This is a genomic window from Rhizobium sp. KNZ2-6A, assembly GCF_056755475.1.
Genome location: NZ_JBNDIC010000043.1, coordinates 1 through 57,159, shown reverse-complemented (window position 1 = coordinate 57,159; position 57,159 = coordinate 1). Strand labels below are relative to the sequence as shown.

Here is a 57,159-nt window from a genome sequence, read left to right as displayed (position 1 = left end):
AATCCGCGATGCACACGCTGATCGAAGGCGCCATACTGGCCGTCATCGTCGTATTCCTGTTCCTGCGAAACTGGCGCGCGACGCTGATATCGGCGGTCGCCCTGCCGCTCTCTGTAATCCCGACATTCTGGATCATGAACCAGATCGGCTTCTCGCTGAACCTCGTGAGCTTCCTGGCCCTGACACTCGCGACCGGTATTCTCGTCGACGACGCCATCGTCGAGATCGAGAACATCGCCCGCCACATCAAGATGGGCAAGACACCCTACCGCGCCGCCATCGACGCTGCGGACGAGATCGGCCTGGCCGTCATCGCGACGACTTTCACCATCATCGCGGTCTTCGTGCCCGTCTCCTTCATGCCGGGCATTCCGGGCCAGTACTTCATCCAGTTCGGTCTGACCGTCGCCTTCTCGGTGTTCTTCTCGCTGCTGGTGGCGCGTCTGATCACGCCGATGATGGCCGCCTATCTGATGCGTGCCGAAGACGGAGTCGATGACCATCACGACAATGACGGCCGCTTTATGCGTGGCTATAGCTGGCTGGTGCGGCTGACGACGAAGCGCTGGTACACGCGCTATCCGACGCTGCTTGCCGCCTTCGCCTTCTCGATCGCTTCGGTTTTCGCCCTCATCATGTTCGTCCCCGGCAGCTTCATCCCGCCGGAAGACGCCTCACGCATCGTTCTGTCGGCGGAACTGCCGCCGAACGCCCGGCTTGACGATACCGAGCAGGCGACCAACGAGATCTACCGGCGCGTCAAGGGCATCGATGGCGTTGAAAACGTCTTCGTGCTCGGCGGCGCCTCGCCGAAGGGCGATCTGGAACTGCGCCGCGCAACTGTGACTCTGACGCTCGGCAAGCTCGACCAGTCGCTGGTGAAGAAGCTGGTAAACGACGTCCTCGGCTCACTCCCCGTCATCGGCCCCCACTTGCCGAAGGTCACCGTCCATGGGCGCGTACGCCCGCAATGGGACATCGAGAAGGAAGTCTTTGCGAAGCTCAGTTCCATCCCTGACGTCCGCATCACCAAGCTGAACGATCGTGGCGATCGCGACCTGACCTATAACTTCCTCTCGCGCAGCGAGAAGGATCTCAACCAGGCCGTCGGCATCCTGGAAGCCAAGCTGCGTACCGATCCGGCGCTTGCCAATGTCAGTGCGGACGGCGCCCTGCCGCGGCCAGAACTGCAGATCTATCCGCGCAAGGACGAGGCGGCGCGGCTCGGCATCACGCCGCAGATGATTTCCGACACGATCCGTGTGGCGACAATCGGCGATATCGACGCTTCGCTCGCGAAGATCTCGCTCGACGACCGCCAGATTCCGATCCGCGTTCAAGCCTCGCTCGGCATGCGCCGAGACCTGGCGGCGATCCGCGCCTTGCGCATCAAGACCGCCACGGGTACCACCGTGCCGTTGTCGAGCGTCGCCGACGTCGACTATTCGGAAGGCCTGTCCTCGATCAAGCGCAACAACCGTTTCCGCGTCGTCGCCATCGGCGCCGACCTGCCGCAGGGTGTAGCGCTGGATACGGCCTCCGAGCATTTCCTCGATATCGTCGACAACGCCAAGATTCCGGCAGCCGTGCATCTGGCGGAAAGCGGCGATACCAAGGTCCAGAAGGAAATGCAGCAGAGCTTCGGCAATGCCATGCTGCTCGGTCTCATGCTTGTTCTGACCGTGCTCATCCTGCTGTTCAAGGATGTGATCCAGCCTTTCACCATTCTGCTCTCGCTGCCGCTGGCGATCGGCGGCGTGGCGCTGGCCTTGATCATGACCGGCAATGCGCTTTCGATGCCCGTCATGATCGGCATTCTTATGCTGATGGGCATCGTGACGAAGAACGCCATCCTGCTGGTCGATTTCGCCATCGAGATGATGCATCGGGGCATGCCGAGATTGGAGGCGGTCGTCGAAGCCGGCCGCAAGCGTGCCCGCCCGATCATCATGACCTCGATCGCCATGTCAGCCGGCATGCTGCCATCGGCTCTCGGCGTCGGCGAAGGCGGCTCCTTCCGCGCGCCAATGGCGATCGCGGTGATCGGCGGCATCATCGTTTCCACCGTGCTCAGCCTCGTGGTCGTGCCCTCGTTCTTCCTGATCATGGATGACCTGTCGCGCCTGCTTGGCTTCCTCTTCGGCAAGCTTGTCGGCAGAAAGGATGCGGATGACGAGGTGCTGACCAAGGAAGGCCTGGCGCTCGCCGTCAACGAAAACCGTCAGTCGCTCGCCACGCTGGAAGAGCGTCTGGAGGCGATTGAAGACAGGAATGCCGGGGGCAGAAAGTCTACCGGTACGAATGTCCTGAAACTGCCGCCTTTCGCGGCCGAATAACCGTCCGCTTGACCGAGCAAAATCGATGATGACGGGGCGGCTTAAAGGCCGCCCTGTTCTTTCAGGAAGCTGACGATCGTGCTGACGCCCTCGCCGCGCTTCATGTCCGAAAACACGAAGGGCCGAGCCTGACGCATCCGGGCCGCATCCCTGTCCATCACCTCGAGATTAACCTCGACGAAGGGCGCCAGATCCTTCTTGTTGATGACGAGAAGGTCCGATTTGGTGATGCCCGGGCCGCCCTTGCGCGGGATTTCCTCACCCTGGCACACCGAGATCACGTAGATGGTAATGTCGGCAAGATCGGGCGAGAAAGTCGCGGCCAGATTGTCGCCGCCGGATTCGATGAAGACCACGTCGAGATCGGGAAGCCGCTCGTTCAGGCCGGCAATGGCCTGCAGATTGATCGTCGCATCCTCGCGGATCGCTGTGTGCGGGCAGCCGCCCGTTTCGACGCCGACGATGCGGTCCGAGGTCAGGGCCTGCATGCGCACCAGCGCCTCGGCATCCTCGGTCGTATAGATGTCATTGGTAATGACGGCGACGGAATAGTCGTCGCGCATCGCCTTGCACAGCTTCTCGGTCAACGCCGTCTTACCCGACCCTACTGGGCCGCCGATGCCGACGCGCAAGGGTCCATTTCTCGATTTCATGCTCGCAACTCCAATAAAGCAATAGCATAGCGAAGCGCCCGGCCATCGCACACCGGCGAATGACGTAGATGATGCTTCGACCTCAGTATTTTCCCGATAGCGCTCATCATGACCGGAAGAGCCGCGTGCCGAGGGTTTCATGGCGCAGGCTCGCAATATCGGCCTGCACGGTCGCGGCTCCAAGATCGTCGAGGCTCGACCCCGCCGCCCGCCGCGCCATAGCGGCAAAGAGACCCTCCAGCCGTGCGAGGATAGCGACGCCATCCTTCTGTCCGCTGACACCAAGCCGGATACCGGCCGACACCATTTGCGAGGCCAGCGCATGCAGGAAGGCGGCGGCGGCCTTTTCGGCCGGAATGCCGTGGGCGCCCGCAACAGCGCCGACCGCAACCGGGTAAGCGGTCTTTGCCGGAAGCGTGGAAAAAATCTCGTGCGGCCAGGCGGCAGCGGCCGAAAGAAAGGCATCGCCAAGCAGCATGGTCTCGTTGTGCCGCTCTTTCGAGCCGGCCAGCGCTTCAGCCAGTTCCGCGACTGCCGAAAACCGCTGCGTATCCGCGCCCGCCCGATGCGCCTCGACCAGCAGCACCGCGTCGTTCCACACCGAACCATTCTGGATCAGTGTGGAGATCCAGTCTCCAAGCCCGGTGCTGTCTCCCACCAGACCGTCGTGCACCGCACGCTCGAGACCGCCGGAATAGGCGAAGGACCCCACCGGAAACGCCGGCGACAGCCAGGCCATCAGCCGCAGGAGCGCCTGCAGATCGCGATCTTCCGTCGTGTCGGTCATCGACGCTCAGTCGTGTGAATGATCATGATGGTGCCCGTGACCATGCGAATGGTCGCCATGGGAGTGATAGGCGCCACGCGCCGGCTGGAAAGGCTCGCTCACTTCAGTGACCGTCGCGCCCAACCCTTCGAGCATGGAGCGGATCACGTGATCGCGCAGGATCAGAATGCGTTCTTCCTCGATCTGAGCCGAAAGATGCCGGTTGCCGAGATGCCAGGCGAGCTCGACCAGATGCCTGCGGTCGCGCGGGCGGATCTCGAAGAGCTTTTCGTCGGCCGCAACGATCTCGATCAGCTCGCCATCCTCGCGCACCAGCAGATCGCCGCTCGCAAACAGCACCGGCTCCTTGAGGTCGAGCATGACCATCTCACCATTTTCGAGATGCAGCAGCTTGCGGCGCAGATGTCTGAGATCATGCGGCAGGACGACACGATCGATCGGATTGGAAGAAGGGGTGCCGGCTGGCAGATAGGAGGTGACGCGTTGCATGGCGGTTCCAAATTATGACTTTGTCGGACCATGCAAAATAGTCATCGGCTGTGCAAGCATCAATGACGCGCCTATGCGCTACATTCGCTGCACGTAGCGCTGAAGTTCCCGGGGATCGGTCGTCGCTTCCTGTTCGTGCTCAGTCGCGCAGCGATGCCAGACCTGGGACAGCCGCTCGCGCTCGTGCATGACGCGATTGCGGCCAAGCGTTTTGGCAAGATAAAGGGCCTTGTCGGCGGCGGCATAGACGGTCTCCGTCTTGCGATCCCTAGTGATGTCGGCAATCCCGGCAGACATGGTGATCTTCACCGAACCGCCGTCGACGGCGATCGAGTGTTCGGCGAGCTGCTCCTTGATTTCCTCGATGCGAGCAATGCGCTCGGCGGTATCACCGCCATAAATGATTGCGCCGAATTCCTCGCCGCCGAGCCGGGCAATCACGTCATCTCCGGTAAAGACGCCGGAAAGTATCTGCGACACCGCAACGATCACGGCATCGCCGGATGCGTGCCCGAAGCGATCGTTGACTGCCTTGAACCGGTCAAGGTCGAAGATGACCAGGGAAGCGCCGTCCGCAGCCGTATCCAGCGCTTCGGTGAACGCGCGGCGATTGAGCAGGCCGGACAGCATGTCGGTGCGGCTCAGCCGCTCGAATTCGGCGCGGGAGACGGCAAGCCTGTGAATGGAAAAGCCCGCCAGCACCGCCACCGCCCCGGAAACGGTGCCGCCGATGATCCACGCCAGAAGAACGCCAAAGCGCATCGCCTCCAGCATCGGCAACGGCAGAAGATCGAGCCATTGCAGCAGGAAAAGCATCGCCAGGATGATGGCAAGCGACATGATGACAGCGACAAAACTCATCTTAAGCGCGAAAATAAAAATCGCACGTCGCTGCTGAAAGTTACCGAGCTCGGCCTGCAGCGAAATCCATCGTTTCATGCGATTCACCTTCCTCAGCCTACCGTTTCGATCATGTGAGATAGGGGTGAAGGCGCTTCCAGGTCTTTAATGGAATGATTAAAATGCGTTGCATTTCCCAAGTTGTGAACAACCAAGGGAGCTAATCCGCAAAATCAGGGTTGCGGATGGAAATGTGGCGTGCCAGCACAACCATACCACGCTTTCGACAAAACCACATTCGGCGTGCAACATCGGAAAAACCCCGGAAAACCGGGGTTCTCGAATTCGTCGATGGTTGAGCCTGGAAATGGCCTCAGAACAGGAAGTAGCGCTGCGCCATCGGCAGCACCGTCGCCGGTTCGCAAGTCAGGAGCTCGCCGTCGGCGCGCACTTCGTAAGTTTCCGGATCGACCTCGATATGCGGCGTGAGGCTGTTATGGATCATCGAAGCCTTGGAGATGCCGCCGCGCGTGTTCCTGACGGGCAGTAGCGCCTTGGCGACGCCGAGCTTGCCGGCAAGCCCGGCATCGAACGCCGCCTGAGAAACGAAGGTCACGGAGGAGTTCGTCCGATTCTTGCCATAGGCGCCGAACATCGGCCGGTAATGCATCGGCTGCGGCGTCGGGATCGAGGCGTTCGGATCGCCCATGGGCGCGGCGGCAATGGACCCACCGAGCAGCACCATCTCCGGCTTCACGCCGAAGAAGGCCGGATTCCAGAGTACCAGATCGGCACGCTTGCCAACCTCGATCGAGCCGACCTCGTGGCTGACACCGTGCGCGATCGCGGGGTTGATCGTATATTTGGCAATGTAGCGCTTCACCCGGAAATTATCGTTGTCGCCGACCTCCTGCGCCAGGCGGCCGCGCTGGCGCTTCATCTTGTCGGCGGTCTGCCAGGTGCGGATCGCCACTTCTCCGACGCGGCCCATGGCCTGGCTGTCGGATGAAATGATCGAGAAGGCGCCGATATCATGGAGAATATCCTCCGCGGCGATCGTCTCCTTACGGATTCGGCTTTCGGCAAAGGCGATATCTTCGGGAATCGACGGCGACAGATGATGGCAGACCATCAGCATGTCCAGATGCTCGGCGATCGTATTAACCGTGTAGGGCCGCGTCGGATTGGTCGAAGACGGAATGACGTTCGACTGGCCGCAGATCTTGATGATATCGGGCGCATGGCCGCCGCCTGCACCCTCGGTGTGGAATGCATGGATCGTGCGGCCCTTGATGGCTCCGATCGTATCTTCCACGAAGCCGCTTTCGTTCAATGTATCCGTGTGGATCATCACCTGAACGTCGTATTCGTCGGCAACGCCGAGGCAGCAATCGATCGCCGCCGGCGTCGTGCCCCAATCTTCATGCAGCTTCAGCGCGCAGGCACCGCCGAGCACCATTTCCTCCAGGGCGGCGGGCAAGGACGCGTTGCCCTTGGCCGACAGGCCGATATTCATCGGAAAAGCATCGAAGGATTCGATCATGCGCGCCAGATGCCAGGGGCCCGGCGTGCAGGTCGTTGCCAGCGTCCCATGGGCCGGACCGGTGCCGCCGCCAAGCATGGTGGTGATGCCCGACATCAGGGCTTCCTCGATCTGCTGCGGGCAGATGAAATGGATGTGGCTGTCCATGCCACCGGCGGTCACGATCTTGCCCTCGCCCGCAATCGCTTCCGTGCCCGGTCCGACGATGATGTTGACGCCGGGCTGCATATCCGGATTGCCGGCCTTGCCGATCGCGACGATGCGGCCGTCCTTCAGACCGATATCCGCTTTCACGATCCCCCAATGGTCAAGGATCAGCGCATTGGTGATGACGGTATCGACGGCACCGTTGGCGCGCGTCACCTGGCTCTGCCCCATGCCGTCGCGAATGACCTTGCCGCCGCCGAACTTCACTTCCTCACCATAGGTGGTGAAATCCTTCTCCACCTCGATGAACAATTCGGTATCGGCCAGCCGAACCCTGTCGCCGACGGTCGGTCCGAACATGTTGGCATAGGCGGCGCGGGAAATCTTGTAGGGCATGGATCAGTCTCCTTGGGAGGCAGAGATGAGGTTCGTGTCGGCAAGGCGCCGCAGGCGGCCGAGAGAGATGTAAGCATCCACCAGCCGTTTCTCGGCGGCAAAGGGATGCTCCTCCCAGCCTGTGTGGCTGAAACCGGTAATGGCGATATCGTCGTCGGGATGGCGCAACAGCACATCGGCAATCACGATCATGCCGCTGCTCGGCACTACGTAGGAGCCGGGATCGTAGTCCGCCAGCGCCGTGTCCACGCCTTCGTGAACAGATTGATCGATCACGACATGCCGCTTGCCCGTGGCATGGCAGAAGGCGGTGAACTGGTCGGTATAATCGTCGCAGAAGTCGTCGAGTTCCGGATGAGAGATCGCCAGCGGCGCGCGCAGCTCGGCGAATTTTCTTGGATCGCGCACGCTCCAGATTTCCGACGCCGAGGCGACGGCGGGGCTCTTGCGCCACTCGCCCGAGCCGAGCATGGCGCGCGCCGGCCGGCCTGTGTTGCAGACGGCGACGACATCGGTGCGGCTGCCGCCGGCGTCCCTCGAGCGGCAATCGTTGAAGCGGATCACGAGATCGGCAGCATCGATGACATCAGCGGCACCTGCCGCGATCTCACCATTGCCGACGATCATCACGCTGCGCCTGGAACTCACTGATTGCCCTCCGGTCCATCGGCAAGGTCCTTCAATTCCTTCGTTCGCTTCTTGCTCAAATCAGCTTTGCAACCGGAAACAAGCATGGGCTCCATGGAGCCGCCTCGTGCCTGGAACCCCTGCGCCTCGCACTCGCCGTCGCGATAATCCACCCAGGCACGCTGCGCCTTGATCAGCGCCTTTTCCGCGCCCTTCATGTCGTTGTCGAGATCCGCGTCGATGGCGACCATCGCGGCCCTGGTTTTCGTGTATTGCGCATTCAGCGCCTTGTCGGCCGCCCCGAATTCAAGTACCGCGCAAATATTCACGTCCGTCTGCGTCTGTGCATGAGCGCAATCAGCCTTCGATTCCCGCATGGCTTTCAGTGCAAAGGCGGGACCGCAGATCAGGATTGCGGCAAGAGCCGCAGCGGGCGCGAGCAATTTCCTCGACATTAAATTCCCCCAAGAAGCTAAAGCTTGCCCATGACCTGCTGGCGGAAGCCGTAGACTTCCCGCTTGCCCGACAGCGGGATCAGCGTCACCGAGCGTGTCTGGCCCGGCTCGAAGCGCACGGCAGTTCCGGCGGGAATATCGAGCCGCATGCCCTTCGCTTGGTCGCGGTCGAAGGAAAGCCCAGCATTGGTCTCAGCAAAATGATAATGGCTGCCGACCTGCACCGGCCTGTCGCCGGTGTTGGAAACCTCCAGCGTCACGGTCGGCGCTCCGGCATTGAGTTCGATGTCGCCGCTCGCAGCGATGATTTCACCTGGGATCATGGTTCTCTCCTCATGCCGCCCGGACGGGCGCGCATCCCTCAGCTTTCAGGACACGCTTGGTCGAAGCGGGATATTTGGTAAGCAGCGCCGCCGGGCGGATGGGGCGCCGCGCGAAGTCGCCGCCGCAATTCGGGCAGACGCCGCCCAAGACCGTGCCGACGCAATCGGCACAGAAGGTGCACTCGAAAGTACAGATCATCGCCTCCTCACTTTCCGGCGGCAAATTCCTGTCACAGCATTCGCAATTGGGTCTCAGCTCCAGCATGGCAGCCTCACCGGATCGGCTCGTGGACGGTCACGAGCTTGGTGCCGTCGGGGAACGTCGCTTCGACCTGAACGTCATGGATCATCTCGGCAATGCCTTCCATCACCTGAGCACGCGTAATGACATGAGCACCGGCCTCCATGAGCTCGGCAACCGGCCGGCCGTCGCGGGCGCCTTCGATCACGAAATCCGTGATCAGCGCGATGGCTTCGGGGTGATTGAGCTTGACGCCGCGCTCCAGCCGCCGCCGCGCCACCATCGCCGCCATGGAAATCAGCAGCTTGTCTTTTTCTCTCGGAGTGAGGTTCATCGCCTACCTATGTGATTGCTATTGTCTCGAGACTATAAGTTCCAGACTTTCGGCACAGGCGCTCCATTGCGCAAGGCGGAAATGATCGGGATGAGGATTTTTCTGAGTGCGAAACCATCGGCGGCGGCGAGCCGCACCACGAGCTTCTCGCCCCAGTGGCTGGCGCCTCCCATATGTGTTTCGAGGAGCGGCCGGATGCGGCCGAGATAGGTCTCGGCCAGAGGCCCGACATAAAGCAGGGTCGCGAAGGCAACCTGGCCGCTCAGGACAGCCGCCTTAGCTGTCAACGCGGCCACATCGCCGTCCAGACGCAGTTCCTCGGCATGAACAAGCCGTCCGCCGCGACGGATGCGCCAGCGATCCCGGAACAATCCATGTCCCATGGCCTCACCCATGGCTTTCCGCCCGAGCAGGATCGCCTCGACGGCGAGGAATTCGGCTGTATCGTCAAGCTCGACATTCAGTGCGCGCGAAAGCGAGGCACGGTCGAACAGGATGGTCTCCTGCGGCAACCAATCGACCCGGGCGCCGGCACCGACTCTTATGGATGTCTCCACCCCGGCCGTGCCGGCCGAAGCCTTGTAGATCTTCTCGCAGGCCTGCGTCGTCACATCGATGCGTGTGCCCGGCCCGGCGACGACGCTCCAATCCATCCTGTCACCGCCGGTCAGGCCGCCGGCCGTGTTGATAATGACGGCTTCCATGGAATGATCGAAGGTCTCCGGCAGCCTGATCTTGGCCGACCCCTCCTGAAAGAGTTCGGCAAGGCGCGTGCGACCGCCAAACCACTTGGCCGCAAGATGGCCGCGACCACGCGCCCTCTGCGGTCTCGTGCTTGCCGCCGTCATTGCCATCTGTCTCTCCATACACCACACCATTCCAAAGCCCGATCATTGAAACCCGGCAAGGAATAAACGCAAGCAATTTCTATGCCTTATGCGATGCCACGCGATATCGGCCTATCGTCAGCCGTATCAGCCGCATTTTTCGTCAAACGCCGAAAAGAAAGGCAATCGCCTTAGACGGTCAAATGCCTGCGGGCCTCCGGCGTATCCAGCGTCTCCGCCAGCCCCTCATGCACGATCTCGCCGCGATCCATGATGTAGACATAGTCGGCAAGCTCGCGGCAGAAATCGAGGTATTGCTCGACCAGCAGGATCGCCATGCCGGTGGAATCCCGGAGATAGCGGATCGCCCGGCCGATATCCTTGATGATCGACGGCTGGATGCCCTCGGTCGGTTCGTCCAGCACCAGGATCTTCGGCCGCGTCACCATTGCCCGCCCGATCGCCAGTTGCTGCTGCTGGCCGCCCGAGAGATCGCCGCCGCGGCGCGACAGCATGGATTTCAGGACCGGAAACAGGCTGTAGATGTCATCGGGAATGCTGCGGTCGCGGCGAGACAGCGGCGCATAGCCGGTCTCAAGATTTTCCTTCACCGTCAGCAGCGGAAAGATCTCGCGTCCCTGCGGCACATAGCCGATCCCCTGCTTGGCCCGCGCGAACGGCGCCATGCCGTTCAGTGCCACGCCATTGAACGCAACCGTGCCCGCCGACAACGCGTGCTGCCCGGTGACGGCGCGCAAGAGCGAGCTCTTGCCGACGCCGTTGCGCCCAAGCACGCAGGTGATCTTGCCCATCTCGGCCTTGATCGAGATGCCGCGCAGCGCCTGTGCGGCGCCATAATGCAGATTTGCGTTTTCGACTGTCAGCATCTCACCGCCCCAGATAATTCTCGATCACCTTCGGATCGCTGCTGACGAAATCGATCGATCCTTCCGCCAGAACCGATCCCTCGGCCAAACACGTCACCTTGACGCCGAGATCGCGGATGAAGCCCATGTCATGTTCGACCACCACGACCGAACGCGTCTTGGCGATCTCTTTCAACAGCACCGCCGTTTCGGCCGTCTCCGCATCCGTCATGCCGGCCACCGGTTCATCGACCAGCAGCAACTTCGGTTCCTGCGCCAGCAACATGCCGATTTCCAGCCACTGCTTCTGGCCGTGGGAAAGATTGGCCGCCAGTTCGTCCCGCCGATGCGAGAGCCGCACCGTCTCGAGGATTTCCTCGATGCGATCGCGATCGGCAGGCGTCAGCCGATAGAAGAGCGTCGCGAAGACACCGCGATTGCGGTTGAGCGCCAGCTCGAGATTGTCCCAGACGGTATGGCTTTCGAAAACGGTCGGCTTCTGGAATTTCCGTCCGATGCCGAGTTGGGCGATGTCGGCCTCGTCCTTCTTCGTCAGGTCGATCAGGCCGTTGAAGAACACCTCGCCCTCGTCGGGCCGCGTCTTGCCGGTGATGATGTCCATCATCGTCGTCTTGCCGGCGCCGTTCGGGCCGATGATGGCGCGAAGCTCGCCCGGCTCGATGACGATCGACAGCGAATTCAAAGCCTTGAAGCCATCGAAGGATACGGAGACATTGTTGAGATAGAGCATGCTGTTGGGTTTGATGTCCGGGATCATGGTCCTACTCCGCCGCCTGCACGGACTGTTGGGCGTCATCCTTCGCAGCTTTCGGCGGCGGGCTTGCCGGCGTGCCTTTCCCGCCGAGATATTGCGCGATGGTGCCGACGATGCCCTTGGGCAGGAACAGCGTCACCGCGACAAACAGGCCGCCGAGCGCAAACAGCCAGAACTCGGGAAACAGGCCGGTGAAGACAGTTTTGCCGCCATTGACGAGGATGGCGCCGATGATCGGGCCGATCAGGGTTGCGCGGCCGCCGACGGCCGTCCAGATGACGACTTCGATCGAATTGGCCGGCGCGAACTCACCGGGATTGATGATGCCGATCTGCGGCACGTAGAGCGCGCCGGCAATCCCCGCCATCATCGCCGATACGACAAAGACGAAGAGCTTCATGTGCTCGACGCGATAGCCGAGGAAACGCGTCCGGCTTTCGGCATCGCGCACGCCCACAAGCACTTTGCCGAATTTCGACCGCACGATGGCAGAGGACAGCATCAGCGCCAGCGCCAGGAATACCGCCGTCACCGCAAAAAGCACGGCGCGCGTGCCGTCGGCCTGGATATTGAAGCCGAGAATATCCTTGAAATCGGTCAAGCCGTTATTGCCGCCGAAACCCATGTCGTTGCGGAAGAAGGCAAGCAGCAGCGCATAGGTCATGGCCTGCGTAATGATCGACAGGTAGACGCCGTTGACGCGCGAGCGGAAGGCAAACCAGCCGAACACGAATGCGAGCAGGCCTGGCGCGATGAGGACCATGAGCATGGCGAACCAGAAATGATCGAAGCCATGCCAGAACCACGGCAGCTCCTTCCAATTCAGGAAGACCATGAAGTCGGGCAGGATCGGATTGCCATAGGTACCGCGCGAACCGATCTGCCGCATCAGATACATGCCCATCGCATAGCCGCCGAGCGCGAAGAAAGCGCCGTGGCCAAGCGAGAGAATGCCGCAATAGCCCCAGACCAGATCCAGCGCCAAGGCGAGCAGCGCATAGGTCAGGTACTTGCCGAACAATGACATCAGGTAGGTGGGTACATGCAACGCGCTCGTTTCGGGCAAGGCCAGATTGGCGAGCGGTACCAGCACCGCCACGGCAAGCAGGATCGCGATGGCGATGCTGATACGCCGGTCGAGTGAGCGAAGGATAAAGGCCGTGATCATGCTTCCACCGCCCTTCCCTTGAGGGCGAAGAGCCCGCGCGGACGTTTCTGGATGAAAAGAATAATAAGGACGAGAACGAGGATCTTGCCGAGCACCGCCCCCGCATAAGGTTCGAGGAACTTGTTGAGGATGCCGAGCGAGAAGGCGCCGACGAGCGTTCCCCAGAGATTGCCAACGCCGCCGAACACCACGACCATGAAGCTGTCGATAATGTAGCTCTGGCCGAGGTTCGGCGAGACATTGTCGATCTGCGAGAGCGCGACACCCGCCATGCCGGCAATGCCGGAACCGAGCGCAAAGGTGAAGGCATCGACCCAGGAGGTACGTATCCCCATCGAGGAGGCCATGCGCCGGTTCTGCGTCACCGCCCGCATCTGCAACCCGAAGGCCGAGCGCTTCAGCAGCAACAACAAGGCGACGAAAACGCCAAGCGCAAAGACGATGATCCAGAGCCGGTTCCAAGTAATGGAGAGGTAGCCGAGGTCGAACGAACCGGACATCCACGAGGGGTTGCCAACCTCCTGATTGGTCGGCCCGAAGATCGAACGCACCGCCTGCTGCAGAATCAAAGAGATGCCCCAGGTGGCGAGCAGCGTTTCCAGCGGCCGGCCATAGAGGAAGCGGATGACGCCCCGCTCGATGACGAGGCCGACTGCACCCGTCACAACGAAGGCGACCGGCAGGGCGATCGCCAGCGACCAATCGAACAACTGGGGATAGGAGGTGCGGATAATGCTTTGAACGACGAAGGTCGAATAGGCGCCCAGCATCACCATCTCGCCATGCGCCATGTTGATGATGCCCATGACGCCGAAGGTGATGGCAAGGCCGATGGCAGCCAGAAGCAGCACCGAGCCAAGCGATAGGCCGTACCAGACATTCTGCACAGCATCCCAGAACTTCAACTGCTCCTGAATGCCGGCGATAGCGGCCGCGACATCCGGCTTGAGGCTGTCATCCACCGAAACTGCCGAGAGAATGCCGATGGCATCCCGGCCGCCTTCATTCTTGATCGTCTCGATCGCCGTTTTCTTGTCTCCCACGGGGCGATCCGAACCGAGCACGGCAACGGCCCTCGCCCTTTCGAGCACGCCGCGAATTTCTCCGTCCTTTTCGCTCTGCAGCGCGGTTTCGAGCGCCTCCAGCGAATCCGCGCTCGGGGCCTTCAAAATGGATTGCGCCGCCTCCAGCCGTGTCGCGCGATCCGGGCTCATCAGCGTCAAACCGCCGAGAGCCGCGCGAACTGCTCGGCGCAGATTGTTGTTGATCTTGATCTTGCCGAGATTGTCCTTGGCTTCCTGGCCAGCCGCCTGCCCGGTCAGCGGGTCTACCAGGTCCAGCATCTCGCCGGAGGACTTGGCGATGAAAACCTGATTATCGGATTTTCTTATATAGAGATCGCCGTCCGAGAAGGCCTGCAATGCCGGCACGACCTTGGGGTCGCCTGTTTTCGCCAGGTTTTGAACGATCTCGCCGGCCTTTTGGAAGTTGGCCTGGCCGAGCGAATTGATCAGGCCATGCGCATCCTCCTCGGCGCACAGGCTCGTGGCCGTCAGCGCCAGCACCAGGCAGAAGCCAGCGACGAGCGCCAGGGCCATGCGGTAAACGAATTTGTCGAACATTGGGCTTGTCCCCTCAAGCTGCCGCGGGCAGAGAAGCCTGCCCGCGGCGGTCTTGCGTCATCTCGGCTGGAAATCAGGAACCCTTGCCGCCGCACTTGCCGGTGGAAACGTTGAAGTTGCCGCAGTTCATCGGCATGCGCCAATCCGAGATCAGGTCCTTGCTGTCGGGCAGGTAGTCGGACCATTCCTTGCCGACCACGGCGGGGGTCTGCGACACGACGTCGAACTGGCCATTTTCCTGCACTTCGCCGATCAGAACCGGCTTGGTGATGTAGTGGTTCGGCATCATGGTGGCGGTGCCGCCGGTGAGGTTCGGAACGGAAACGCCGACGAGCGCGTCGATCACCTTGTCCGGATCGGTCGTGCCGGCCTTCTCGACGGCCTTCACCCACATGTTGAAGCCGATATAGGCGGCTTCCATCGGGTCGTTGGTCACGCGCTTGTCGTTCTTGGTGTAGGCATGCCATTCCTTGATGAAGGCGGCATTGGTGGGTGTATCGACCGATTGGAAGTAGTTCCAGGCGGCGAGATGCCCGACCAGCGGCTTGGTGTCGACGCCGGCCAGTTCCTCTTCGCCAACGGAGAAGGCGACGACCGGAATATCCTCAGCCTTGACGCCCTGGTTGCCGAGTTCCTTGTAGAAGGGAACATTGGCATCGCCATTGATCGTCGAGACGACAGCGGTCTTCTTGCCAGCCGCGCCGAAGGCCTTGATCTTGGAGACTTCCGTCTGCCAGTCGGAGAAGCCGAATGGCGTGTAGTTGATGATGATGTCCTCGTCCTTGACGCCCTTGGACTTCAGATAGGCCTCGAGGATCTTGTTGGTCGTGCGCGGATAGACATAGTCGGTGCCTTCGAGCACCCAGCGCTGCACGCCTTCGTTCTTCATCAGGTAGTCGACGGCCGGAATTGCCTGCTGGTTGGGAGCGGCACCCGTATAGAAGACGTTGCGCTCGGACTCTTCACCTTCGAACTGCACCGGATAGAACAGGATCGAGTTCAGTTCCTTGAAGACGGGCAGAACCGACTTGCGCGACACCGAGGTCCAGCAGCCGAACACGGCAGAGACCTTGTCCTTCTGGATCAGTTCACGGGCCTTTTCAGCAAAGAGCGGCCAGTTGGAGGCCGGGTCGACGACGACGGGCTCGAGCTTCTTGCCGAGAACGCCGCCCTTTTTGTTCTGCTCGTCGATGAGCATCAGCATGGCGTCCTTCAGCGTCGTTTCCGAGATCGCCATGGTGCCGGAAAGCGAATGCAGGACGCCGACCTTAATGGTGTCGTCGGCTGCAAAAGCGCCGTGGAATGCGGTCGAGGACATGATGGCGCCAAGCAGCGCGCCGGAGACGAGAGTCTTGAATTTCATCTGTGGTTCCCCTCTTTTTGTCTGCCGCAACGGCCGGTAAGTGAAGATGACCGTTGCCTTTCGCGACTATCCGGCAGCCCTTCAGGAAACCACATACGTAATATGACGTAGGCGTCGGGGCGAAATGTGCAGCTTTGAGCACCCGTATGCCCTTAAGCACCGTATCGATCCATGTTACGACGTCTCTGAACTGCCGGAACTACCAGGGCGGGACTACTGAAGGGCAAGCATGGCTGCGCGGCAACGCATCATTCCAGTAAGACGTGAGTACAATCGCTGGGTCGCGAACCAGACGCTGGAAGACTATGCCCTGCGTTTCACCGCCAAGAGCGCGCGCCAATTCTCCTCGCAACGCATCTCGCAGACCGCGATCGGCGCCATTTCCTTCCTGGCGCTGGAGGCGATCGGCGGCACGATCACGCTTTCCTACGGCACCACCAACGCCTTTTACGCCATCATCGTCGCCAGCATCGTCATGTTGGCGATCGGATTGCCGATCAGCCGCTATGCCATCCGCCACGGCGTCGATATCGATCTCCTGACACGCGGCGCGAGCTTCGGCTATATCGGCTCGACCGTCACTTCGCTGATCTACGCCAGCTTCACCTTCATGCTGTTTGCGATCGAGGCGTCAATCATGTCCGGGGCGCTGGAGCTGACACTCGGCATACCCGTTTGGATCGGCTATATCATCAGCGCCGTCATGGTGATCCCGCTCGTCACCCACGGTGTCCGTCTCATCAGCCGGTTCCAACTGCTGACGCAGCCCTTCTGGATCGTTCTCAACGTCCTGCCCTTCGTCTTCATTGCCTTTGCCGACTGGGGTAAATTCGACCTTTGGCGCGCCTTTGCCGGTATTCATCATTCTGCGAGCGCGCCGGGCAGCGCCGCCCCCTTCGATCTGGTGGAATTCGGTGCCGCTTCCGCCGTCATCCTCGCTTTGATGTCGCAGATCGGCGAGCAGGCCGATTTCCTGCGCTTCCTGCCGCCGGACGGCCACCGCAAATGGCGCCATCGCCTGGCCATCTTCCTTGCTGGGCCGGGATGGGTCATCATCGGCGCGCCGAAGCTGCTGGCCGGCTCCTTCCTCGTCGTCTTGACGCTGACCTCCGGCGTGCCGGCCGATCGCGCCGCCGATCCCGCGCAAATGTATCTCACCGCCTTCGGCTACATGATCCCCTGGCATAATGCCGCACTACTGCTGATGGCCGCCTTCGTGATGATCTCGCAGCTCAAGATCAACGTCATGAACGCCTATGCCGGTTCACTCGCCTGGTCGAACTTCTTTTCGCGGCTGACGCACAGCCATCCCGGCCGCGTGATCTGGCTCGTTTTCAATGTCGCCATCGCGCTGCTCTTGATGGAACTCGGCATCTATCGGCTGCTGGAAGAGACGCTCGGCATCTTCTCGATCATCGCCATGGCCTGGCTCTGCACCATCTCCGCCGATCTCTTCATCAACAAGCCGCTGGGATTGGCCCCGCCCGGCATCGAATTCAAGCGCGCGCATCTCTACGACATCAATCCGGTCGGCCTCGGCGCAATGGCCCTATCCGCGACAATCTCGCTGATTGCCCATTTCGGCGCTTTCGGCTCGATCGCGGCTTCACTTGCGCCCTATATCACCCTGATCGTCGCACTCATCGCCTCGCCCGCCATCGCCTGGGCCACCAAGGGCAAATATTACCTCGCCCGCAAGCCTCGGCAGAGCTGGAAGAACCTGACGACCATTACCTGCTCCGTCTGCGAACATCCGTTCGAGCCGGAGGACATGGCATGGTGCCCGGCCTACGCCGCGCCGATCTGCTCGCTCTGTTGTTCGCTCGACAGCCGCTGCCACGACATGTGCAAGCCGAAAGCGCGGCTCAATACGCAGGTCGCAACCGTTGCCAGGACCCTGCTGCCGGAAAGCATCGTCGCAAAGCTCGCCACCCGGCTCGGCCGATACGGCATTGCCGTCGCCGTGGCACTGACCGCCGTGGGCGCAATCCTGGCGATGATCGCGCATCAGGTCGGCGCCGCCTCTCCCGAGACGGCCGCCGTCGTCAACCGCACCATTCTCATCGTCTTCTTCGTCTTTGCCGTCATCGCCGGCGTCGTCTGCTGGTTCTATGTGCTTGCCCATGACAGCCGCGTGGTCGCGGAGGAGGAATCCTCGCGCCAGAATACGCTGCTGCTGAAGGAAATTGCCGCGCACAAGAAAACCGACGCCGCCCTGCAGGGCGCCAAGGAAGCGGCCGAGGCGGCGAACCGCGCCAAGAGCCGCTATGTCGTCGGCCTGAGCCACGAATTGCGCACGCCGCTCAATGCTGTGCTCGGCTATGCGCAGATATTAGAGCGCGACGAGACCATTCCGGCGCCCCGGCAATCCTCTTTGAAGGTCATCCGCCGCAGCGCCGAGCATCTTTCGGGCCTGATCGACGGGCTGCTGGATATTTCGAAGATCGAGGCCGGCCGCCTGCAGGTCTATTCCAACGAAATCAACATCCACGACTTCCTCGACCAGATCGTCGACATGTTCCGTCCGCAGGCGCAGGCCAAGGGGCTGACCTTCTTCCATGAGCGCTCCGCCGCCCTGCCCGACTATGTCCGCACCGACGAAAAGAGGCTGCGCCAGATCCTCGTCAATCTTCTTTCCAATGCCATTAAATTCACCGATACCGGAACCGTTCGCTTCGAAGTGGCTTACCGCAACCAGGTCGCCACCTTCACCGTTTCCGACACCGGTCGCGGCATCGCCGCAAAGGACATCACCCGCATCTACGAGCCCTTCCAGCGCGGCGAGGCCGACAGCATAAGGCCAATGCCCGGCCTCGGCCTCGGTCTCACCATCACGCAATTGCTGACCAATACGCTCGGCGGCGAGATTTCCGTGACGAGCGAGAAAGATGTGGGCTCGACCTTCAAGGTGCGCCTGATGCTGTCTGCCGTGATCCGGCCGATGAAACCGCCGGCGCAGGAACAGCGTATTGCCGGCTACGAGGGACCGCGCCGCACTATCGTCGTCGTCGATGACAATGAGGATCATCGCGAACTGATGCGCGAGATCCTGTCGCCACTCGATTTCATCGTGCTGACCGCCGCCGGCGGTCCCGATTGCCTGACGCTGATCGAAGGCATCAAGCCGGATCTGTTTCTGGTCGATATCTCCATGCCGGGCATGAATGGCTGGCAGCTCGTCTCGCGGCTCAGAAAGAACGGCCAAACGGCGCCGATCCTGATGCTGTCGGCCAATATCGGTGATGCCGCCGCCGCGGCCGACAGCGACGACAGCCATAACGACGCCATCTCCAAGCCGGTCGACATCCGCCAGCTTCGCGACAAGCTTGCACTGCATCTCGGGCTGAAATGGCTTTATGCCGACGCCTCCGCCCCGGTCGCGCCGAAGCCGCCACCGCCGCTGAAGAGCCCGGGGATAGAGCATGTCCGCGAGCTGATGCGGCTCGGCGAAATCGGCTATATCAGGGGCATCGAGGCGAAGCTTGCTGATCTCGCCAAGCTGGACGAGAACAGGCCCTTCACCGACGCCTTGCGCGCTCATGTGCAGGCCTTCGATCTCGATGGTTTCCTGAACGTGCTGCGCACCTTCGACACTGAAAAGGTAGAACAGATTGGCTAAGCCCACCCTTCCCCGCGACATAGTCTTGCTGGTGGACGATTCGCCCGAGGCGCTCGGCTTCCTGACGGATGCACTCGAGCAATCCGGCTTCTCCGTGCTGATCGCCACCTCCGGATCGGCGGCGCTGAACATCGTCGAGCGCATCACGCCCGATCTCATCCTGCTCGATGCCGTCATGCCTGTCATGGATGGTTTTGAGACCTGCCGCCGGCTGAAGGCCAATGCGGGCATCGCGCAGATTCCCGTCGTCTTCATGACCGGGCTCACCGAAACCGAGCATGTGGTGCACGCGCTGGAATCCGGCGGCGTCGATTATCTCACCAAGCCGATCAATGTCGACGAGCTGCGCGCCCGTATCCGAGTTCACCTGCGCAATGCCCGCTCCGCCCAGAGCGCGCGGGTGGCGCTCGATGCCGCCGGCCGCCATCTCCTGGCCGTCAAGGGCAACGGCGCCATCCATTGGTCGACGCCGCAGGCAACCCGCCTCATCAATGCCGCGACCGGCAGCGACGACGGGCTTGATCTCGCCTCGAAACACATTGCCGCCTTCATGCTGGAACGGGAGCGGCTTGGGGCCGCACGCGACAATCTTCTTTCGATCAGCAATGGCGGCCAGGCGGCGTTGCAATTCACCTTCCTCGGCGCTATCGGCCCCGACGAATATCTGTTTCGGCTGACGGCGACCAGTCAGCGCGCCGACGACGAAGCCTTGCGCCAGCATTTCGCGCTCACGCAACGCGAATCCGAAGTGCTGCTATGGCTCGCCAAGGGTAAATCGAACCGCGACATCGGCGAAATCCTCGGCCTATCAGCCCGCACAGTGAACAAGCATCTGGAGCAGATCTATGTGAAGCTTGGCGTCGAAAACCGGGCATCCGCCGCCGTCAAGGCGGCGCATGTTCTGCACGAAGTGTAAGGGCAGGTCATTTCCCTTTCCTCCAAACGGCAGGGCAATCGCATGTGAAATGAGGTCGCTGCCGCGTTCGCCTTCTCCCCTCGGGGAGAAGGAACTTGCGGCGCCGATGTGCCTCAAATGCGATTGCCTCGCCTCTTGCCGGGAGAAACTATTAAGTCACCCGATCCGGCGGCTGATGTCCGGCAAAGAAGGCGGTGATATTGTCCACCACCTTCATACCCATCGCGGTGCGCGTCTCTTCCGTGGCGCTGCCGAGATGCGGCAGGAGCACGACATTGTCCATCGCCCGCAGGCGCTCGGGAACGTGCGGCTCGGCCTCATAGACGTCGAGGCCGGCGCCGCGGATCGTCCCCTGCTCCAGTGCTGAAATCAACGCCGCTTCGTCGACGACATCTCCCCTTGCCGTATTGATCAGAAAGGCACCGGGTTTCATGGCCGCGAAGCGGGCCGCATTCATCAGGTGGCGGTTTTCGGCGCCGCCTGGGCAATGCAGGGAGACGAAGTCCGAGATTTCGAGAACATCCTCCACCCTCTGCAATTGCACCGCGCCATAACGCGCGGCTTCCATCGGATCGATGGCGGAACGATTATGGAAGACGACATCCATGCCGAAGCCGAAATGACAGCGCTGTGCAAATGCCCTGCCGATGCGGCCGAAGCCGATGATGCCGACCGTCTTGCCGGTGACTTTGGTGCCGACGAGATGCGTCGGCCGCCAGCCGGTCCATGCCCCGGCCCTGAGCTCGCGCTCCCCTTCCCCACCGCGCCGGGCAACGGAAAGCAGGAGCAGCATGGCGATATCGGCAGTGCAGTCCGTCAGCACGCCAGGCGTGTTGGTGACGACGACGCCCTTTTCCTTGGCGGCGGCGATATCGATGTGATTGAAGCCGACACCGAAATTGCCGAGGATCCTCGTCCGGATCGCCTGACTTTCGAAGAATGAGGCCGGAAGCTTGTCGGAGACGGTCGGGAGAACCGCGTCATAGGTCAGCAGCGCCTCGCGCAATTGCGCCGAATCGAGCGCGACGTCGTCCTTGTTCAGCGTGACGTCGAAACGTTCCGAAAGCACGGTCTCGACCGCAGCCGGCCAGCGCCGGGTAACGAGAATACGGGGTTTGCTCATGCTGCCTTCCTCCTGCCGATACAAGGGCAGATTTAAAGCAGCTCTTGCACGAAGGGAACGGCGAACCGGCTTTGCGGCTATGAAAACGGCATGAGAAAAGCCCGGCCGATGGCCGGGCTCCTCTGATCATGAGCAATGCCTGAAAAGGCAGTGCAAAGATTACTTCGAGATTTCGTCGTAGTTGTACTTGCCGTCGGAACCCTTAGCCCACTTGTACATGACGTAGTCCGGACGGGTGATATCGCCCTTGGCGTTGAAGCCGAGTTCGCCGATGGCGGTCTTGAACGGACCCTTTGCCTTCAGAGCGTCGGCAACAGCCATCGGATCGTTGGAACCGGCAGCCTTGGCGGCGTCGGCGATAACCTGCAGAGCCGAGTAGGAGTAGAGCGTGTAGCCTTCCGGCTCATAGCCTGCAGCGCGGAACTTTGCGACGAGATCGGCGGAAGCCTTGTTCTTGCGCGGATCCGGCGCGAAGGTCATCAGCGTGCCGTCGACGGCGTCGCCGGCGATCGAGGCCAGCTCGTTCGAGACGATACCGTCGCCGGACATGAAGTGAGCCTTTACGCCCTGGTCGGCCAGCTGACGCATGATGAGGCCGGCTTCGGTATGCAGACCGCCGTAATAGACGAAGTCGACGCCAGCCTGCTTCATCTTGGCGATGAGGGCGGAGTAGTCCTTGTCACCGGGGGTGATGCCTTCGTAGAGAACTTCCTTCACGCCAGCGGCGTTGAGGTTCTTCTTGGTTTCGTCGGCCAGGCCCTGGCCATACGGGGTCTTGTCATGAACGACGGCAACCTTGGCGCCCTTGAAATTGTCGGCGATATACTTGCCGGCAACCTCGCCCTGCTGGTCGTCGCGACCGCAAGTACGGAAGGTGTTCCACAGGCCGCGTTCAGTGAACTTCGGATTGGTCGAAGCCGGCGTGATCTGCAGGATGCCGTTTTCGGCATAGACTTCCGAAGCCGGGATGGAAACGCCCGAGTTGAAGTGACCGATCACGAACTTCACGCCGTCAGCGACGAACTTGTTGGCGACCGAAACGCCCTGCTTGGCATCGGAGACGTCGTCGCCGAGTTCGATCTTGACTTTTTCCCCATTGATGCCGCCGGCCGCATTGATATCGGCAGCAGCCTGTTCCGCACCCTTCTGGAGCTGCGCGCCAAACGCAGCATTCGGGCCCGTCAACGGACCACCAACGCCAATAATGATGTCGGCCTTGGCAACGCCGCTGAACGCGATCATCGCCGACAAAGCCACCGCCGACAGAAGATACTTCTTCATATTGTTACTCCCAATTTTTGAGCGGGTTCCGTTCGATTTGCCCTGCGCGATACCCACCAATCATCACGCCGGTAACGCTTTGTATTTCCGAACTCTGGAAGCATGACCCTGCCATATGTCGTTTGCTTTATTGGGGGCAGGATGACGCTTTTTCTGAACGCAGACTGAGCCTAGTTTAGGCGCACTGTCAATTCTTCTTCTTCCAAGAAAAGGCCGAGGTCTTTTCATAGAGCCAGTAATAATTATTCACCATCTGGTCGGTACGCCGATACCGGTATCCAGCCGTCGCAAAGACGAGCAGAAGAACCACGTCAATGATGTAGATAGTGAGATCGAACACCGGCCCATCGAACAGCGCGTGATGCAGGAATTGCAGCGCAAACCCGAGCAGAAAGCTGTAAATCACCGCGAGCGGATAGCTTTCCCAGTTGGATGCGACAGCGCGGCCGGTGCGCCATGCCGTCCAGAAGCCGAGGATGACGATAACGGCGCGGATGACCAGGCGGCCGCCGGTATCGCTATCGAAGAGAAGTCCCTGCATGTCAAATTCTCCGCGAAACGAAACTCAATGATGTCCGCCTTCAAGATAGGCGGCGCGCACTTCCGGATTGGCGAGCAGTTCCTTGCCCGAACCGCTCATCGTCACACGGCCGTTGACCATCACATAGGCGCGGTCGGATAGCTTCAGCGCCGCAAAAGCATTCTGCTCGACAAGGAAGACCGTCAGCCCCTGGGTCTGGTTCAAGACCTTGATGGCCTCGAAGATGCCCTTGACGATCAAAGGCGCAAGGCCGAGCGACGGCTCATCCAGCAACAGCAGCTTGGGACGTGCCATCAACGCGCGGCCGATCGAGAGCATCTGCTGCTCACCGCCCGAAAGCGTACCACCGCGCTGCGACTGGCGCTCCTTAAGGCGCGGGAACAGCGTGAAGATCTTCTCGACGTCCTCATTGAAATGCCTGAGCTTGTCGAGGCTCGCGCCCATCTGCAGGTTTTCGTAGACCGTCATGCGCGGAAAGATGCGGCGGCCTTCGGGCGACTGGGCGATCCGAAGCCGCGCGATCTCGTGCGTCGGCATGTGGGTGATATCGCGGCCGTCGAAGGTGACCGATCCGGTGCGAGCCTGCGGGCTGCCGCAGATCGTCATCATCAGCGTCGACTTTCCGGCACCGTTGGCACCGATCAGGCTGACGATCTCACCGCTGTTGACTTCGATATCGACGCCGGCAAGCGCGCGGATGTTGCCGTAATAGGTTTCGACACCCGCGACCTTCAGAAGTGGTTGCCCCGCCATCAATTTTCACCCTCTTGGAGGTGTTCGACTTCGGCAATCACCTCTTCCACTTCCTCATCCTCGACACCCAGATAAGCGGCGATCACCCTTGGATCGTTCTTGACCTCATTCGGCGTACCGTCGGCGATCTTCTGTCCGTATTCGAGCACGATGACATGGTCGGAAATTTCCATGACCACCGACATGTCGTGTTCGATCAGCAGGATCGATGTGCCGAGATCCTTGCGGATGCTGCGCAAAAACTCGTTAAGAACCAGGGATTCGCGGGGGTTAAGACCGGCCGCAGGCTCGTCGAGGCAGAGCAATTCAGGTCCCGTGCACATGGCGCGGGCGATTTCCAGGCGGCGCTGGGCACCGTAGGAAAGATCACCGGCGGGATCGTCGGCGCGGTCGATGAGATCGGCCTTCTCAAGCCAGAAGCGCGCAAGCTCGATCGCATTCTTCGCTTCGCTGCGGTACCGGCCGATCCCGAGAAGACCGAGGATCGTATAGCCGGAAGCGCGCATCAGCTTGTTATGCTGCGCCACCAGCAGGTTCTCGAGCACGGTCAGGCCGGAAAACAGGCGGATATTCTGGAAAGTGCGCGCCACCTTGGCCTCGCGCGTGATCCGGAAATCCGGAAGCCGTTCCAGGAGATATTCCTTCCCGCTCTTCTGATTGAGCGAGATCATGCCCATCGTCGGCTTGTAGAAGCCGGTGATGCAGTTGAAGACCGTGGTCTTGCCGGCGCCGTTCGGGCCGATCAGCGCCGTGATGTCGCCGCGCTTCGCCTCGAAGGAGAAGTCGTTGATTGCCATCAGGCCGCCGAACTTCATCGACAGATGATCGACCCTCAGCAGGATATCGTCGGGGGTTGCGGTCACAGCGCTCATCAGCCGTGGCCCTCCTTGGTAAAGCTGCCTGCGACCGCTTTTCGCTCCTTGAGGAAGGCGGTCGGCTCACGCGTGCCGACAAAGCCACGCGGCTTGATGATCATCACGACCACCATGGCGAGCCCGAAGATCAGCATACGGTAAAGTTCCGGCGTAAAATCCTCGCCGAAGAAGAACTTGAGGAAGCCCATATAACGCAGCGCTTCCGTGCCGCCGATCATCACGATGGCCGCAATCGCAATTCCCCGCAGTGACCCCATGCCGCCAAGGACCACGATTGCGAGAATCACCGCCGATTCGAGGAACACGAAGGATTCCGGCGAAACGAAACCTTGACGAGCGGCAAAGAAGGAGCCCGCAAAGCCCCCGAACATGGCCCCCGTGGCAAAAGCGGTAAGCTTCGTCGTCACCGTGTTGATGCCGAGTGAACGGCAGGCAATTTCATCTTCGCGCAACGCCTCCCACGCACGCCCGATCGGCATGCGGCGCAGGCGGATGGTGACAAAGGCAGTCAGCATGCAGAGCGCCAGGATGACGTAGAAGAGAAAGATCTTGTACCAGGCCGTCGACATCGGCAGCCCGAAGGTGCGGACGAAATTGGTCGGATCCTTGATATCGAAAGTGTAAAGCCCGAACAGCGATGCTTTGGTGATGTTGGAGACGCCGAAAGTACCCTGCGTCACATCCGTCCAGTTGATCAGCACCATGCGGATGATTTCGCCGAACGCCAGCGTGACGATCGCCAGATAGTCGCCGCGCAGTCGCAGCACCGGGAAGCCGAGAATCATGCCCCAAAGCGCGGCAAAGATACCCGAAAGCGGCAGAAGCACCCAGAAAGACAGGCCGAAATGCGTCGACAGCAGAGCATAGGAATAGGCGCCGACCGCGTAGAAGGCCACATAGCCGAGGTCGAGCAAGCCGGCAAGGCCGACAACGATGTTCAGGCCCCAAGCGAGCATCACATAGATGAGAATCTGGATGCCGAAGTTATCGACGAAGACCAGCGACCCCTGTGGGCCACGGAGCGCCAGTGCGATGAACGGATAGACCAGCAGGAGAGCCAGCGCGATCCCGTTGAAATTCTTGGAAATGAAGCCCGGTTCCGCGACAACCGGCGGCGCCTTGGCCTTCACGGCCTTCCTGGCGCTGAGATAGGGTTGAACGAAAACCGTCATGACAAAGCGGCCGGCAGCCGCAATGGCGACGATGGATGCCAGCAGGCCCCAGCGCTGCACGATGATCAGCTTGTTGTCCATATTCTGATCGGTCCTCAGACCGATGTAGAGAACGAACATGCCGAAGGCGATCAGCGCGGTCCAGAAAGCGTCCGTAATCCCTTTCTGGACAAGGCCGGGCGCGGTCTTGCCTGCAACAAAATTTGAGTTTGCCATGACGTTATACCTTTTCGACTTCCGGCCGTCCGAGAATACCCGTCGGCTTGAAGATCAGCACGTAGGCCAGGATGCCATATGTTGCGACATCCTTGTACGCGATGGCGAAATTGCCCGACCAGAACGACTCGATAAGACCGATCATCAGGCCACCAAGGACTGCGCCAGGCAACGAACCGATGCCGCCGAGAACCGCCGCGGTGAAGGCCTTGACCCCCGGCACGAAACCGTCCGAAAAGTTCGCGACGCCATAATACATCAGATACATCGTGCCGGCGACGGCAGCTAGTGCCGCACCCATGATGAAGGTCACGGAAATGGTGCGGTCGACATTGATGCCGAGCAGAGCCGCCATCTTGCGATCCTGCTCGGTGGCGCGCTGGGCGCGGCCAAGCGCCGTCTTGTTGACCAGATACCAGAAGGCGGCCAGCAGCACGACCGTGATGATATAGATGACGATCTGCTTCAGCGACACCGAGACGCCGCCGAAATCATAGACATCACCCACCAGCGTCGGGATCGGCTTATTGCGCGGACCCTGAGCGACCTGGATGAAGTTCGACAGCACGATCGACATGCCGATTGCCGTAATCAGCGGCGCAAGGCGGAAAGAACCGCGAAGCGGCCGATAAGCGACCCGCTCGATCACCCAGTTCCAAAGGCTCGTCATCAGCATCGCGACGATAAGCATGACAAGCAACAGGATCGCCACCGGCAAGCCGGCGAAGAGCGAAACAAGGACGAGATAAGTGATGAGAGCGGCAAAACCGCCGAGCATGAAAACATCACCGTGGGCAAAATTGATCATGCCGATGATGCCGTAAACCATGGTGTAGCCGATGGCAATCAGGCCGTAGATAGACCCGAGAGTCAGCCCGTTTAAGAGCTGCTGGATAAAATAATCCATATGTCATTTCCCCTGGATGCGGCGTCAGTCCACCACATCTCTTATTACTTTTTTAGGTTCCTTCGCGAAGGCCCGTGGCCGCGATTCCATACTGTTTTCGAAGGAAATGTGAAGCCAAAAAGGCAAGAAATTGACAAATTCTTTTCAAATCGCTGTCCGCTGATGCGAATCCGACCAAAAATGACACAAAAGCGGCAGGTCCTGGCTCAAAAATAGCCAAAACCGCCTTGTGCCGCGCTCGCGCTGAAAAGGTTTCGTCAGCGGCGGATCCCACAAGGAGCCGCCGCTTGCCCGTAACTTGGCGTCTTTCAAGAGCGCATGCGGGCTCCGTCGGCGTCGAACAGCGGCTCGGCCTGCAGTTTCGCCGGCAGAAGCTCGCCGAGCAATTCGATCGACCATCCCTGCGCCTCGTCGGCGATTTCCTTCGGCACATAGCCGACGGCAACCGAAAGGCCGGAGCCGTGCGCATAGCCGCCCGACGTTACCCAGCCGCAGACGGCGCCGTTGTGATAGATCGGCTCGTCGCCGATGACATCGGCGTCCCAGGCCGAGAGAATGAAGGTGCGCAGCCGCAGTACCCCGCCTTCCGCCTTCTCCTTGGCTGCGGCCGCCTTGCCGACGAAATCAGCCTTCTTGGACAGCGCCACGAAGCGGTTCAGTCCTGCTTCCAACGGTCCATAAAGCGGGCGATATTCGCGCGCCCAGCTGCCATAGGACTTGTCCAGCCGCAGCGCATTCAATGCCCTCAGACCAAAGAGCCGAATGCCGAATTCGCTCCCCTCCTCCATCAGGAGATCGAAGATGTAGCGCTGATATTCCGGCTTCATCCAGATCTCATAGCCGAGATCGCCCGTGTAGGAGACCCGGCCGACGATCGCCGGCGCCATGCCGAGATTCATGCGGCGGATCGACATGAAGGGAAATTCTGCGGTGGAGAGATCCTGATGGGTCAGCTTCTGCATGAGCTTGCGGGCGTTCGGGCCGGCGATCGACAGGCCCAGCAGCGAAAGGCCGAGAGCTTGCAGTTCGACCGAACCATCCTTCGGCAGCAGGCTTTCGAACCAGCGCATGTGATAGGCTTCGGCGATGCCCGAGCCGATGAGAAGGAAATCCCCTTCGCCGAGTTTTGCCAGCGTGAAATCGCCGATGAGCTTGCCGTCGTGCTTCAGCATCGGCGCCAGCGTCATCCGGCCCACGGCCGGAATGCGGCAGGTCAGCAGCTTATCGAGGAAAGCTTCCGCCCCCGGTCCCTTGACCGAATATTTGGCAAAGCCCGAGGTCTCCATCAGGCCGACGCTCTCGCGCACCGCCTTGGCTTCGGCACCGACGACGTCGAAATCATTGGAACGGCGCCAGGAGAATTGATCGACCTCACCCTGCGGAGCAAACCACAGAGCCTGCTCAAGGCCATAGTAAGCGCCGAAAACGCCGCCGGCCTCCTTCAGCTTGTCATGGATCGGCGTCGTCAACAGCGGACGCGCAGCCGGCAGTTCTTCATTCGGATAGCGGATGGAGAAGCGGCGGGCATAGTTCTCGCGCACCTTGGCATTCGTATAGGCGAGCGTCGCATAGTCGCCATAGCGCGAGACGTCCATCGCAAAGACGTCAAAACCCGGATCGCCGTAGATCATCCAGTTGGCAAGCGCGAGCCCCACGCCGCCGCCCTGGCTGAAGCCGGCCATGACGGCGCAGGCCGACCAATAGTTCCTCAAGCCGCGCACCGGGCCGACAAGCGGATTGCCGTCCGGCGAGAAAGTGAATGGGCCGTTGATGATCTTCTTGATCCCGGCATTGTTGAAGGCCGGGAAATGGCGGAAGCCGACTTCCAACTCCGGCGTGATGCGCTCGATATCCTCGGCCAGCAGTTCGTGACCGAAATCCCAGGGCGTCGTCAGCGGCGACCATGGGCGACATGCCTTCTCATAGGTGCCCATCAGCATGCCCTGCCGTTCCTGGCGCAGATAGATCTCGCCATCGAAGTCGACGCAGTGCATCAGCTCCTTGCCCGTCGACTTGTTGAAGTCGATGACCTCAGACATGTCCTCGGTGATCAGGTACATGTGCTCCATCGCGAGCACCGGCAGCTCCAACCCCACCATACGGCCGACTTCCCGTGCCCAGAGGCCGGCGGCGTTGACGACATGCTCGGCGATGATCTCGCCCTGGTTCGTGATGACACGCCAGGAACCGTCCTCTCGCTGCACCAGCTCTTCCACCTTGGTGTGAAGATGGATTTCCGCACCGTTCTTCTTGGCGGAGCGAGCATAGGCATGCGTCGTACCATAAGGGTCGAGATGACCCTCGACGGGATCGTAGAGCGCGCCGACGAACTGATCGGGATCGAGAAGCGGCATCATCTCATGCGCTTCCTTCGGCGTCAGCAGCGTCGCTTCCAGGCCGTTGTAGCGGCCCTTGGCGAGAATGGATTTCAGCCAGTCGAAGCGCTGCGGGGTCGCTGCCAGCATCAGGCCGGAGGTCAGGTGCAGGCCGATGTCCTGACCGGAATATTCCTCGATCTCCTTATAGAGTTCGACCGTATATTTCTGCAGCTTGGCAACATTCGGATCGCCGTTGATCGTATGCATGCCGCCTGCGGCATGCCAGGTCGACCCAGATGTCAGCTCGGAACGCTCCAGCAGCACCACATCCGTCCAGCCGAATTTGGTGAGGTGATAGAGCACCGAACATCCGACGACACCGCCACCGATGACGACGACCTTGGCATGGCTTTTCATCTGGGAATCCCCTGTTTTCGGTACGAAGCCGCCGGGTGTCTTCCCGCGCGACCGACCGCATTTGAGAGGAAACCTAGAGACTATCCGGAAGGCCAAATAGCCCGAACTGCGAAACCGATATGTCTGTTTGCGCCATCACAATTGTTCGGATCGCGCCATCGGCTATCGGCGGCACAAGCCAGCCAGTGAACCACTCGGTCTCCGCCGTCGCGGAGCTTTTCAGTCGGCAAAACCAGCCGTCAGCGCGAACTCCCGCCCCATCTCCATGATCTCTTCGAACACGCTGCCGGCATAGGAGCGCGGCACGATGATTTCGAAACTATCGGAGCCGGTGCGGGCGACATTGGCGCTGACATGGCAGCACAACATGCTGGCCGACTGCCCCTCGGCGAAGACCTGCGGATGCAGATCGACCGCTACGCATTTGGCGAGAATACGACGCACGCTAGGGCCGGAAATGCGAAGCAGCACGCGGCCGTCGCTCTGCTCGAAGAAGGAAAGCCGGGCCGGATCGAGCTTGAAGAGATCCCGCGCCACGCTATCGGCGCCAAGCGTCCCCGACACGACAAGCCATTCCCTCGGTCCGACATCGCGGACGGATACGTCCTTGATCGCCTTCAGGCTCGCTAGAACGCCATCATGATCCCCGGCGCTGCCAAGCACGGAGAAGATGGCGGGACGGCGCACGACGATAAGATGATTCGGATTGGCGGCAGCCTCGAAACCGGAAATATGATCTTCCAGTACGTGCCTGTTCTGAAACGCGACGCTCATCGATCCATCACCCCAAAAGCTTCTTGTTGCCTGGATCGACAAAGACCGGACTGCAGACTTCCGCCGGCACTTCCTCGCCGCGTAATCCGTCCCAGACGACCACATGCTCGCCAATGCGCTCCCGGCCCGATTTCAGGAAGGCCATAGCAATCGAATGGCCGAGGACGGGCGAGAAACAGGACGAGGAGACATGACCTTGATCGTTCACCGTCGATGGCGTGGCGCCTTCCTTCAAAAGATGCGCCCCGGCATGAATTTCCTTCGTCGTATCCAGAGGCTTCAGCCCCACGAGCTGCCCACGATCGGCGGCGGTCAGACCAAAGCGGGTGGACAGCCTCTTGCCGATGAAATCCGGCTTCTGCGCCGCCATCATTCGCCCGAGCCCGACGTCGTCGGGCGTGGTGCGGCCATCCAGCTCGTTGTGGGTAACATGGCCTTTCTCGATGCGCAGCACGTTGAGGGCCTCGACGCCATAGGCGCAGATACCGTGCGCCTTGCCCGCTTCCATGATCGCGTCCGCCACCGCCTCACCGTAGCCGGCCGGCACGGCAAGCTCGTAGGCGAGTTCGCCCGAGAAGGAGATACGGAACAAGCGCGCCCTCAACCCGCCTTTCAGCAGGACTTCGGCGGCGGCGAGGAACGGGAAGAACGCGTCGGAAATATCGTCTTCCACGATCTGCTCCAGCACCAGCCGCGCCTTCGGACCGGCAATCGCCATCTGCGCCCATTGATCGGAAGAGGAGACGAAGCGAACGTCGAGCTGCGGCCAAAGTGTCTGCGCTGCGAATTCCATATGCGTCATCACCTCGCCGGCCATGGCCGTCGTGGTGGTCATGAAAAAATGATCCGGCGTCAGCCGGCTCGTCGTGCCGTCATCGAAGACCATGCCGTCCTCGCGCAGCATCAAGCCGTAGCGGGCCTTGCCGATCGGCAGTTTCAGGAAGGCGTTGGAATAGAGGCGATTGAGAAACTCCGCCGCATCCTTGCCGAAAATCTCGATCTTGCCGAGCGTCGAGACATCGCAAAGCCCGACATTGTTGCGGACGTTCAGCACTTCGCGGTCGACGCTGTCGCGCCAGCCCTTCTCGCCCGGCCGGGCAAACCACGACGAACGATACCAGAGACCGGCTTCGACGAAGGTAGCACCGTTCTTCTTTGCCCAGCCATGCAGCGGCGATTCCCTCACCGGCTGCGCATGCTTGTCGCGGGCCGTGCCCGCCAGCGCGCCAAAGGAGACGGGCGTGTAGAACGGCCTGAACGTCGTCGTGCCCACAGCGGCGGGGCTGACGCCGCGCATGCCGGCGATGATACCGGCGGCATTCACATTGCCGAGCTTGCCCTGGTCCGTCGCCATGCCACTGGTCGTATAGCGCTTGGCATGCTCCACATGACCGAAGCCCTCGCGCAGTGCGAGGCCGAGATCCTTGGCATGGACATCGTTCTGGAAATCGACGAATGCCTTGTCCTTCGCGCCCGGCACATGCCAGATCGCCGCGAAGGACGGATCATATTCGCCCTCGACTTCAGGCAGGTCAGCCGCACGAGCCGTGCGGCCCAGGCTTTCGACGATCTTCCGCGCCTTGTCCGCGCCGTCGGCGAGGCAGCCGGAAACGCCCTCGATACCAGCTGCAGAACCGGCAATCTCCAGCTCGCCGCCGACGATCGGCGCCATGAAGGCCTGCTTTTCGTCCGACCATACCGGCTTGGCGCCGCGCTGGCAGGCTAGATGGATGATCGGCGACCAGCCGCCGGACATGGCCAGCGCATCGCAGTCAATCAGCTCATCCAGGCCGCCACGATCGGCGATGACGCCGCTGATGCGATATTTGCCCTTGGTTGCGTGCACCGTCGCTCCATGCACCACGCGGACGCCCTGAGGCGCGGTATCAGTCGATGCGGCTCGCGTATCGAGGATCGCCGAGATCTCGACGCCCACGCCAGCCAGATCGGCGGCGGTGCGGTAGCCGGAGCCGCCATTGGTGAAAACCGCAACCTTCTGCCCGGCAACAACGCCATAGCGGTTGAGGTAGCTGCGCATCGCGCCTGATATCATCACGCCCGGACGGTCGTTGCCGCCGAACACCAGTGGCCGCTCTTCCGCGCCCGAGGCGAGGATCGCGCGCTTGGCGGCAATGCGCCAGAGACGCTCCACCGGCAGGTCGGGCGATGGCATCGCCACATGCTTCTGCACCTTCTCGACCGCGCCGAAGACATTGCCGTCATACCAGCCGAAGACGGTGGTGCGCGGCATCAAGGTCACGTTGTCGAAGCTCTGCAGCTCCTCCAGCACCGCCTGGACGAAGACATCGGCGGAAGCGCCGCCGATCGTCAGCTTTTCGGAAAGAAGCGAGCCGCCAAACCGGAACCCTTCATCGGCCAGCACGACACGCAAGCCCGCACGCGCGGCGGTCAGAGCCGCCATCAAGCCCGCAGGCCCCGAACCGATGACAAGTAGGTCGCAATGCGCCCATGCCTTCTCATAGCGGTCGGGATCGGCCTGCATGACCGCCTTGCCGAGGCCGGCGGCGCGCCGGATAATCGGCTCGTAGACCTTCTCCCAGAAGGCGGCCGGCCACATGAAGGTCTTGTAGTAGAAACCCGCGCCAAGGAAGGGCGAGAGCAAGCCGTTGATCGAGCCGAAATCATGTCTCAGCGACGGCCAGCGGTTCTGACTGACGGCCGTCATGCCCTGATAGAGTTCGGCGACGGTGGCGCGTGTATTCGGCTCGGTGCGGCCGTCCTTGCCGATAGTAACAAGCGCGTTGGGCTCGGCCGAGCCCGCCGTCAGGATGCCGCGCGGCCGATGGTATTTGAAGCTGCGCCCGACCAGCAGCTGATCATTGGCAAGAAGAGCGGCGGCGAGCGTATCGCCCTCCAGCCCCTTCATTTCCTTGCCGTCGAATTTGAACGAAAGCGGACGGCTGCGATTGACGAGACCGCCGGTGGACAGACGATAGGCCGTCATCGTGCCGCCTCCTTCGCCTTGTCCTCGGCATCGACAACGGAAAAGATCTCGTGGGTGACATTGCTGCGGTCGACGACCAGCCAGCGGCGACATCCGGCGCCATGATGCCAATATTCCTGAATCCGGCCGCGCTCGTTATCGCGGATGAAGACGTAGCGATTCCAGTCCTCATCCGGCGCCGTCGGCGCCGGCCGGACGACGGAAGCAGCACCACGAATGGAGAATTCTTCCTTGGGTCGCACGCCGCAATGCGGGCAGTTGATCAAGCTTGCCATTGGTTTCGTGCCCTCAATGCAGGTTCGGCTGCGGACCCTTGCCGCTCTCGTCGATCGCGAAACCGCGCTCGAAGCGGTCAAGGCGCAGGAGACGGCTGACCTCATGGCTTTCACCCCTGGCGATCAGATGCGCGTAGCAGTAGCCCGACGCCGGCGTCGCTTTGAAGCCGCCATAGTTCCAGCCGCAGTTCAGATAGAGATTTTCGATGGGGGTGCGGTCGATGATCGGCGAACCATCCATGCTCATATCCATGACGCCGCCCCAGGTGCGCAGCACGCGCACGCGCGACAGGCCGGGGATGAGCGCCACCCCCTCCTCTATCGTATGCTCGACGGTCGCGAGATTGCCGCGCTGCGCATAGGAGCTGTAGTAGTCGATATCGGCTCCGAAGACCAAGCCGCCCTTGTCCGACTGCGAGATATAGAAATGACCCGCGCCATAGGTGATGACATTGTCGATGACCGGCTTCAGGCCTTCGGAGACGAAGGCCTGCAGGACATGCGTTTCGATCGGTAGTTCCAGATCGGCCATGTTGCCGAGGATCGAGGTGTGGCCGGCGGCGGCAAGCGCCAGCTTGTTGCAGCCGATGAAACCGCGATTGGTTTCGACGCCGGTAACGATGCCGTTCTCGCGGCGGATGCCGATTACCTCGCATTGCTGGATGAGATCGACGCCACGGCTGTCGGCGCCGCGCGCATAGCCCCAGGCAACCGCATCGTGCCGCGCCGTGCCGCCGCGCCGCTGCAAGAGGCCGCCGAGGATCGGAAAGCGCGCATGGTCGAAATTCAGGTACGGCATCATTCGCCGAACCTGCTCGCGATTGAGCAGCTCCGCATCGACGCCGTGCATGCGCATGGCATTGCCGCGCCGGGCATAGGCGTCGCGCTGGCCGTCGGAATGGAACAGGTTGACGATGCCGCGCTGGGAGACCATGGCATTATAGTTGAAATCCTGCTCCAGCCCTTCCCAGAGCTTCATCGAGAACTCGTAGAAGGGTTCGTTGCCGGGCAGCAGATAGTTGGAGCGGATGATCGTCGTGTTGCGGCCGACATTGCCGGAGCCGATATAGCTTTTTTCCAGCACCGCGACATTGGTAATGCCGAATTCCTTGGCAAGGTAATAGGCCGTTGCCAATCCATGGCCGCCACCGCCGACGATGATCACGTCATAATGTGGCTTCGGCTCCGGCGTCCGCCACACCGGCTGCCAATGGCGATTGCCCGAAAACGCCTGTTTTAGAAGCTGATAAGCCGAATAACGCATGCATTCATCCCGATCACGACCCGGCCGCACATTCGCACATGCAATAAAAACGACAAGTCCCGAAAGGACGAAAAAGCTTCGCAAACAGAACAAGATCTTTTCCGATTGCGCAGGTGCGGTCGGGGCCTGCCTTCGGGCGAACACGTCGCGGATATGCCGAAATTCCCAGCGGCGGCGAGAGTCTGCTAAGCTCTGTTGCTAAACCTCTGGTCAGAGGTTAAGGCGAAAGAAATCAGGCATCGGAAGTCTATACTCTGCAAACGCGACTCCTTATCTTAATGTCCAGAGACTTGAGGCGCACACGGCGCGGAAAGACGAACAGGCAGATGCTTGCAACATTCGAAAAGGCGGCGATCGAGGCGGGACAGGCCATATTGGATGTCTATCGCGCCGGCTATGCGGTTGCCCTGAAGCAGGACATGAGTCCCGTCACCCTGGCTGACGAGCGGGCCGAACATATCATTCTCAGGCATCTCGAACGCGATTTCCCGCATATTCCGGCTATTGCCGAGGAGCAGGTCTCCGCCGGCAAGATCCCCGACGTTCGCGGCCGCGCCTTCTTTCTCGTCGATCCGCTCGACGGCACCCGCGAATTCATCGAGCATCGCGACGAATTCACGGTCAACATCGCCTATATCGAGAACGGCGTTCCCGTGACCGGCATCGTCTACGCACCGGCACTCGGAATAGCCTTCACCGGCGAACCCGGCAGGGCGCGCAAGCTGATCGTCGACGAACATTTTGCCGTCTCCGACCGCTTGACCATCGCCGTGCGTGAGCGCCCGGCCAAACTGACCGCGCTTGCTAGCCGCTGCAACAGCAACGCCACAACCGAAGATTTTCTCACCGACAATGCGGTTTCCGCCTGCACGTCGATCGGCTCTTCCTTGAAATTCTGCCTTCTCGCCGAAGGCAAAGCCGATGTCTATCCCCGCTTCGGCCGCACTATGGAATGGGATACGGCCGCCGGAGATGCGGTCTTGCGCGCGGCCGGCGGCACGACGGTAACGGTCGAAGGCCGCCTTCTGACCTACGGCAAGACCGATCAGAGCGGGGACTGCGACTTTGCCAATCCGCACTTCATCTGCTGGGGTGGACAGAAGAGCGGCGTGTCGGCGTAAGTCTATTTTTGCAAGTAAAAAACAATTCTTGCGCCTGTTCCTGAACCTCAGGGCAGCAGTTCGGACCCCGCAATTTCGGCCCTCGAGCGTAAGTTTTTACTGACGAAAAATCATAGGACGAAAGCGATTTCCCCTGAAATAACAGGGGCTTTCGGGCATTTTGCTCAGACAGCACACGCGCAAATCAGCCCGCCGCCACATTGATTAAAATTATTAGCAAAGTCTTACTAGGGGCTTAGGCAATTTTTAAATGTGGCAAGTTAGAGTGCCTCTCGTGGTCTTGAGTGTGTGTAGAGAGTCCAATGACCGAAATGATACGTCCCCGAGTGAAGTATGTCATCGGCCCCGATGGCAGCCCGCTGACGATAGCAGACCTTCCGCCGCCGAATACGCGCCGCTGGGTCATTCGTCGTAAGGCAGAGGTTGTCGCCGCCGTGCGTGGTGGTCTGCTCAGCTTGGAAGAAGCCTGCGAACGTTATACGTTGACCGTCGAAGAGTTCCTCTCCTGGCAGTCGTCCATCAATACCCATGGCCTCGCCGGCCTTCGGACGACCCGCATACAGCAGTATCGCCACTGACAGCAGCGACAGCACCACCTTAATTTGCTTTGAGTTCGGGCCTCTTCCTGCAAAGAGGCCCGAACTATTTGATGCGGCCGGCATCGAAGCGAACGGGTTATTGATTGCCGAGCAAGCGGCAGACCGCTTGAAAATATTCGACGGCAGACTGATTTCTCCTAGATTATTCAGGAGTTGGCAGCGCGACGGGCGTATGCAATCCTCGTCATCTGCAACGCGATAAGGGAGAAAATCATGGATATCCGCAACGAAAACAATGCCTCCGGCGGCCGGTATGTCGCGACCGTCGAAGGTTACGAGGCGGAAATGACGTTTTCCCGCACCTCCCCAAAGCTGATCATCATCGATCATACCGGCGTGCCGGATGCCCTGCGCGGCAAGGGTGTCGGCCAGGCGCTGGCTCTTCATGCCGTCGAGGAAGCACGCCGCGGCGGCTGGAAAATCATCCCACTCTGCCCCTTCTTCAAGGCGCAAGCACAACGCCATGATGACTGGCGCGATGTCGTCAATCTCTAAAGCGTGGCGCGCAAAAGTGTGCGAAAAATCAAGAGCTTAAAGTGAAGGAAGCGAACCTGAAAAATCGCGTCGCGCTTTAAGCGCGACGTCAACGGCAACCGTGCATATGCCTGTGGCAATACTCCGAGGGAACATTAATCCGTCCAGATAGACGGATTAATATTCAAAATGCAAAAGCTGCGCATGGCCGGCCCTGTCACGGCCAGTCATGCGCAGCTTTCATGCGCCCTCCGTAAAAGGCGACGGACTTGCATTGTCAGGCGCGTGCCCGCGCCGGACCCAAACCATCACGCTCCTCGAGCGCGGCAGCCTTGGCATATTCCGCCTGCATTTCCTCAAGCGAACTTTCCAGCGTTTCTTCCTGAACCTGCAGCTCACGGATCGACACCTGCAGATTGTCCGCGCGCTGGCGGGCCGCCTTGGCAAAAGTCGGGTAAGCAAAGTGGTTCGGGTCGGCGATGCCGGACTTCTTCTCTTCCAGCACGATCTGGCTTTCCAGTTCCTTCGTCATGCGGTCAAATTCCGCCATCATCATCTGCAGTTGCTGCAGTTGACGGCGTTTTTCGTTCACCTGAAATTCTTTCAGGCGAACAAGGCTCTCACGTGACTTCATACGCATTACTCCCGTGATGCGAGACCCCGGCTCTCGATATTCCCGCCCGCCGAACCGCTTTGAGACGGCTTGGTTAAAAAAATTTCCAGCGATCTTAATAAAAGCCTACCGCTGGTAACCTTTCGTTTACGGGCATCGTTAATGATAGGCGCAATGATTTAAGGCTCGGTAAATGTTGTGGTCGGATTTCGACATGTTGGCATTGATGAGTCGGATGAATCACTTGGCGTGAGTTCTTAATGCGATACTTTAGGAGAAGATTTTACTGATTGTCGTTGGAAAACAGTGCAATGGAAAAATTATTTAATAAATTCGATACGACTTGCCAGAGTGAATCAGAATTTGTTAACCATTGCATGGCAGCTTCCAAATCAACCAGTGATTTGATCGGTATCGCGTAAGGGGGCTGACGACCTTTCGGCGGCGGTAAAGGGGACAATTATGCGGGTTCTACTCATTGAAGACGACAGCGCGACAGCGCAGAGCATCGAATTGATGCTCAAATCCGAAAGTTTCAACGTCTATACCACCGATCTCGGTGAAGAAGGCGTCGATCTCGGAAAGCTTTACGACTACGATATTATTCTTCTCGATCTTAACCTTCCCGATATGTCAGGCTACGAAGTGCTGCGCACCCTGCGCCTTTCGAAGGTCAAGACGCCGATCCTCATCCTCTCCGGCATGGCCGGCATCGAGGACAAGGTTCGCGGCCTCGGTTTCGGCGCCGACGACTACATGACCAAGCCTTTCCATAAGGATGAGTTGGTCGCCCGCATTCACGCCATCGTTCGCCGTTCCAAGGGCCATGCCCAGTCGGTGATCATGACCGGCGAGCTTATCGTCAACCTCGACGCCAAGACTGTCGAAGTCGGCGGCCAGCGCGTGCATCTGACCGGCAAGGAATACCAGATGCTGGAGCTGCTTTCGCTCCGCAAGGGCACCACGCTCACCAAGGAAATGTTCCTCAACCATCTCTATGGCGGCATGGACGAGCCGGAACTGAAGATCATCGACGTCTTCATCTGCAAGCTCCGCAAGAAGCTGGCCAATGCCGCCGGCGGCGCCAACTACATCGAAACCGTCTGGGGCCGCGGCTATGTGCTGCGCGAGCCCGATAGCAGCGATTTCGCCGAAAGCGCCTAAGCCGCCTCCCGCCTTACCGCCGATACACAGAAATCCCGCCTCTTCCGGCGGGATTTTTTATTGGCGTTTCGCCAATGGAGCACAAAAGAATAGCCGCCTCGAAAGGGCGGCCATTATTGTTCGATATTCTCGATGGAATTACGCAGCTGCGGCGCGATTACCGAATATAGCCGTCAGGATCTTGCGATCGAAAGGCTTCAGCAGAAAATCCGTGGCGCCGGCGCGCTTTCCGGCCATCAGCTTGCGAAGATCGGCCTCAACAACGCAATAATAGATCTTCACATCCTTGCCGTCGGGCATGGCGCGAATGCTGGCGATGAGATCGAGCGCCCCTTCCATGCCGGCATCGACGATCAGATAATCTGGCATTTCGGCCTGGCAGCGCATCAGCGCCTCACGGGCGTCCCCGGCTTCGCTCACAAGAAAATCCAGCTCGGACAGGATTCGTTTGCCGACTTTTCTGACGACATCCGATGTATCCGTTAACATGAACCGCTGCATGTGTGAGCTCCCTGGCATCAGCCGCCATTATCCAATGCCGGCTTCAAATTGAAACGATAGGAGCAGCAAGCTAAGGATTCGTTACCGCTACATTATCAATTGAGCGGACAACCCAAAGATTGCACAGAATTTTCAATGCACGAAAAAATAAACCCGCAGCCGATGCTCGACCGCGGGCGAAAGACACTGGTTAACCGATCCGCTTACTGCGCCGCCATCGACGCGACGAAGGTCAATTCCTCCGGCGTCGCATTGTAGGAAAGCTCCATGCCGCTCTCGTCGGCGAGAAGAACCGTGTAGTAAGGCTGGATCGAATGTGCGTCGACCGCCTCCTCCAGCGTGCCCGAGCAGATCTCGGCAAATTTCGGCGGCACGCGCATCAGCCGTCCCTTGACGGTGATCGTGAACTTGGCGTCGAATTCCGGATTTTCGAGCGTCACGTCGATGTTGCCGCCGCGCGGAATCGCACCATAGGCAACCAGGAAGAGATTGAGCAGCAGCTTGACGCGGTTCTTGGCGATGATGGCGCGCGGGCCGATCCAATTGACCTCGGTCTTCTTCTCGGCAGCGGCGAAATCCTTGGCCGCCCGCTCGGCTTCGCCTGTGTCGATCGAAGCGCCGACCGAGCCCGAAGCACCGAAGGCAAGGCGCGCGAATTTCAGACGGACGGAGGCATTGAGCGCGCTCGTGCGGATCAGATCCATCGCATCGGCGTCAGCACCACCCTCGTCGAGCAGCTCCAGGCCATTGTTGATCGCCCCGACCGGAGAGATCACATCATGGCAGACGCGGCTGCACAGCAGCGCGGCCAGATCCGGTCCGGTCAAGGTGAGATTCGGGTTCTTCGACATTCATTGTCTCCTGAATGCTGGCAAGGCAAAATGCAGTCGAGTCCACGTTGCCACGGTAAGGTTGCCCGAGGGTTGTCGCAGCCAGTCTACCGCGCGCCATAATGACACCATATTTGGTAAACCGATTGTTAAGACCATCGACGCAAAATGCATTCATCACCATCAGACTTTTTCGCACGCGAATCGGCCTGCGATAAATGGGCGGAATGGTCTGAAGATGGGGCGTGCCACGCGTGGCGCATTCAGCCGAATGCGTTGCTTATTCGTCCCTGTTGCACCGACCATGATGAACGGATGACTTTCATGCGCTATGAACTCCTCAAGAGAATGCCAAGCCCAAGCACCAGGACGCTCGGCCTCGGCCTGATCCTGGCCATTGTCGCATTCGTGAGCTTCGCCTTGCCGGTTCGCCAGGCTTCTGCCGCGCCCACCAATCAGTATTCGGCGCAGGAAATCGTCGATGCCGGCCATTCCTTCTTCGGTTCCACCAGCGGCGGCCTCGCCAAGGTGGTCGAGCGGGCCTTTCAGCAATATGGTTTGCCGAATGGCTACATTCTCGGCCAGGAAGGCTCCGGCGCCTTCCTCGCCGGCCTGACCTACGGCGAGGGCCAGCTCAACACCAAGAATGCCGGCGAGCATCCGCTTTACTGGCAGGGTCCGTCGCTCGGTTTCGACTATGGCGGCCAGGGCGCCCGCGTCATGATGCTGGTCTACGACCTGCCGAGCATCAATAGCGTCTATACGCGCTTCGGCGGCGTCAGCGGTCAAGCCTTCGTGGTTGCCGGCTTCGGCATGACCGTATTGAAGAACAACAATATCGTCCTCGTGCCGATCCGCACCGGCCTTGGTGCCCGCCTCGGCGTCAATCTCGGCTATCTGAAGGTTACCCCCAGCCCGACCTGGAATCCTTTCTGATCCTACGCCTCCTATTGTCTCCCAGGCAGCCCAGCCTTGGCCCGCGCAGATCGCGGGCCTTTTCTTTCCGTAAATTCGGCCTCGTGCCGATAAACCATATCCGCGTTAAACGCTTGCCCGCATGGCTAACCCATGATTAATCATTTTATCGAGATCGAACATAACTCCAGGATACTGGCCGCGTCGTGATTCAATTTGCTCTCTTGTTCGGATTGGGCTTTCTGACGGCCGCGCTTCTGGTCTTTCTCATTGCGCCGGCAATCCATCGCCGCATCGTCTGGTTCACCGAAAAGCGCCTGAAGGCGACCATGCCGCTGAGCCCGCAGGAAGTGCGCGCGCAGAAGGATATGGCGCGCGCCCTCTTTGCCGCCGAAAACGCCAGAACCGAGCATGCCCTGACGCAGGAGCGCGACAAGACCGTTGGCCTGCAGATCCACAATGGCAAGCTTCAGCAGGAAGCAAGCCGCCTCTCCGCAGGAAGCGCTGAGCTGCAGACACGCATCGACGATCTGGAAGCGGAGGCGGGCGAACTGCGCTCGCGCCTGCGGCACGAGGAGAGCTATATCAGCCAGCTCAAATCGGGCATCCATACCGCCGAGCAGGCCAGTGCCGAAAAGGAAGCCGATATCGACGGGCTGCGCAAGCGGATGACGAAGATGGCCGCCGACACGGACAATCTCAGGATCGACCTCGCAACCCGCGAAACCGAAATCGAAAGCCTGAAGCTGCGCATCGATACATTGCGGGACGAGCGTGATACGCTGCGCCAGGATCTGAGTGCGGCAAACCAGCGTGCTGCGGATGCCGGACAGTCGCTGCGGCAGGAAAGCGACAAGAGCAAACGGCTCGAGGAGCGCCTCAATCGCGAGATCGCCGGCAACGCCGACAAGGAAACCGCGATCGAGCGGCAGGCTCAGGATGTCATTCGACTGAGAGAGCGGCTCGAGACCGCCGTCAAGGAATCCAAGGAGGCCGGCAAGGCGCTGCGCGCCGCCGGTCTTACGCCGCCGAAAAAACCGGCAAGAACGCCGAAGCTTTCGGCCGCCACGGTGATCGCGTCAGCCGTTGATCAGGCAAAGGCTGCAGAACCGCCGCAAGTGGCAGAACCGGAACGTACAGTGGAAGACGAGATCGAAGAAATGACGGAAGAGGTCCGCAACCGGGCGGCCGCCCTTTCGGACCGCTTGGCAAAGACCCGCTCGCCCACGCATGATGACGCCATGCGCGAGGAGATTGCAAAGATCGCTGCCAATATGGTGGCGCTGACGGCGCTCAAGGAGGGCGATAGCTCTCCGATCTTCGATCTTCTGCCGAAAAACAGGGAACCCGCCGAGCCGGGTGCGCGCCTCAGCCTTGCCGATCGCGTCGCGGCCATGCTGCCGAAGCATCCCTGACCGCCTCGGTCAGATGCGCCCGTTCTTCGCAGCCATCTCATAAAGCGCGATGCCGCTGGCTGTCGCGACATTGAGGCTATCCAATCCCGGCGCTTGTGGAATCCGCACGCTGCCGAAGGCGGAAAGGATGCTTTCGGGCAGACCGTCCCCTTCCGTGCCGACGACAAGCGCCATGCGCTCCGAAGCCGCGACGTCGCGAATATCGACCGTCCCGCGTGGCGAGAGGCTCCAGATCGCAAAGCCGCGCTCGGCAAGCGCTGCAAGCAGCTCCACGCCGCTCGATTGCCGGCGGTAAGGCAGGGTCAGGATCGAGCCGACCGAAACCCGCAGCGCCTTGCGATAGAGCGGATCGCAGCAGCTCTCATCAAGCAGCACCGCATCCGCGCCGAAGGCCGCCGCATTGCGGAACATCGAACCCATATTGTCGTGATTGGAAATGCCGCAGCCGACGAGCACCAGCGCCCGCTTCGGAAGGCGGTCGAGAAGGCCGTTCGCCCCCTCTTCGGCCGTTCTGCGCCCCACCGCCAGAACGCCGCGATGCAGATGAAAACCGACAATGCCATCAAGCACCTCGGCCGTCGCAACGTAGATCGGGACATCGAGCGGGAAAGTGTCGATGATGTCGCCTAAGCCGGCAACCCGGTTTTGGAGCAGCAATACTTTCTCGGCGACGAAATCACCACCCGCCGCATGCGCGCCGGCGAGAAGCCGCAGCACGACGGTCCCTTCCGCGATGAAACGGTTCTCTCGCCCTGTAAGATCGCGTTCGCGGATATTGCGGAATTCGGCGATACGCGGATCGTCGGGATGCGTGATCTCGATGAACCGCTCGCTCGTCATCGTCAGGCCGTCAATTGGACAGCGATATGGTCGCCACGATGCGGCCGATACCGTAGTCGAATACGATGGCCTGGCGCTGGCCGCCCGCAAGCGTGCCGTAGAACAGGATCTGGTTACCCGACAGCGCCGTCGATTGAACGGCAAACCCTGCCGGCAGCAATGCCGTCACGGCAACCGGGGCATCGGACGGGATGCCGGCGGCCGCCTGCCCCGCAGGCTTGGCCGCTGGCTTCATCGTCTTGTAGACAACCGCGCCGAAGACAGCCATAAGGCTCACCACCATGACGGCCGCAGAGACGATCTGCAGGCGGATCATCTTGCGTCGGACTTTCTCCAGGGCCGGATCGAGGGGCTTTTCCTCTTGATCGTCTGGCTCGGGATTTGTCATCGATGCGTCCTTACTTCCAGTAGAGCGCTTTGTGCGCCGGAGAAATACGTTTGAGCGACCCCTTTAAAGAAGCCGCGGGCAATAGAAAAGTCCTAACCGCCGATGAAAATGCCGAAGGACGGCTCGATGCGTGGCTGACGGCCGAAATCGGCGAGGAATTTTCCCGCAGCCGCGTGCAGGCGCTGATCAAGCAGGGCGCGGTTCTGCTCAACAATACCCCTGTGACTGATGCCAAGCGCAAGGTGCGCGCCGGCGACGTCTATGAGATCACCCTGCCCGAGCCGGAGGATCCGACGCCGCAGGGCGAGGATATCCCGCTCGACGTCCTCTATGAGGACGATGATGTGATCGTCATCTCCAAGCCCGCCGGGCTGGTCGTCCATCCTGGCGCCGGCAATTGGACGGGCACGCTGGTCAATGCGCTGATCCATCATTGCGGCAACAGTCTTTCCGGCATCGGCGGCGTCCGTCGCCCAGGCATCGTCCATCGGCTGGACAAGGATACGACAGGCGTGATGGTCGTCGCCAAGAACGATGTCGCCCACCGGCATCTGTCGCTGCAATTTGCCGATCACGGCAGGACGACCTCGCTGGAGCGCGCCTATCAGGCCATCGTCTGGGGGCGCCCCCGCCAGCTTGTCGGCACTATCGATGCGCCCCTCGGCCGGTCGAGCAGCGACCGCACGCGCCGTGCCGTCAAGCGCCCGGATTCGCAGGAAGCCGATGAGGCCATCACGCATTACGAGGTGCTGGAGCGCTTTCACGAGACGCCGGACTCGACTGCGCTTGCCTCGCTGATCGATTGCCATCTGGAAACAGGCCGCACCCACCAGATCCGCGTGCACATGGCGCATATCGGCCATCCACTGCTCGGCGATGCCGTCTATGGCGGCGGTTTCAAGACCAAGGCCAATCTTCTGCCGGAGGCCGCAAAACAGGTCGTCAACCGCTTCCCCCGCCAGGCGCTGCACGCCTATATGCTGCAATTCGAGCATCCGCGTACCGGCGAAGTCATGCACTTCGAAGCGCCCCTGCCCGACGACATGGAAGAGCTGGCGGCGGCGCTGAGGGGATAGGCAGGAAGCTCCTCAGCCTCACGCTGGACGCCTGCCGCCTCCCGCCCTATAATATAAAACATGGAGGACCGAGGTCCGAGCGCTTGTGCCTGTCGAAAACGCGTCCGCGTTTTGGGGTCGATATGGCTGAATCGTCTGGCGCCGGAACATTCGGGAGGATAATCTCAAGGGCGACGTCACGGCGAGACCAGTGGTCACGCTGCAATAACGCTTGCGTGACCGGATCCTTGAATCACCATTTCGCCGTACTTATCTTTACATTGGTTCAGTGCGGGGTTCTCGAACCCGTACGCCTTGGTCCGCTTCGCAGAAGGCACGCAATACGCCCCCAGAAGGAACCAAATCTTGAATAGGAGGGTGCACAATCATGGCCCGTAATACCTTGCCATCCATTGCCGCCGGTGAAGCCGGCCTCAATCGTTATCTCGACGAGATCCGCAAGTTCCCAATGCTGGAACCGCAGGAAGAGTACATGCTCGCCAAGCGCTATGCGGAACATGCCGACCGTCAGGCCGCGCATAAGCTCGTCACCAGCCATTTGCGCCTCGTGGCAAAGATCGCCATGGGCTATCGCGGCTATGGCCTGCCGATCGGCGAAGTCGTGTCCGAAGGTAATGTCGGCCTGATGCAAGCCGTCAAGAAGTTCGATCCGGAACGCGGCTTCCGTTTAGCCACCTATGCCATGTGGTGGATCAAGGCCTCGATCCAGGAATATATCCTGCGTTCGTGGTCGCTGGTGAAGATGGGCACGACCGCCAACCAGAAGCGCCTGTTCTTCAACCTGCGCCGCCTGAAGGGCCGTATCCAGGCCATCGACGACGGCGATCTGAAGCCGGAACATGTCACCGAGATCGCCACCAAGCTGAAGGTCTCGGAAGAGGAAGTCGTTTCGATGAACCGCCGCCTTTCCGGCGATGCGTCGCTGAACGCGCCGATCAAGGCTGCCGAAGGCGATTCCGGCCAGTGGCAGGATTGGCTGGTGGATGATCACGAGAGCCAGGAAGACGTGCTGATCGAACAGGACGAGCTCGACACGCGCCGCCGCATGCTGGCGCGCGCCATGGGCGTGCTGAACGATCGCGAGCGCCGCATCTTCGAGGCACGCCGCCTCGCCGATGAGCCGGTGACATTGGAAGATCTCTCGACCGAATTCGACATCAGCCGCGAACGCGTCCGCCAGATCGAGGTTCGCGCCTTCGAAAAGGTTCAGGAAGCCGTGCAGAAGGATGCGCTGGAACGCGCCAAGGCGCTGCGCGTCGTCGAAGCGACCGCCTGAAGCCTCGGACGGTTTCAACGGGTAGAAATGAAAAGGCGGGCCGCAAGCCCGCCTTTTGCTTATTCATCTATGTCAGAAAGCCTTACTGACCGCTCGACGCGACGCCGCCAAGTGCCTGCCATTCCGAAATTGCCCTGTTGAAGGCATCGGCGCCGGTCGGACCCTTTTCCATCGTCAGCAGGGCGCGCCGGCCGTTGCGATAGACGACCGGAATGTCGATCCAGTTACGGCTCTTCAAGAGATCGAGGTTGGTCTTGCGCGCATCCGGGAAATCGTTGAGCGCGACCATGTAGACATCGTCTGTCACCTTTGCCGGCACCGCGATCAGCGCATCGCCGCGATCCTGCTCGGTCGACTTCAATGCAACGCGCTGGACATTATCGATCGCCCCACCTTCGAATGTCGGGGGAACCTGGAATGCCAGCTCGATCAGATGGCTTGCCGGAAGCGAGGAATCCGAATTCCGCGAAACGGTGATCGTGGCGGTCAGGCCGCGATCCGGAACAGTGATAAGCCCCTGTACCGAAGGCTCGGGCCGGCCGTCGGCCCCCTTGCCTTCCTGAACGGACCAGGTGACGGTACCCTGGAAGGCGGATGGCGACGTCTGGCCAAGACGCTCCTCATAAAGGAACACCTTCTGCCCATCGGTAGCCGTCGCCGTCTGCTGCGTCACGGGCGGCGGTTGATTGGCCGGTGCCTGCTGTTGCTGGCTGGTCGCGGGTGCCTGCTGGTCCGTGGAAGCGGATTGGCTCGGCGCGGCAGTCTGAGGCGCCTGGGTCTGCGCGGCAGCGGCATTGTTCGCAGGCGGTGTCGCCGTTGCGGACGGTGCGGCGGAAGCAACATTCTGCTGCGCAACGGACTTGCCCTCGACGACACCCGGTTGACCGTTCGGGGCCGGCCCTTGATCGTCTTCGCTGCCATTGGCCAGAAGACGCTGCGTGAACTTCGTGTTGACCGTATTCGGGTCACTGGTCACCGCGGCAACATCCGTATTGCTGGTGCCCGAGGGCTGCTTGTTCGCCGTATTGTTCTGCTGCGGCGCAGCCGCCTGCTGCTGGGCAGGGGCGGAAGCGTTACCGTTCTTCGAGGCATTGTTGCCGGCCGTATCCGCAGCCGGTGGCGTCGCCCCGTTCTTCGTTGCCGAGCTGACGAGTTTCGTCACCATGTTGTTGAGCGCATCACGGTTCAGCCAAGCCGCGTAGCCACCTCCCCCGACGACCGCAAGTCCCACAAGCGTGACGATGATGCCGGTAACGTTGAGACGCCGGCGCTTCGGCTCCATGCGGAAGCTGCGGCCCTGCAGTTTTGCCGCCATGGCCTGATCGAGATCAGGCGGAACAGAGGAGGCACCGCCCCGCTCGTCTTCCGCGCGCTTATCGAAGCCGGCAAGCTCCTTGAGTTCGCGCCAGCCATCGTTGGCCGCATCGGCATTCGGTGCCGCCTTGCCGGGGGAATGCACATCCGCAAAGAGATCGACGTCGTCAAAGGCGTTTTCCGGCATCTGCCGAGCCGGCTGCTGGACCGGCGTGGCAGCTGTAGACGAAGACTGCAATTCCTCGAAGACATCTGCATCCCAGACAAAGCCCTTGTTTATGGCGGGCGCCTTCACGGTATCGGATGCCTCGACGGGGTGGCCGAACGGCGTCTCCGCGAAAGCCGCGGCCGGCATGACCGACTCGGGCTCGGAACGACGAGCCGGCGCATCCACTTCGGCCCAGATCTGCTCGACCTGGCTGATGACGTCGTCAACCGGCGTGGACTGCGCGCGTTGCCCGGGCGCGGCGTGGACGGGCTCCACGGCAACCGCCGGCGCTTCCTCCACATGATGTTGTGGCTCGTCCCGATAAACCGGATCGAGGGTCGGCTCCTCGTCTATCTCGGCATGGTGCTCGACGCCGGCATGTTCGGCAGCAGGAGCATGGGGCTCCTCTTCCCGATGCGGCTCGCTCCATTCCTCGACAGGCTGATGCTCATGTGCATGGTCCTGCTCGACATGCGAAGCCGGCTCCTCGTAAGCGGGCTCCTCATGGACAGGTTCTTCATGAACCGGCTGGGCAACGTCCGGCTCCTCTTGGGCATGAACCTCGGTCGGAGCGGCTGCGGGCTCTTCCACATCCGCTTCGGCATGGACTTCTTCAGCCGGATACTGCTCGTGAACAGGCTCGGGAACAACATCCTCGTGCACCGCAGGCTCATGCACCGCAGCCGCATCCGCGACCGGTTCGTCGGCTCCAGGAAGGGCCTCGGCATGCTCTGCCTCGACCTCGACGATCGCTGCCTCGAGCTTGTCGAGCTGACGGCGCAGCATTTCCTCGGGCGGGCGCGGCTTCATGCTCTCGAGCTGCCGCTGTACGGCACCACGAGCTCGATCGTAAACCTTGACCCGCATCTCGGGAGTATTGTCCGTCAGGCCGTCAACGGCCCGTCGAATAACTGCTACAAAATCCGCCATCAGTACTTTCTCATGATGCCCGGCGGGCAGCCGGGCCGGGATTCGTCATAGATACGCGACTTTAGCCCTCAAAGGGGTCAGTCACAAGTATGGTATCCTCGCGCTCGGGACTGGTCGAAAGCATCGCCACCGGTGCTCCGATCAGCTCTTCCACCTGGCGGACATATTTGATGGCCTGCGCCGGCAGATCGGCCCATTTGCGGGCGCCGACGGTCGATTCCTTCCAGCCTTCGAGCGTAATGTAGATCGGCTCGACGCGGGCCTGCGCCGCCTGGCTGGCCGGCAGGTAGTCGATTTCCTTGCCGTCGAGCGTGTAGCCGACGCAGATCTTCAGTTCGTCGAGGCCGTCGAGAACGTCGAGCTTGGTAAGTGCGATACCGGTGATGCCCGAGGTCTTCACGGTCTGGCGCACCAGCACGGCGTCGAACCAGCCGCAGCGGCGCGGACGACCCGTGTTGACGCCGACTTCGCGGCCGACGGTCGACAGATGCTTGCCGATCTCATCATGCAGCTCGCAGGGGAACGGCCCCTCGCCGACACGGGTCGTATAGGCTTTGGTGATGCCGAGCACATAGCCAAGGGCTGTCGGGCCAAGGCCGGAACCTGCCGCTGCCTGTCCGGCCACCGTGTTGGACGATGTCACGAACGGATAGGTGCCGTGGTCGTTATCCAGCAACGCCCCCTGGGCGCCTTCGAAGAGGATGCGGGCGCCGGCCTTGCGCTGCTCGTCGAGCAGCCGCCAGACCTGGTCGATATAGGGAAGAATATGCTCCGCAACGGAGCTGAGCTCTTCATGCAAGGCATCGAAGGAGATCTCGTTGACGCCCATGCCGCGGCGCAGCGCATTGTGGTGGGTCAGAAGCCGGTCGATCTTGGCCGGCAGCGTTTCCGGCTCGGCGAGATCAATGACGCGGATGGCGCGGCGACCGACCTTGTCTTCATAGGCGGGACCGATGCCGCGGCGCGTCGTGCCGATCTTCGTGCCGCTGTTGGAAGCCGCATCTTCGCGCATCGCGTCCAGATCACGGTGCAGCGACAGGATCAGCGGTGCGTTCTCGGCAATGCGCAAGACATCGGGGGTTACCGCGATGCCCTGGGCGCGCAGCTTTTCGACTTCAGCGACGAAATGATGCGGATCGACGACGACGCCGTTGCCGATGACGCTGAGCTTGCCGCGCACCAGCCCGGAGGGCAGCAGCGCCAGCTTGTAGCTGACACCGTCGACGACGAGCGTATGACCAGCATTATGGCCGCCCTGAAAGCGTACAATCACATCGGCGCGTTCCGAAAGCCAGTCGACAATCTTGCCCTTGCCTTCGTCGCCCCACTGCGAGCCGATCACTACAACGTTCGTCATTTATCCATTCCCGCTTCCTGCGCGCAGCCGCGCGCCTTGCTCAAACCCGCGCATCTATAAAGCTTTGTTTTTGGGAAAGCGACCCTGTTGTCTCAGGAGATTCGGCTTTTTGCATGACGAATCAGCGCCTCCAACAGGATTTTTCCCGGCTAGCGGCTGGGCGCGGCCTGCGAATAGCCCCATCCTGCTAGCCGCCCCTCCTCATCAAAGGCCAGGCTTGTGCACGAGGACATGGAAATATTCGTGCTCTGCGAAGCCATCGCACCGATTGTATGCTGATGCCGCGATCACTCTTCTATCGAGGACCAGCTGCTCTCGTTCCTGGCCGGCGCAAGAGGCGTGCGGCTAACCGAGCTCAAGCGTGGTTACGCCAAAAACGCGATCGAGCGGTATTTCCGGTGCCTTGCCGCGATACATGCGAGCGGTTTCGAAGACCGGCGAAAGACCGCAATCTTCCGCAAGCTTGATGGCATGAGCATTGTTCACCGGCACATCCAGATAGACCGGCGCACCCTTGGCCTTCGCAAGCAGTTTGCTCAGCAGGGCAAGCGCCACGTCCGGCTTGTTGGCGAACAGCGGGCCGATCTTATAGCCTTCGAAACAGCGCCGGATGGTGCCATAGCCGCGAACCCTGCTGCCGCCACCCACGATGAAGGACGTGCGCCTCTCCGGAGCGCCGCACCAGGCCCGAATGAAGGAATGGCGCAGGCCGGGAAAAATTTCCGCATCATAATGCACCAATCCGTCGAGCTTGCCGTCGGTTATAAGCACCACCTGCCTTGCCTGCTGCTCCTCTACGTCAGGCACCTTGGGGATGCCGCCATAGCGCAAGGTCCGGTAAGCGGTCTCGAAACCGTGCCGGCGATAGTTTTCCTGTTGCGCGACGACGCCGTCCAGTCCGACGGTACGATTGCCGGCAAGCGCCATGCCCTTGTTCCAGAGCTGCTTGCCGTATCCCCTGCCGCGAAGCTCCGGATGGAGAATATAAAGGCCAAGAAACGCGAAAATCTCGCCGTATCGAACGACGGAGATGCAGCCGACCGGCACCTCTCCGATCGCGCCGACCAGAAAGCCGGATGGATCCGCTTCCCAGAAGGCCGGAGCATCATCGACACCGGGGTTCCATCCCTCTTGCCGAGCCCATTCCAGAGCAAGCTCCAGCTCGCCAGCCCGCATTGTACGCACGGCAAAAGTCGACTTCATGCAATAGTCCCGAACCGCCCATTACACAGCCGCTCCCCACGGAACGATTGCGCCCAATTCATCATGCGGCAACATGATGCCAATCACAAGCCACAGCGATGATAAGCTTGAAATACAAAGGCTTCGTTTCACGCGCAGTGCAAATAACAGCACCAGTGGAACGACAGTAAATCAACCGTCTTTTGTGACATTTCTATTGCAATTCCTCCGGCCGGGTCGTCGCATATAGGCGTCCCCCGCGATCCTGTGTATAAGCACATTCAATCGCCAATGCCGGTTTCATGCTTTGACGCGAGATCCGGCGCCAGCAAAGAGGAATGAAGTTTCATGCGCATCACGATGATCGGCTCGGGTTATGTGGGACTGGTGTCCGGCGTCTGCTTTGCCGATTTCGGCCATGACGTCATCTGCGTCGACAAGGACGCAAGCAAGATCGAGGCGCTGCGACGCGGTGAAATACCGATCTTCGAACCGGGCCTGGAGCAGCTCGTTGCAGACAATGTCCGCGCCGGTCGCCTCTCCTTCACCACGGACGTGGAGACGAGCGTCGCCGACAGCGATGTCGTCTTCATCGCCGTCGGCACGCCGTCACGGCGCGGCGACGGCCACGCCGACCTTTCTTACGTTTATGCTGCCGCCCGCGAAATTGCCGAGCATGTCAAAGGCTTCACCGTCATCGTCACCAAATCGACCGTGCCTGTCGGCACCGGCGACGAGGTCGAGCGCATCGTGCGCGAAACCAATCCGCAAGCCGACGTCGCCATCGTTTCCAATCCGGAATTCCTGCGCGAAGGCGCCGCCATCGAGGATTTCAAGCGCCCCGACCGCATTGTCATCGGCCTCAATGACGAGCGCGCCCGCGGCGTCATGACGGAAGTCTATCGGCCGCTCTACCTCAACCAGGCGCCGCTGCTCTTTACCTCCCGCCGTACGTCGGAACTGATCAAATACGCCGCCAATGCCTTCCTCGCCATGAAGATCACCTTCATCAACGAGATGGCCGATCTCTGCGAGAAGGTGGGCGCCAACGTGCAGGAAGTCTCGCGCGGCATCGGGTTTGACGGCCGCATCGGTTCGAAATTCCTGCATGCCGGTCCAGGCTATGGCGGTTCCTGCTTCCCAAAGGACACGCTGGCGCTCGCCAAGACGGCGCAGGATTACGATAGCCCCGTGCGCCTGATCGAAACGACCGTATCGATCAACGACAACCGCAAGCGCGCCATGGGCCGCAAGGTGATCGCGGCCATGGGCGGCGATATCCGCGGCAAGGCGATCGCTGTCCTCGGCCTGACCTTCAAGCCGAATACCGACGACATGCGCGACAGCCCTTCGATCTCGATCATCCAGACGCTGCAGGATGCCGGCGCCACGGTAACGGGCTATGATCCGGAAGGCATGGACAATGCCCGCCAGGTGATCGACAACATTGCCTATGCGGACGATGCCTACAGCGCCGCGCGCGGCGCCGACGCGCTCGTCATCGTCACCGAGTGGAACCAATTCCGCGCGCTGGATTTCGCCCGGCTGAAATCCGTCATGAAGGCGCCGGTCCTCGTCGACCTCAGAAACATCTATCGCCATGACGAGGTCACAAAGCACGGCTTTGCCTATACAAGCGTCGGCAGACCCTCGAGCGACGCCACACTTTAGAGCGTTTACGCATTCCGAACGGAAAACCGCTACGCACTTTTCCTGGAAATGCTTTAAGCAAAGGCCGACCAATGCGCTATCTCATCACCGGCACCGCCGGCTTCATCGGATTCCACCTCGCCAAGCGCCTGCTCGACGAGGGTCATTTCGTGGTCGGCTTCGACGGCATGACGCCCTATTACGACGTCAGGCTCAAGGAGAAGCGCACGGCCATCCTCGCCCGCTCCAACGGCTTCAAGGCCGTCACCGGCATGCTTGAGGACAAGGCGGCGCTCAACCATGCCGCCGAGCTCGCCGAACCCGATGTGATCGTCCATCTCGCCGCCCAGGCCGGCGTCCGTTACAGCCTCGAAAATCCACGCTCTTACGTCGATTCCAATCTCGTTGGCTCATTCAACATCCTGGAGCTGGCAAGAGATCTGCAGCCGAAGCACCTGCTGCTCGCCTCGACCTCTTCCGTCTACGGCGCCAACGAGAAGATCCCATTTGCCGAAAGCGACAAAGCCGACGAGCAGATGACGATCTACGCGGCGACCAAGAAGAGCATGGAGCTGATGGCGCATAGCTACGCCCATCTCTTCCACGTCCCCACGACCGCTTTCCGCTTCTTCACGGTCTATGGCCCCTGGGGCCGCCCGGACATGGCGCTGTTCAAGTTCGTCGACGCCATCCGCAACGACAGGCCGATCGAAATCTACGGCGAAGGCAAGATGAGCCGCGATTTCACCTATATCGACGATCTCGTCGAAGGCATCGTGCGCCTTATCGGCGTCGTGCCGTCGGAGGAAAACCGGGTCGTATCGGAAACGATCATCGACACCTTGTCGAAGAACGCCCCCTTCCGCGTCGTCAACATCGGCGGTGGCCAGCCTGTTGGCTTGATGACCTTCGTCGAGACCATCGAGACGATGCTCAGCAAGAAGGCGATCCGTCACATGCTGCCGATGCAGCCCGGCGACGTGCATAATACCTATGCCGTGCCGGACCTGCTGGTGGCGCTCACCGGCTTCAAGCCGCAGATTGAAGTCGACGAGGGCGTGCGCCGCTTCGTCGAGTGGTATCAGGAAAATTATTGAGGAAGCGGGCTATCCGGCCGGGTGATAGGCCCGGTCGAAATAGATAAGCCCCTGCCCGCCGTTGCGCAGGCGGATAGCATCGACCTCGCACATCAGGATATCGTGCGTCCCGCCATCGGCCTGGCGCACGATGCGGCAGTCGAAGGAAACAAGCGCGTCCTCGAGCGCCGGCGAACCGGTCGATAGTTCCGACCATGCGGCTGCCGCGAAGCGCTCGGCGACCGGCGTCTTGCCGCCGAAAAGACGCGAAAGGTCCTGATGACCTTCCGACAGTACGTTAACGCAAAGCACGCCGTTCTCGGTCACAGCGGGATGAACCGAAGCGCCACGATTGAGACAAACCAGCAGCGTTGGCGGGTTGTCGGTGACGCTGCAGACGGCAGTCGCGGCAAAACCGGCAAGCCCTGCCGGGCCGTTGGTCGTGACGATGTTCACGGCTGCCGCCATACGCGCCATGGCGTTGCGAAATTCGGTTCGCACAGCATCGGGATCGGCGACGGGCACCGCCTTCTCCATCGCCACGGACGTCTTCATGTTCATTCCCACTATCCCTACAACTCGCGCCGGACAGCCCACACTATCGAGAGGAGCGATGCGCCTCAAGAAACGACATTTTACAGAAGCGACCCGCAGTGAGCAATTAATTCTCTATAAAAACTATCAACAAAAGGAAAAATCATTCGCTCGGGGATGAAGCTTCGGGAGCATGCCGACTCCAATCTCAAGTCCGAGTCGAAATCAGGAGAAACATCGGCCGCTCGCGCTCGATTGCCCAATCCGGATGGGCAGCGAGATCCTCGTCGCTCGGCGACCATTCCTCGACATGCTCGATAGAAAAGCCCGACTTGATCAGCAGGTTCAACGTCGTGCCCATCGTCCGGTGTTGCTTGACGACGCCTTCGGCGAGCCAGTTCGTCACCCGCGGCCCTTCGATCTGATAGGCGCTGAGCGGCCAGATCTTGTGACCCTCCGCATCGACCTGCCATCCCGGCTGCCGTGGCGCCATATAGATCGGATGTTCGATCGAAAAAATCAGCCGGCAGCCGGGCTTCAGGGCCTGGCGGATCGTCGCCAGGAGCCCTGCAAAGCCTTCGATATAGTGGAAGGCCAGCGAACTATAGACGAGATCGAAGGCCGCCTTGGGAAGCTGAAGCTTTTCCAGATCGGCTCGATCGTAGCGAACGCGTGCATCCGCCGCCTCGGCGCGAGCGCGCTCCAGCATCTTCTCAGAGACGTCGAGGCCCAGCACGCTGGCGGCCCCCTGCCCGACCGCCCAACGGCAGAACCATCCGAAACCGCAGCCGAGATCGACGACGTCGAGGCCTTTCATGTCAGCCATCAGAGCGCGGATGGCAGGCCACTCGGCCGCACCCGCCAGCCCGTCGACCGAGCGCTGCAGGCGGCTATACCCTTCGAAGAAGGCCGGATCGTCGTAGATATTTTGGGTCATGTTCGTCTCCTGCAGATCGGCGATGTCGATCCGGCAGCACGGATTTAAAAGCCCGATTCATTGGTCAGGTCACATCACCTTAGCCGCCGTGACCTCGACCTCCACAAGAAATTCGGCCCGCGTAAATCCTCCGACGATCAGCAATGTGGAGACCGGCTTGGGATCCAGGATATAGCGATCCCGCACGGCCATATAGGCGGGAAAATCTTCGCGCGTAGTAACGAAGCCGGCGATACGGATGACATCGGCAAAGCTCATGCCGGCCTCATCCAGGATGGCATTGATCGCCTTGAAACACATCTCGGCCTGGACGGTAACGTCAGCCGGAATACGGTCATCGAGACCGATGCCGAGTTGGCCGGATGTGACCAGCAGGCTGGCGCCCGGCGGCACCAGCAGGCCGTGATTGTAATTACCGAAAGGGCGGCGGACGGATGGGGGGTTGAATACCTTTTTCATCGATATCGACTCCTCGTGATCGGGACGATTTCAACATTTTGAGGCGCAGTCGACAACCCGTTCAATGTGCTTGTGCTGATGTAACCACTCGATTTCGGCGTACTTCCAACAGGATATGTCCGAAAAGTGCGGCAAGCACGATCGGCCCACCGATCAACGTCGCCGTCGACGGACGCTCGGCAAAGACCATCCAGACCCACAGCGGCGTCAGGGGCACTTCGAGCGCCGTCAGCAGGGCGGCGTCGGAGGCCGGAACCAGCCGCGAGCCGAAGGTGTAGAGACTGAGGCCCATCGCATTCTGGATGATGCCGAAGGCGATGATCAGCCCGAGATCCTGCCCGGACAGGGAAAGCGGCGAGGCAAACCAGAAGGTGATGAAGGAGCAAAGCCAGGCGGAAAGCGCCATGGCCGGCAGCATCGGCACATTGCGATGCTGGCGCATGACGACGGCAAGGCAGGCGACGGTCAGCGTCATGATGGCGGCGAGCGCCTTGCCGAGCCAGCTGCCGCCATCGCTCGCATGCCCGGAAAGCATGACGAGCACGCCGATGAAGGCGATGCCGCTGGCAATCAGCGTCCTCAAATTCGGGCGCTCGCGGATGAAGAGGAAAGCGACGCCCGCAGTGACGAAGGGCACTGTCGCATAGATAACCATCGCATCGGCAACTGACGTATAATAGATCGAGCCGATGCCGCTGATCATGGATGCGGTGGAAAAAATCGTCGCCGCCAGCGAAGGGCCGCCCATGGAGCGCAGGACGCGAAAGGCGTTGCGGCGCTCGATATAGAAGAACAGCGCGAAGACACCGAGGCCAGAGACGATCCCACGGCAGAACAGGATCGTCATGAGGTCGGCATGAATCGCGCGCACGAAGAGACCCGATGTCGACCAGGCGAGCGCCGAGAGCGCGACATAGGCCACGCCCAACCTGTATTGCTGCTGTTCCGCCAGCGTCACGATGGAATCCCTCGCCCTGTAGCGGCAGATCATTAACGGGAGCCCCTGAACTCTACAAGCTAAGCTTGCGCCGCTAGGTGTCGGTGGCGCCGGAAGATGACAAGGGTTGCAGGAAGGCCACGATACATTGCGGC

Annotated in this window: 53 protein-coding genes (1 of these 53 only partly in view); 13 read left to right on the top strand and 40 right to left on the bottom strand. The window is 60.7% G+C overall.

Annotated elements, in window-relative coordinates:
* Positions 1–2,336 carry the 3' portion of an efflux RND transporter permease subunit gene (locus ACPYOP_RS24910; RefSeq protein WP_481412952.1) on the top strand. It extends 988 nt beyond the left edge of the window, so only the last 2,336 of its 3,324 coding nucleotides appear in the window; the start codon falls outside the window, past its left edge; its stop codon occupies positions 2,334–2,336.
* Between the two features lie 41 nt (positions 2,337–2,377).
* Here ACPYOP_RS24910 and ureG read toward each other — a convergent pair whose 3' ends face one another.
* The 16 genes from ureG to urtA form a co-directional block, all read right to left on the bottom strand.
* Entirely contained in the window at positions 2,378–2,989 is a 612-nt protein-coding gene (gene ureG / locus ACPYOP_RS24905) for an urease accessory protein UreG (protein ID WP_481412951.1), read from the bottom strand.
* A gap of 106 nt (positions 2,990–3,095) precedes the next feature.
* The gene (locus tag ACPYOP_RS24900; RefSeq protein ID WP_481412950.1) at positions 3,096–3,776 is read right to left on the bottom strand and encodes an urease accessory protein UreF; all 681 of its coding nucleotides are present in this window, start codon (positions 3,774–3,776) and stop codon (positions 3,096–3,098) included.
* A 6-nt stretch (positions 3,777–3,782) separates the two neighbouring features.
* Positions 3,783–4,265, bottom strand: a complete 483-nt coding sequence (gene ureE / locus ACPYOP_RS24895; protein WP_481412949.1) for an urease accessory protein UreE — start codon at positions 4,263–4,265, stop codon at positions 3,783–3,785.
* Between the two features lie 78 nt (positions 4,266–4,343).
* Positions 4,344–5,204 carry a GGDEF domain-containing protein gene (locus ACPYOP_RS24890; RefSeq protein WP_481412948.1) on the bottom strand — a complete coding sequence of 287 codons (861 nt, stop codon included), beginning with the start codon at positions 5,202–5,204 and terminating at the stop codon, positions 4,344–4,346.
* Positions 5,205–5,478: 274 nt separating this feature from the next.
* Positions 5,479–7,191, bottom strand: a complete 1,713-nt coding sequence (gene ureC, locus ACPYOP_RS24885; RefSeq protein WP_481412947.1) for an urease subunit alpha — start codon at positions 7,189–7,191, stop codon at positions 5,479–5,481.
* 3 nt (positions 7,192–7,194) lie between these two features.
* Complete coding sequence (locus tag ACPYOP_RS24880; protein WP_481412954.1) at positions 7,195–7,818, bottom strand: Urease operon accessory protein; 624 nt, start codon at positions 7,816–7,818, stop codon at positions 7,195–7,197.
* Between the two features lie 17 nt (positions 7,819–7,835).
* Entirely contained in the window at positions 7,836–8,273 is a 438-nt protein-coding gene (locus tag ACPYOP_RS24875) for a lysozyme inhibitor LprI family protein (RefSeq protein WP_481412946.1), read from the bottom strand.
* 17 nt (positions 8,274–8,290) lie between these two features.
* The gene (locus ACPYOP_RS24870; RefSeq protein ID WP_481412945.1) at positions 8,291–8,596 is read right to left on the bottom strand and encodes an urease subunit beta; all 306 of its coding nucleotides are present in this window, start codon (positions 8,594–8,596) and stop codon (positions 8,291–8,293) included.
* A gap of 10 nt (positions 8,597–8,606) precedes the next feature.
* Positions 8,607–8,861 (bottom strand): DUF1272 domain-containing protein, encoded by a 255-nt coding sequence (locus tag ACPYOP_RS24865; protein ID WP_481412944.1) that lies wholly within the window; start codon positions 8,859–8,861, stop codon positions 8,607–8,609.
* Between the two features lie 7 nt (positions 8,862–8,868).
* The gene (locus ACPYOP_RS24860; RefSeq protein ID WP_481412943.1) at positions 8,869–9,171 is read right to left on the bottom strand and encodes an urease subunit gamma; all 303 of its coding nucleotides are present in this window, start codon (positions 9,169–9,171) and stop codon (positions 8,869–8,871) included.
* Between the two features lie 32 nt (positions 9,172–9,203).
* Complete coding sequence (locus ACPYOP_RS24855; protein ID WP_481412942.1) at positions 9,204–10,025, bottom strand: urease accessory protein UreD; 822 nt, start codon at positions 10,023–10,025, stop codon at positions 9,204–9,206.
* Between the two features lie 164 nt (positions 10,026–10,189).
* On the bottom strand, positions 10,190–10,885 hold the full coding sequence (gene urtE, locus ACPYOP_RS24850; protein ID WP_481412941.1) for an urea ABC transporter ATP-binding subunit UrtE: 696 nt from the start codon (positions 10,883–10,885) through the stop codon (positions 10,190–10,192).
* 1 nt (position 10,886) lies between these two features.
* Positions 10,887–11,642 (bottom strand): urea ABC transporter ATP-binding protein UrtD, encoded by a 756-nt coding sequence (urtD, locus tag ACPYOP_RS24845; protein ID WP_481412940.1) that lies wholly within the window; start codon positions 11,640–11,642, stop codon positions 10,887–10,889.
* Positions 11,643–11,646: 4 nt separating this feature from the next.
* The gene (urtC, locus tag ACPYOP_RS24840; RefSeq protein WP_481412939.1) at positions 11,647–12,807 is read right to left on the bottom strand and encodes an urea ABC transporter permease subunit UrtC; all 1,161 of its coding nucleotides are present in this window, start codon (positions 12,805–12,807) and stop codon (positions 11,647–11,649) included.
* Positions 12,804–14,429 carry an urea ABC transporter permease subunit UrtB gene (urtB, locus tag ACPYOP_RS24835; protein WP_481412938.1) on the bottom strand — a complete coding sequence of 542 codons (1,626 nt, stop codon included), beginning with the start codon at positions 14,427–14,429 and terminating at the stop codon, positions 12,804–12,806. Before urtB ends, urtC begins: the two co-directional genes overlap by 4 nt.
* 73 nt (positions 14,430–14,502) lie before the next feature.
* On the bottom strand, positions 14,503–15,792 hold the full coding sequence (urtA, locus tag ACPYOP_RS24830) for an urea ABC transporter substrate-binding protein (RefSeq protein ID WP_481412937.1): 1,290 nt from the start codon (positions 15,790–15,792) through the stop codon (positions 14,503–14,505).
* 229 nt (positions 15,793–16,021) lie between these two features.
* Between urtA and ACPYOP_RS24825 the strand changes: the two genes are divergently transcribed.
* Positions 16,022–19,411: a hybrid sensor histidine kinase/response regulator gene (locus ACPYOP_RS24825; RefSeq protein ID WP_481412936.1), complete on the top strand. Its 3,390-nt coding sequence runs from the start codon at positions 16,022–16,024 to the stop codon at positions 19,409–19,411.
* Positions 19,404–20,327 carry a response regulator gene (locus tag ACPYOP_RS24820; protein WP_481412935.1) on the top strand — a complete coding sequence of 308 codons (924 nt, stop codon included), beginning with the start codon at positions 19,404–19,406 and terminating at the stop codon, positions 20,325–20,327. The genes ACPYOP_RS24825 and ACPYOP_RS24820 overlap by 8 nt, the downstream gene beginning before the upstream one ends.
* Before the next feature lie 151 nt (positions 20,328–20,478).
* On the opposite strand, the gene ACPYOP_RS24815 is transcribed toward ACPYOP_RS24820, so the two are convergent.
* From ACPYOP_RS24815 to ACPYOP_RS24760, 12 genes are all read right to left on the bottom strand, one after another.
* Positions 20,479–21,450: a 2-hydroxyacid dehydrogenase gene (locus ACPYOP_RS24815; protein ID WP_481412934.1), complete on the bottom strand. Its 972-nt coding sequence runs from the start codon at positions 21,448–21,450 to the stop codon at positions 20,479–20,481.
* A 159-nt stretch (positions 21,451–21,609) separates the two neighbouring features.
* Complete coding sequence (locus ACPYOP_RS24810; protein ID WP_481412933.1) at positions 21,610–22,731, bottom strand: branched-chain amino acid ABC transporter substrate-binding protein; 1,122 nt, start codon at positions 22,729–22,731, stop codon at positions 21,610–21,612.
* Between the two features lie 187 nt (positions 22,732–22,918).
* On the bottom strand, positions 22,919–23,272 hold the full coding sequence (locus ACPYOP_RS24805) for a DUF6867 family protein (RefSeq protein ID WP_481412932.1): 354 nt from the start codon (positions 23,270–23,272) through the stop codon (positions 22,919–22,921).
* A 24-nt stretch (positions 23,273–23,296) separates the two neighbouring features.
* Positions 23,297–24,025 carry an ABC transporter ATP-binding protein gene (locus ACPYOP_RS24800; protein ID WP_481412931.1) on the bottom strand — a complete coding sequence of 243 codons (729 nt, stop codon included), beginning with the start codon at positions 24,023–24,025 and terminating at the stop codon, positions 23,297–23,299.
* A complete protein-coding gene (locus ACPYOP_RS24795; RefSeq protein WP_481412930.1) occupies positions 24,025–24,897 on the bottom strand; it encodes an ABC transporter ATP-binding protein in 873 nt (290 codons plus the stop codon). Before ACPYOP_RS24795 ends, ACPYOP_RS24800 begins: the two co-directional genes overlap by 1 nt.
* Positions 24,897–26,288, bottom strand: a complete 1,392-nt coding sequence (gene livM, locus ACPYOP_RS24790; protein WP_481412929.1) for a high-affinity branched-chain amino acid ABC transporter permease LivM — start codon at positions 26,286–26,288, stop codon at positions 24,897–24,899. Before livM ends, ACPYOP_RS24795 begins: the two co-directional genes overlap by 1 nt.
* A 4-nt stretch (positions 26,289–26,292) precedes the next feature.
* Positions 26,293–27,195, bottom strand: a complete 903-nt coding sequence (locus ACPYOP_RS24785; protein ID WP_481412928.1) for a branched-chain amino acid ABC transporter permease — start codon at positions 27,193–27,195, stop codon at positions 26,293–26,295.
* A gap of 308 nt (positions 27,196–27,503) precedes the next feature.
* A complete protein-coding gene (locus ACPYOP_RS24780; RefSeq protein ID WP_481412927.1) occupies positions 27,504–29,930 on the bottom strand; it encodes a GcvT family protein in 2,427 nt (808 codons plus the stop codon).
* 219 nt (positions 29,931–30,149) lie between these two features.
* Entirely contained in the window at positions 30,150–30,704 is a 555-nt protein-coding gene (locus ACPYOP_RS24775; RefSeq protein ID WP_481412926.1) for a sarcosine oxidase subunit gamma, read from the bottom strand.
* A 7-nt stretch (positions 30,705–30,711) separates the two neighbouring features.
* Positions 30,712–33,669, bottom strand: coding sequence for a sarcosine oxidase subunit alpha family protein (locus ACPYOP_RS24770; RefSeq protein ID WP_481412925.1), 2,958 nt, complete (start codon positions 33,667–33,669; stop codon positions 30,712–30,714).
* Positions 33,666–33,944, bottom strand: a complete 279-nt coding sequence (locus ACPYOP_RS24765; RefSeq protein ID WP_481412924.1) for a sarcosine oxidase subunit delta — start codon at positions 33,942–33,944, stop codon at positions 33,666–33,668. The genes ACPYOP_RS24770 and ACPYOP_RS24765 overlap by 4 nt, the downstream gene beginning before the upstream one ends.
* Positions 33,945–33,957: 13 nt before the next feature.
* Complete coding sequence (locus tag ACPYOP_RS24760) at positions 33,958–35,208, bottom strand: sarcosine oxidase subunit beta family protein (protein ID WP_481412923.1); 1,251 nt, start codon at positions 35,206–35,208, stop codon at positions 33,958–33,960.
* Positions 35,209–35,534: 326 nt separating this feature from the next.
* Here ACPYOP_RS24760 and cysQ point away from each other — a divergent pair, with 326 nt between their 5' ends.
* From cysQ to ACPYOP_RS24745, 3 genes are all read left to right on the top strand, one after another.
* Entirely contained in the window at positions 35,535–36,329 is a 795-nt protein-coding gene (gene cysQ, locus ACPYOP_RS24755; RefSeq protein WP_481412922.1) for a 3'(2'),5'-bisphosphate nucleotidase CysQ, read from the top strand.
* Between the two features lie 302 nt (positions 36,330–36,631).
* Positions 36,632–36,907: a CtrA inhibitor SciP gene (gene sciP, locus ACPYOP_RS24750; RefSeq protein WP_004107124.1), complete on the top strand. Its 276-nt coding sequence runs from the start codon at positions 36,632–36,634 to the stop codon at positions 36,905–36,907.
* Positions 36,908–37,141: 234 nt separating this feature from the next.
* A complete protein-coding gene (locus ACPYOP_RS24745) occupies positions 37,142–37,423 on the top strand; it encodes a GNAT family N-acetyltransferase (protein ID WP_481412921.1) in 282 nt (93 codons plus the stop codon).
* Between the two features lie 256 nt (positions 37,424–37,679).
* Here the strand turns inward: ACPYOP_RS24745 and ACPYOP_RS24740 are convergent, their stop codons facing one another.
* Complete coding sequence (locus tag ACPYOP_RS24740; protein ID WP_120664796.1) at positions 37,680–38,036, bottom strand: flagellar export protein FliJ; 357 nt, start codon at positions 38,034–38,036, stop codon at positions 37,680–37,682.
* 441 nt (positions 38,037–38,477) lie between these two features.
* Here ACPYOP_RS24740 and ctrA point away from each other — a divergent pair, with 441 nt between their 5' ends.
* Positions 38,478–39,179, top strand: coding sequence for a response regulator transcription factor CtrA (ctrA, locus tag ACPYOP_RS24735; protein ID WP_069611718.1), 702 nt, complete (start codon positions 38,478–38,480; stop codon positions 39,177–39,179).
* Between the two features lie 138 nt (positions 39,180–39,317).
* Here ctrA and ACPYOP_RS24730 read toward each other — a convergent pair whose 3' ends face one another.
* Both ACPYOP_RS24730 and chpT read right to left on the bottom strand, forming a co-directional pair.
* The gene (locus ACPYOP_RS24730; protein WP_481412920.1) at positions 39,318–39,680 is read right to left on the bottom strand and encodes a response regulator; all 363 of its coding nucleotides are present in this window, start codon (positions 39,678–39,680) and stop codon (positions 39,318–39,320) included.
* Positions 39,681–39,883: 203 nt separating this feature from the next.
* A complete protein-coding gene (gene chpT, locus ACPYOP_RS24725; protein WP_481412919.1) occupies positions 39,884–40,531 on the bottom strand; it encodes a histidine phosphotransferase ChpT in 648 nt (215 codons plus the stop codon).
* 303 nt (positions 40,532–40,834) lie between these two features.
* Here chpT and ACPYOP_RS24720 point away from each other — a divergent pair, with 303 nt between their 5' ends.
* Positions 40,835–41,446 carry a DUF1134 domain-containing protein gene (locus tag ACPYOP_RS24720; RefSeq protein ID WP_481412918.1) on the top strand — a complete coding sequence of 204 codons (612 nt, stop codon included), beginning with the start codon at positions 40,835–40,837 and terminating at the stop codon, positions 41,444–41,446.
* Between the two features lie 185 nt (positions 41,447–41,631).
* Positions 41,632–42,840, top strand: a complete 1,209-nt coding sequence (locus tag ACPYOP_RS24715; RefSeq protein WP_481412917.1) for a hypothetical protein — start codon at positions 41,632–41,634, stop codon at positions 42,838–42,840.
* A gap of 9 nt (positions 42,841–42,849) precedes the next feature.
* Here the strand turns inward: ACPYOP_RS24715 and ACPYOP_RS24710 are convergent, their stop codons facing one another.
* Both ACPYOP_RS24710 and ACPYOP_RS24705 read right to left on the bottom strand, forming a co-directional pair.
* A complete protein-coding gene (locus ACPYOP_RS24710) occupies positions 42,850–43,680 on the bottom strand; it encodes a TrmH family RNA methyltransferase (RefSeq protein WP_481412916.1) in 831 nt (276 codons plus the stop codon).
* Between the two features lie 10 nt (positions 43,681–43,690).
* Positions 43,691–44,068 (bottom strand): hypothetical protein, encoded by a 378-nt coding sequence (locus ACPYOP_RS24705; protein WP_481412915.1) that lies wholly within the window; start codon positions 44,066–44,068, stop codon positions 43,691–43,693.
* A gap of 50 nt (positions 44,069–44,118) precedes the next feature.
* Between ACPYOP_RS24705 and ACPYOP_RS24700 the strand changes: the two genes are divergently transcribed.
* A complete protein-coding gene (locus tag ACPYOP_RS24700) occupies positions 44,119–45,144 on the top strand; it encodes an RluA family pseudouridine synthase (RefSeq protein WP_481412914.1) in 1,026 nt (341 codons plus the stop codon).
* A gap of 367 nt (positions 45,145–45,511) precedes the next feature.
* Complete coding sequence (gene rpoH / locus ACPYOP_RS24695; RefSeq protein WP_481412913.1) at positions 45,512–46,420, top strand: RNA polymerase sigma factor RpoH; 909 nt, start codon at positions 45,512–45,514, stop codon at positions 46,418–46,420.
* Positions 46,421–46,502: 82 nt separating this feature from the next.
* On the opposite strand, the gene ACPYOP_RS24690 is transcribed toward rpoH, so the two are convergent.
* The 3 genes from ACPYOP_RS24690 to ACPYOP_RS24680 all read right to left on the bottom strand — a co-directional run bounded on the left by ACPYOP_RS24690 (position 46,503) and on the right by ACPYOP_RS24680 (position 51,432).
* Positions 46,503–48,872: a hypothetical protein gene (locus tag ACPYOP_RS24690; protein ID WP_481412912.1), complete on the bottom strand. Its 2,370-nt coding sequence runs from the start codon at positions 48,870–48,872 to the stop codon at positions 46,503–46,505.
* A gap of 61 nt (positions 48,873–48,933) precedes the next feature.
* Entirely contained in the window at positions 48,934–50,229 is a 1,296-nt protein-coding gene (locus ACPYOP_RS24685) for an adenylosuccinate synthase (RefSeq protein WP_481412911.1), read from the bottom strand.
* 345 nt (positions 50,230–50,574) lie between these two features.
* Positions 50,575–51,432, bottom strand: coding sequence for a GNAT family N-acetyltransferase (locus ACPYOP_RS24680; protein WP_481412910.1), 858 nt, complete (start codon positions 51,430–51,432; stop codon positions 50,575–50,577).
* Positions 51,433–51,759: 327 nt separating this feature from the next.
* Between ACPYOP_RS24680 and ACPYOP_RS24675 the strand changes: the two genes are divergently transcribed.
* On the top strand, positions 51,760–53,082 hold the full coding sequence (locus ACPYOP_RS24675; RefSeq protein ID WP_481412909.1) for a UDP-glucose dehydrogenase family protein: 1,323 nt from the start codon (positions 51,760–51,762) through the stop codon (positions 53,080–53,082).
* 71 nt (positions 53,083–53,153) lie between these two features.
* Positions 53,154–54,158 (top strand): NAD-dependent epimerase, encoded by a 1,005-nt coding sequence (locus ACPYOP_RS24670; RefSeq protein WP_481412908.1) that lies wholly within the window; start codon positions 53,154–53,156, stop codon positions 54,156–54,158.
* A gap of 9 nt (positions 54,159–54,167) precedes the next feature.
* Here the strand turns inward: ACPYOP_RS24670 and ACPYOP_RS24665 are convergent, their stop codons facing one another.
* The 4 genes from ACPYOP_RS24665 to ACPYOP_RS24650 form a co-directional block, all read right to left on the bottom strand.
* On the bottom strand, positions 54,168–54,698 hold the full coding sequence (locus tag ACPYOP_RS24665; protein ID WP_481412907.1) for a flavin reductase: 531 nt from the start codon (positions 54,696–54,698) through the stop codon (positions 54,168–54,170).
* A gap of 181 nt (positions 54,699–54,879) precedes the next feature.
* The gene (locus ACPYOP_RS24660; RefSeq protein WP_481412906.1) at positions 54,880–55,608 is read right to left on the bottom strand and encodes a class I SAM-dependent methyltransferase; all 729 of its coding nucleotides are present in this window, start codon (positions 55,606–55,608) and stop codon (positions 54,880–54,882) included.
* Positions 55,609–55,677: 69 nt separating this feature from the next.
* Positions 55,678–56,067 carry a RidA family protein gene (locus tag ACPYOP_RS24655; RefSeq protein ID WP_481412905.1) on the bottom strand — a complete coding sequence of 130 codons (390 nt, stop codon included), beginning with the start codon at positions 56,065–56,067 and terminating at the stop codon, positions 55,678–55,680.
* A 61-nt stretch (positions 56,068–56,128) separates the two neighbouring features.
* Positions 56,129–57,058 (bottom strand): DMT family transporter, encoded by a 930-nt coding sequence (locus ACPYOP_RS24650; protein ID WP_481412904.1) that lies wholly within the window; start codon positions 57,056–57,058, stop codon positions 56,129–56,131.
* Positions 57,059–57,159: the final 101 nt, after the last annotated feature.

Coding starts and splice junctions, on each gene's coding strand:
- ACPYOP_RS24650 (WP_481412904.1), bottom strand. CDS start 57,058: ATGATCTGCCGCTACAGGGCGAGGGATTCCATCGTGACGCTGGCGGAA.
- cysQ (WP_481412922.1), top strand. CDS start 35,535: ATGCTTGCAACATTCGAAAAGGCGGCGATCGAGGCGGGACAGGCCATA.
- ACPYOP_RS24855 (WP_481412942.1), bottom strand. CDS start 10,025: ATGGCAATGACGGCGGCAAGCACGAGACCGCAGAGGGCGCGTGGTCGC.
- ACPYOP_RS24745 (WP_481412921.1), top strand. CDS start 37,142: ATGGATATCCGCAACGAAAACAATGCCTCCGGCGGCCGGTATGTCGCG.
- ACPYOP_RS24775 (WP_481412926.1), bottom strand. CDS start 30,704: ATGAGCGTCGCGTTTCAGAACAGGCACGTACTGGAAGATCATATTTCC.
- ACPYOP_RS24825 (WP_481412936.1), top strand. CDS start 16,022: ATGGCTGCGCGGCAACGCATCATTCCAGTAAGACGTGAGTACAATCGC.
- ACPYOP_RS24815 (WP_481412934.1), bottom strand. CDS start 21,450: ATGAGCAAACCCCGTATTCTCGTTACCCGGCGCTGGCCGGCTGCGGTC.
- ACPYOP_RS24795 (WP_481412930.1), bottom strand. CDS start 24,897: ATGAGCGCTGTGACCGCAACCCCCGACGATATCCTGCTGAGGGTCGAT.
- ACPYOP_RS24665 (WP_481412907.1), bottom strand. CDS start 54,698: ATGAACATGAAGACGTCCGTGGCGATGGAGAAGGCGGTGCCCGTCGCC.
- livM (WP_481412929.1), bottom strand. CDS start 26,288: ATGGCAAACTCAAATTTTGTTGCAGGCAAGACCGCGCCCGGCCTTGTC.
- ACPYOP_RS24710 (WP_481412916.1), bottom strand. CDS start 43,680: ATGACGAGCGAGCGGTTCATCGAGATCACGCATCCCGACGATCCGCGT.
- ACPYOP_RS24770 (WP_481412925.1), bottom strand. CDS start 33,669: ATGACGGCCTATCGTCTGTCCACCGGCGGTCTCGTCAATCGCAGCCGT.
- ACPYOP_RS24875 (WP_481412946.1), bottom strand. CDS start 8,273: ATGTCGAGGAAATTGCTCGCGCCCGCTGCGGCTCTTGCCGCAATCCTG.
- ACPYOP_RS24765 (WP_481412924.1), bottom strand. CDS start 33,944: ATGGCAAGCTTGATCAACTGCCCGCATTGCGGCGTGCGACCCAAGGAA.
- ACPYOP_RS24865 (WP_481412944.1), bottom strand. CDS start 8,861: ATGCTGGAGCTGAGACCCAATTGCGAATGCTGTGACAGGAATTTGCCG.
- ACPYOP_RS24720 (WP_481412918.1), top strand. CDS start 40,835: ATGCGCTATGAACTCCTCAAGAGAATGCCAAGCCCAAGCACCAGGACG.
- urtB (WP_481412938.1), bottom strand. CDS start 14,429: ATGTTCGACAAATTCGTTTACCGCATGGCCCTGGCGCTCGTCGCTGGC.
- ACPYOP_RS24900 (WP_481412950.1), bottom strand. CDS start 3,776: ATGACCGACACGACGGAAGATCGCGATCTGCAGGCGCTCCTGCGGCTG.
- ACPYOP_RS24760 (WP_481412923.1), bottom strand. CDS start 35,208: ATGCGTTATTCGGCTTATCAGCTTCTAAAACAGGCGTTTTCGGGCAAT.
- ureC (WP_481412947.1), bottom strand. CDS start 7,191: ATGCCCTACAAGATTTCCCGCGCCGCCTATGCCAACATGTTCGGACCG.
- ACPYOP_RS24800 (WP_481412931.1), bottom strand. CDS start 24,025: ATGGCGGGGCAACCACTTCTGAAGGTCGCGGGTGTCGAAACCTATTAC.
- ACPYOP_RS24785 (WP_481412928.1), bottom strand. CDS start 27,195: ATGGATTATTTTATCCAGCAGCTCTTAAACGGGCTGACTCTCGGGTCT.
- ACPYOP_RS24690 (WP_481412912.1), bottom strand. CDS start 48,872: ATGGCGGATTTTGTAGCAGTTATTCGACGGGCCGTTGACGGCCTGACG.
- urtE (WP_481412941.1), bottom strand. CDS start 10,885: ATGCTGACAGTCGAAAACGCAAATCTGCATTATGGCGCCGCACAGGCG.
- ureG (WP_481412951.1), bottom strand. CDS start 2,989: ATGAAATCGAGAAATGGACCCTTGCGCGTCGGCATCGGCGGCCCAGTA.
- ACPYOP_RS24705 (WP_481412915.1), bottom strand. CDS start 44,068: ATGACAAATCCCGAGCCAGACGATCAAGAGGAAAAGCCCCTCGATCCG.
- urtC (WP_481412939.1), bottom strand. CDS start 12,807: ATGATCACGGCCTTTATCCTTCGCTCACTCGACCGGCGTATCAGCATC.
- ACPYOP_RS24685 (WP_481412911.1), bottom strand. CDS start 50,229: ATGACGAACGTTGTAGTGATCGGCTCGCAGTGGGGCGACGAAGGCAAG.
- ACPYOP_RS24810 (WP_481412933.1), bottom strand. CDS start 22,731: ATGAAGAAGTATCTTCTGTCGGCGGTGGCTTTGTCGGCGATGATCGCG.
- sciP (WP_004107124.1), top strand. CDS start 36,632: ATGACCGAAATGATACGTCCCCGAGTGAAGTATGTCATCGGCCCCGAT.
- ACPYOP_RS24805 (WP_481412932.1), bottom strand. CDS start 23,272: ATGCAGGGACTTCTCTTCGATAGCGATACCGGCGGCCGCCTGGTCATC.
- ACPYOP_RS24660 (WP_481412906.1), bottom strand. CDS start 55,608: ATGACCCAAAATATCTACGACGATCCGGCCTTCTTCGAAGGGTATAGC.
- ACPYOP_RS24730 (WP_481412920.1), bottom strand. CDS start 39,680: ATGCAGCGGTTCATGTTAACGGATACATCGGATGTCGTCAGAAAAGTC.
- urtA (WP_481412937.1), bottom strand. CDS start 15,792: ATGAAATTCAAGACTCTCGTCTCCGGCGCGCTGCTTGGCGCCATCATG.
- ACPYOP_RS24890 (WP_481412948.1), bottom strand. CDS start 5,204: ATGAAACGATGGATTTCGCTGCAGGCCGAGCTCGGTAACTTTCAGCAG.
- ureE (WP_481412949.1), bottom strand. CDS start 4,265: ATGCAACGCGTCACCTCCTATCTGCCAGCCGGCACCCCTTCTTCCAAT.
- rpoH (WP_481412913.1), top strand. CDS start 45,512: ATGGCCCGTAATACCTTGCCATCCATTGCCGCCGGTGAAGCCGGCCTC.
- ACPYOP_RS24655 (WP_481412905.1), bottom strand. CDS start 56,067: ATGAAAAAGGTATTCAACCCCCCATCCGTCCGCCGCCCTTTCGGTAAT.
- ACPYOP_RS24670 (WP_481412908.1), top strand. CDS start 53,154: ATGCGCTATCTCATCACCGGCACCGCCGGCTTCATCGGATTCCACCTC.
- ACPYOP_RS24860 (WP_481412943.1), bottom strand. CDS start 9,171: ATGAACCTCACTCCGAGAGAAAAAGACAAGCTGCTGATTTCCATGGCG.
- ACPYOP_RS24675 (WP_481412909.1), top strand. CDS start 51,760: ATGCGCATCACGATGATCGGCTCGGGTTATGTGGGACTGGTGTCCGGC.
- chpT (WP_481412919.1), bottom strand. CDS start 40,531: ATGTCGAAGAACCCGAATCTCACCTTGACCGGACCGGATCTGGCCGCG.
- ACPYOP_RS24880 (WP_481412954.1), bottom strand. CDS start 7,818: ATGATCGTCGGCAATGGTGAGATCGCGGCAGGTGCCGCTGATGTCATC.
- ACPYOP_RS24870 (WP_481412945.1), bottom strand. CDS start 8,596: ATGATCCCAGGTGAAATCATCGCTGCGAGCGGCGACATCGAACTCAAT.
- ACPYOP_RS24780 (WP_481412927.1), bottom strand. CDS start 29,930: ATGAAAAGCCATGCCAAGGTCGTCGTCATCGGTGGCGGTGTCGTCGGA.
- urtD (WP_481412940.1), bottom strand. CDS start 11,642: ATGATCCCGGACATCAAACCCAACAGCATGCTCTATCTCAACAATGTC.
- ctrA (WP_069611718.1), top strand. CDS start 38,478: ATGCGGGTTCTACTCATTGAAGACGACAGCGCGACAGCGCAGAGCATC.
- ACPYOP_RS24740 (WP_120664796.1), bottom strand. CDS start 38,036: ATGAAGTCACGTGAGAGCCTTGTTCGCCTGAAAGAATTTCAGGTGAAC.
- ACPYOP_RS24680 (WP_481412910.1), bottom strand. CDS start 51,432: ATGAAGTCGACTTTTGCCGTGCGTACAATGCGGGCTGGCGAGCTGGAG.